General features: G+C 65.0%; 5 protein-coding genes (2 of these 5 only partly in view). 4 read left to right on the top strand and 1 reads right to left on the bottom strand.

The window, feature by feature from the left end; all coding sequences use genetic code 11:
• The 3 genes in view from B9Z51_RS10915 to B9Z51_RS10905 are tightly spaced (at most 52 nt apart) and all read left to right on the top strand, a layout consistent with a single transcriptional unit that may run on beyond the window.
• A protein-coding gene (locus B9Z51_RS10915) for an Ig-like domain-containing protein (protein WP_108374451.1) crosses the window boundary here: on the top strand, positions 1-51706 show its 3' portion. Its footprint begins 1016 nt before the window's first position; 51706 of the gene's 52722 nt are visible here — the last part of the coding sequence; the start codon falls outside the window, past its left edge; the stop codon is at positions 51704-51706.
• A 52-nt stretch (positions 51707-51758) separates the two neighbouring features.
• Positions 51759-53084, top strand: a complete 1326-nt coding sequence (locus tag B9Z51_RS10910; RefSeq protein ID WP_199227504.1) for an efflux RND transporter periplasmic adaptor subunit — start codon at positions 51759-51761, stop codon at positions 53082-53084.
• 1 nt (position 53085) lies between these two features.
• Entirely contained in the window at positions 53086-55194 is a 2109-nt protein-coding gene (locus tag B9Z51_RS10905; protein ID WP_108374449.1) for a site-2 protease family protein, read from the top strand.
• Positions 55195-55214: 20 nt separating this feature from the next.
• Here the strand turns inward: B9Z51_RS10905 and B9Z51_RS10900 are convergent, their stop codons facing one another.
• The gene (locus B9Z51_RS10900; RefSeq protein WP_108374447.1) at positions 55215-55679 is read right to left on the bottom strand and encodes a YqaA family protein; all 465 of its coding nucleotides are present in this window, start codon (positions 55677-55679) and stop codon (positions 55215-55217) included.
• A 212-nt stretch (positions 55680-55891) separates the two neighbouring features.
• Between B9Z51_RS10900 and B9Z51_RS10895 the strand changes: the two genes are divergently transcribed.
• A protein-coding gene (locus B9Z51_RS10895; protein ID WP_158272872.1) for a TonB-dependent siderophore receptor crosses the window boundary here: on the top strand, positions 55892-57671 show its 5' portion. 395 nt of this gene lie beyond the right edge of the window; the window shows 1780 of its 2175 coding nt (coding positions 1-1780); the start codon lies at positions 55892-55894; its stop codon lies off the right edge, out of view.

The following is a 57671-nucleotide window of genomic DNA, read 5'->3' as shown; positions in this document are numbered from 1 at the left end:
CATCACCGTGGGCGCAGACACCCTGATCGCCACGTTGGACTCGGCCGCTTCCAACGCTGCTGCTGGCCTGCTCGTGTACACCGCCAACAGCAGCCAGACCATGGTGGCTGACGGCTTCAGCCTCGGAGCCATTGACCTGAACAGCGCCGTCATTCAAGACGACGCGGGCAATGCGCTGGTGTCAGGCGCACTCACTGGCAAAGTCAACGCCATTGACGTGGCCGCCGACAACCGCCTGAGCTTTGACGGCACCCTGACCGGCACCGGCAGCTTCACCAAAACCGGCGCGGGCGAGTTGGTGCTGCGCAGCGCCAACAGCCAGAGTGGCGATATCCGCATCCACGCAGGCACGCTGACCGTCAGCAGTGACGCCCAACTGGGCGCCAGCACAGCGCGGGTGTTGATCGCTGATGGCGCGACCCTCAAGATCACCAGCAGCCTGACGCTGGCGGCAACCCGCACGCTGGAGATCACGGGCAGCGGCGCCATCGAGGTGGCGCGTGATGCCAGCGTCACTTATGGCGGTGTGCTGGCCGGGGCCAATGCGGACAGTGGCCTGGCAAAAACAGGCGATGGCACCTTGGTGCTGAGCGGGGCCAACACCTACAGCGGCGCGACCGACATCCGATCGGGCACGCTGGCCGTCAGCGGCAGCCTGAGCGATGTCAGCAGCGTGCGCGTGTCGCGTGGCGGCGTCTACCAGCTCAACGTCAGCGACCGCATTGGTGCGCTCGAAGGCGCAGGCGATGTGCGCAGCGGGGCGGCCAGCGGCACGGTCAATCTGGCGGTGGGCGCTGCGGTCGGTGCGGGCGTGAACCAGTTGTTCAGCGGCGTGATCGCCGATGGCGCCACCAGCAAACTTTCGCTGACCAAGCAAGGCGCGGGCACCTTGACGCTGAGCAACACCAGCAGCTACAGCGGCGCCACCGTGATTGACGCCGGCACCTTGTCGCTGAGCACGCCGACCCTGGCCACAGCCGGTACAACGGTCACCGCCACCAATGGCTATGCCACGCCCTCGTTTGCCATTGCATCGGGCGCCACGCTCAATTTGGACGTCGCCGCCGACACCCGCCGCAACTTCAATGAAAACGGCAGCGCGGTCCTCTTCACCGGGTCAGGCACCCTCAGCAAGACCGGCGCGGGGGCAGTCTTTTGGCAAGGCTCGGCCACGTTTGCCATGGGCGCTGGTGCGCTCATTGACGTGCGCGAGGGCTCTTTCACCGGCGGCAACAATGCCAACGAGGTCTGGACCAACAACCTGTCGAGCCTGAATGTGGCCGCAGGCGCGGTCTTCAACACGGTTGAGGCGGCCGTGCGTGTGGACGCCCTCACGGGTGGCGGCTCCGTCAAGATCGGCTTCCCCGGTTACGCCGCCAGCCTGTCGGTGGGGGTCAACAACTTCCAGGCGGGCACTTACAACGCCGCAGGCACCAGCACCTTCAGCGGCAATCTGGACGAAAACGGCGCAGGCCTGGGCGCGTTCATCAAACTGGGCACGGGCACGCAGATCATGACGGGCCAGCTCAATTACAGCGGTGCCACCACCATCAGCGGCGGCACCTTGCAGTGGAACGACGGTAGCCCCCGCCAGGGCGCGTCCGTGCTGGCCAGCGCCATCACCAACCACGGCAGTCTGGTGATCAACCGCAGCGAAGATGTCACCTTGAGCGGCGCCATCACCGGCACCGGCAGCCTGACCCAGCAAGGCGCAAACACCCTGACCCTGACCGGGGCCGACACCCTCTCGGGCAACATCACTGTGAGCGGCGGCACGCTCAAGCTGGGCGGCACCGGTTATTTGGGCACCAGCGCCAACTACGGCGGCAGCATCAGCCTGGCGGCGGGCACCACGCTGGAACATGCCTCTACACAGGCGCAGATTTTGTCGGGCGTGATCTCGGGCGCAGGTCGCTTGGTGCAGTCGGCGTCCAACCTCACCTTGTCGGCCGCCAACACCTACAGCGGCGAGACCCTGGTGGCCGGGGGCACCCTGACCCTGGGCGTGGCCAATGCCCTGGGCGCGGCCAGCAACGCCACCAACACCGTGGTCGAGATCGCCGATGTCGCCACCCTCAACGCCAATGGCTTGGCCCAGCGCATTGGGGCGCTCAAGGGAGCCGGAACGCTGACCCTGGGCGCCAGCGTTTTCACCGTGGGCGGCAACAACAGCAGCACGCGTTTCACCGGCACCTTCAGCAGCAGCGGCAGTGGTGTCCTGGTCAAGGAAGGCACTGGCACCTTCACCCTGGGCGGGGCTGTCAGCAACACCGGCCGCGCCGTGGTCAATGCCGGGACGCTGGTGCTCGACAAAGCTTCGGGCACCAGCGCGGTCAACGCGCTGAGCGGCGTGGATGTGGTGGCCCTCGACATCAAATCGGGCGCCACCGCCCGACTGGCCGGTGCAGGCCAGGCCCAGCTGGGGGTCTACAGCAATGTGATCGTCAACAGCGGCGGCACGCTGGACACCAACGGCCAGAGCCTGACCCTCAACACGCTCAGCGGCAGCGGACAAGTCATCAACAAGCTGGGCAACAGCACCACCGTGCTGACCCTGGGCAACTACAACGCCAGCTTCACCCTGGACACCGAGCTGGTCAATGGCGGTACAGGCGCCACAGGCCTGATCGCCCTGAACAAAGTGGGCACGGGCACCCTGACCCTCAGCAAGGCCCAGCGCTACAGCGGCAGCACCACGGTCAGTGCGGGCAGCATCACTTTCAGCGCGGCCAATCTGGCCTCCAGCAGCAGCGATGTGGTGGTCAACACCAGCACCAACGTGGGCTTGAACCTGGCAGGCTTTGCGCAAACCGTGGGCGCCATCTCAGGCAACGGCGGCATTGGCCTGGGCGCTGCCACCCTCACGGTGGGCGGCACCGATGCTTCAACCCGATACACCGGCGTCATCAGCGGCACGGGCGGCGCACTCGTCAAAACCGGCAGCGGCACCCTGGTCATGACCGGGGCACAGACCTACACCGGCAGCACCACCGTGAGTGCAGGCACCTTGCAACTGGCCGATGGCGCGGCGCTGACCCTGCCCGCCACCAGCGCTGTGGTGAACAACGCCCGATTGGTTTTCAGCAGCACCAGCGCCCTGAGCCTGGCGGCCAACTGGATCAGCGGCACCGGCACGCTGGTGCAACGCGGCACGGGCGTGATGACCTTCAATGGAGCCAACAGCTACACGGGCGGCACCGTGCTGGAGGCGGGCACCATCGCCCTGGCCACCACCAGCGATGCCGCGCTGGGCACGGGCAGCCTGCAGGTGACAGCCAACGCCAGCCTCAAAGCCGCCACCGGTGCGGCGCGCACGCTGGCCAATGCCGTTTCGGTGGCCAGCGGCGCCACTTTGACGCTGGATGCTGCGGCCGCCAGCTTGCAGATGAGCGCCAACCTGGGCGGCGCAGGCGGCCTGGTGGTGCTCAGCAGTGGCGTGAACGCGGCCATTTTGGCGGGCGATGCCAGCCTCACGGGCGCGGTCACGGTCAATGCGGGTGGCACCTTGCAAGTGGGCGCGGGGGGCAGCACCGGCAGCCTGAACACCTCTGGCGTCAACAACGCGGGCACGCTCAAGTTTTCGCGCAGCAACAACAGCATCTTTGCCGCTCCGGTCAGCGGCACTGGCGTGGTCACCAAAGAGGGGGCAGGCGCCCTCACGGTGACCGGCGTCTGGAGCCACACCGGCGCCACCAACCTCAACGGCGGCAGTCTCGTCATGGGCGCGGCCCAGCGCTTGTCGGCCAGCAGCGCCGTGACACTGGCCACCGCCAGCGTGCTGGACCTGGCCAGTTTCAGCCAGACCCTGTCCACGCTCAATGGTTCGGGCACGGTCACTTTGGGCAGTGCCACGCTCAGCATGGGGCATGCCAGCACCGCAGCCACCTTCTCGGGCGTGATCTCCGGCTCGGGCGGTTTGACCAAAGGGCTGGGCAATACCCAAACCCTGTCGGGTGCCAACACCTACACCGGCGCCACCAGCGTGGCCGACGGTGGCCTCACCTTGAGTGGTGGCAGCAACCGCCTGTCGGCCAGCACCGACGTCAACGTGGCCAGCGGCGCCACCCTCACCCTGAGCGGCACCGCCGCCAGCACCGAGCGCATGGCCAGCCTCTCGGGTGCAGGCAGCGTGGTGCTGGGCGCCACCGTCCTCACCGTGGGCGCGGGCAACGCCAGCAGCAGCTACAGCGGCACGATCACGGGCACCGGCGGCCTCATCAAGGAGGGCACGGGCGTGCTCACCCTGAGGGGCCCCACCAGCAGCTTCTCTGGCAGCACCACGGTCAACGGCGGCACGCTCGACATCGGGCGCAACGCGGCCAACAACAGCGTGCTCACCGGCCCCCTGGTGGTCAACTCGGGCGCCACCCTGGCGGGCAACGGCACCGTGGGTGCCAGCACCACCACCTTGAACAGCGGCGCCACCCTGAGCCCCGGCAGCACAGATGGCTCTGCGGGCGCAGGCCCGCTGAACATCAGCGGCATCCTGGTGCTGGCCAGCGGCTCGACGCTGCAGCTGCACCTGGCGGCCAACGGCGACAGCCTGGCCGACGACGAAATCACCGGCGTGAGCAACCTCACCTTGGGCGGCACGGTGCAAGTCAGCGGCCTGTCCAGCTTCAGCGGCCTGGGCCAGGGCACCTGGAGCTTGATCAAATATTCGGGCACCCTGACCGGCACGCTCAGCGCCCTGACCTTGGGCAGCACGCCCGGCCAAGTGGCCACCGGCACCACCTACAGCCTGCTCAGTGACGCCAACAACAAAGCCATCAACCTGCGCCTGGCCCCCGCCAGCAGCACCTTGCAAAAACCGCCCTTTGCCCTGCGCCTGGCAGCGGCCGATGACACGGGCAGCAGCAACAGCGACGGCATCACCGGCAACAGCACGGCACTGACGATCAGCGGCATTGCCGAAGACGGCGCCCGTGTCTGGCTGTTTGACGACCAGAACAACGACGGCGTGATCCAGGAAGGCGAGCTGCTGTTCAACAACATCGTGCCGACTGCAGGCACCCGTGCGTTCAGCCAGGACATCGCCCTGGGCAGTGGCACGCACTTCATCCGCGCCGTCTCGGTGGATGCCGCAGGCGTGCTGGGCACGCCCAGCAACGCGCTGGTGATCACGGTGGATTTGATGGCCACCAATGCGGTGCGCCCGGGTCAGGTGCTGACCGATCCCGCACTGAACCCCACGGGTCTGACGACTGCCGATGACCGCATCAACACCGCCTTTCCTACCGTGCGCTTTGGCCTGCCGGTCAGCGCCGACGATGTCCGTGCCCGGCAAAACGCCCAGGCCGGTGACCTGTTCGAGTTCCGCAACGGCGCCACCGTGCTGGCGCGCAAGGCCCTGACGGCGCAAGACATCGCGCAAGGGTATGTGGACATCGCCCCCGACCGCGCCCTGGTGCCCAATGGCCTGAGCGCCGCCACTTATCAGGAGACATTGATCGGTGTGGTCATCGACGCCGCAGGCAACGCCAGCAGCCTGGATGCGGTCTACACCCTGCGCTCGCTGTCGGTGGACCGCACTGCGCCTGCCGTGCCCGCCTACCTGATGTTGCTCTACAGCAGCGACGCCGGTCGCAGCTACTCCGACAGCGTGACGAACCAGAGCAGCGGTTTCTCGATGCGCATTTACGGCGACAACGAGGCGCAGTTGATCGAGGTGTTCATGACCTCGCCCGATGGCAGCACCGTGAGCCTGGGCACGGTCGCCTTTGCCGGGCAAGACTGGAGCAGCTTCACCTACCGGGGCATTCCGCAGCCCGATGGCCGCTACACCCAACAAAATCTGGCCGACGGCACCTACAGCTTCACGGCCCGCGCCATGGACCAGGCGGGCAACTGGAGCGCGCTGAGCACCACGCCGCTGACGGTCACCATCGACACCACGCGCCCGGTCACCCTGATGCCTGTGAGCCTGCTGGCCACCGACGACAGCGGGCGACTGGCCAACGACGGCGTCACCCGCAACAGCACGGCCCTGACCTTCAGCGGTGTTGCCGACGCCAGCAGCGCACCTCTGACTCAAGTGCGCTTGCTCGACTACGGCAGCAACGCCGCTTTGACGCTGGCCGACGGCAGCCCGGCCCCCTGGGTGCAGGTGGCTCAGGTGGCCAGCGATGCCGCAGGCGCCTACACCTTCAGCAGCCTGAACCTGGCCCCGGGCGTGCACCACCTGCGTGTGGTGCAAGACGATCTGGCGGGCAACTGGAGTTTGCCCAGTGCCGTCACCCGCATCGAAGTCGACAAAGTCGCCCCCAATGCCCCCACCGTGGCCCTGCAGCAAACCAGCAGCACCACCCCCACACTCAGCGGCACGTATGACGCGGCCAACACCGACACGCTCACCGTGCGCGTCAATGGCGTGGCCTATGCCCAGGCGGCCGGGCGTGAGGTGCTCATTGACGGCGTGACCACCACCACCGTGGATGGCCTGAGCCTGAACGCAGCCACAGGCACCTGGAGCCTGGCCATCCCGCGTGAGCGGGCCCTGGCGGTCAGCACCACGGCCTACGGCGTCACGGTGCAAAGCACCGACCTAGCGGGCAACAGCGCGGTCAACAGCGCCATCAACGCCTTGCTGGTCAGTGCGGTGCCCACAGACCCGCTGTCACCCAGAGGCATCAGCTTGCTGCCAAGCGACAGCCGCTCCGACACGGGCGTACTCAGCAACGACAGCATCACTCAAAACCTGTCGCCCGTGCTGCGCGTGGGCCTGAATGTCGACGGCCTCAACGGCGTGCGAGCAGGCGACAGCCTGCGGCTGCTGGTGGGTGCCACCGAATTTGGCCGTTACACCCTGAGCGCGGCCGACCTGGTCAACCGCAGCAGCACGGGCGCGGCGGCTTACTGGGTCGACGTGCAGTTGCAGACCGCGTTGACGAACGGCACCACCTACACCCCGGGCAGCAACAACGCGATTGCCGCGCAAATTCAGCGCCTGAGCGACACCGGCGTGAGCACCAGCGCCAATGCGGTCTTGCCCACCCTCATGGTGGACCGCACCGCCCCCACCGCGCCGCCAGCGCCCACGCTGGAGGCGGGCGACAACACCGGCAGCCTGAGCAACGACGCCGTGTTCAACCGCCGCAACGGCTTCAGCCTCAGTGGCACGGTCTACGCGGCAGAAAAAACGGTTCAGGTGCAGGTCTATGTGGACGGGGTCCTTCTGGGCAGCACCGGCGTGAGCAACGACAGCTCGCCCCGCTGGAGTTTTGCCTACCCGGGCACGGCCGCCCCGCTGAGCCAGGGTGAACACAATTTCACCGTGGTGGCCATCGACGCTGCAGGCAACGCCAGTGCCGCCTCTGTGGCCTTGACACTGACCATCGACAGCCGCATCGCCATGCCCACCCAGCTGGCCCTGGACAAGACGCGTGACAGTGCCACGGTGGGCGACGGCATCACCAACAGCGCGCTGAGCAGCGACTTCATCTTCAATGGCAAAGGCGAGACCGGGGTCAACACCACCCAGGTGCGACTGTTTGACGATGCCAACAACAACGGTGTGCTGGATCAGGGCGAAGAGCTGACCATCGCATCGGGCAACCTGGTGGACACCAGCGGCAATTTCAGCGCGTCGATCCGCACTTGGAGCATGGCCGAAGGCGTGCACAACATCCGCGCCATCCAGACCGATTTGGCGGGCAACACCAGCGCCGCCAGCGAAGCCTTCAGGCTCACGGTGGACCGCTCGCCGCAGCCGCCCCTGACGATTGATTTGGCGCCCGGGCAAGACAACGGTCTGTTTGCCGACGACAAGGTCACCCTCAATGCACGGCCCACTTTCCGGGTGACGCTGGCGCCGCAAGCGCGCGCCGGTGACCGCATCGAGCTGTACAACGCCATGAGCATCAACCCGTATTACCTGATGGGTAGCGTGCAGCTCAGCGCCAACGACCTGGCCCGTGGCTACGTGGACGTGACCAGCACCAAGGACCTGAGCGGCATCTACAACCCCTATGCGGGCAGCTACAACGGCATTTACGGGCGCACGGTGGATGCTGCAGGCAATCCGCAAAACCTCGCGGTCGACCCGGCGGGCAGTGCCACCTCCTTGTACCGTTACATGGGCGCCATGCCGCGCCTGTATGTCGATGTCAACGGCGTGCCCGGTGCACCCAACATGACCTTCCTGGCCGCAGACCAGGGCCCGGGCAGCACAGGCAGCAGCATCGTCACCCGCCAGTCCACCGGCTTTACCCTGACGGGCACCACGGCAGGCGCCAATGCCAGCCAGGTCAATTTTTATGCCGGAGACACGCTGCTGGGCAGCGTCAAACCCGGCGACATGGGCAGCGCCTACAGCTTCACCTACGCAGGCCCGGCCCTGGCCGATGGCGTTTACACGGTCTATGCCCGGGGCGTGCGCGCCAACGGCCTGGAAGGCCCCGCTTCAGCGGCCTTGTTCGTGCGCGTCGATGCGCGTGCGTTTGACCCCTCATTCCTCTGGCTCGACAGCACCGACGACACCGGCCCCGTCAAGGGCGACGGCATCACCAGCCCGGCCAGCGCGACGCGCAACATCACCCTCAGTGGCCTGGCCAGACCGGGCGCCACGGTGGTTTTGTTCGACGACATCGACGCCGACGGCGTGCTGGACGCCGGTGAGGCGCTCACCACCTACACCGCCAACACCACCACTTTGGCCAGCGTCACGGCCCACGCCACCACGGGTGCCTTCTCGGCAGACGTGATCCTCAGCAGCGGTGCGCACAACATTCGCGCGCAGCAGACCGTGGGCAGCCAAGTCAGCCTGATCGGCAGTGTGCTGCCCATCACCATTGATGTGGATGCCCCCCTGACCCCCACCTTTGCCCAGCTGACGGCGGTCAACGGGGTGGACGTCATCAACGACGACGGCGTGCGCGTCTCCAGCAGCCCCAACCCCAGCCTGGACCTGCGTTTGCCCGAAGGCCTCAAAGAGGGCGACGAAGTGCTGCTGCTCAACGGCAGCACCGTGCTGATTCGCCAGTCGATCACGCTGCGTGATCTGGCCAGTGCCACGGCGCGCCTGGACATCACCCCCGCCAGCAAACTGGTGGACGGCACTTACAGCAACTTGTCCGTGCGCATCCTGGACCGGGCAGGCAACGCCAGCCCGGACCTGAAACTGCCCCCACTGATCATCAGCACGGCGGGCCTGGCCGCTTCCACCGCCCTGGATCTGATCGATGACGACGACACCGGTCTGAGCACCACCGACAACCGCACCCAGCGCAGCACCGGCCTGACCCTGACGGGCACCTCGCCGGTGGGCACGGTGTCGCTGCGGATTTACGACGGCAAAACCTTGCTGGGCGAGACCTACCCGGGCATTGACGCCGATGCGCCGCAGTTTTTCAGCTTCACCTACACCGGCAAGCCCCTGGCCTCTGGCGTACACACCCTGAGCGTGCGTGCAGTGGATCTGGTGGGCACCGAGGGCGCGCCCGCCAGCTTGAGTGTGGTGATTGACGACAGCTTGCTGCCACCCAGTCGGCTGGTGCTGGACCCGAACGCCGATTCGGGCACGTCCAAAACCGACCTGATCACCAACACGGTCAGCAGCATTGGCCTGAGCGGCAAAGCCGAGCCGGGCAGCACCGTGCAGGTGTTTGACGACCAGAATGACAACAACCTGGTGGATCACGGTGAGTTGCTGGCCACCGTCACGGCCAATGCCAGCACCGGGGCCTTCACGGTGTCGGTCAGTCTGGGCTCGGGTGAGCACAAATTGCGTGCCATTGCCACCGATGTGCAGGGCAACACCAGCCTGGCCTCGGCCTCGCTGGCCTTGACGGTGGACCGTCAGCCGCCATCGCCTCCGGTCAGTCTGGCGCTGGCGCCGGGCCAGGACACGGGTCTGAGCGGCATTGACCGCCTGATCAACCTGAGCCGCCCGGTGTTTCGCGTGGGCCTGCCCAGCGACGTGAAAGTGGGCGATGTGGTCTGGATTTCGCAGCCTGGGACTTACTACACCACCAACAATGCCTACGACACCAGCTACACCGTCACCCTGGCCGATTTGCCGGTGTCCGGGCGCGGTTATGTGGACATCACGCTGGCCAACGATCTGCACGAATCGCCGCCGGGTGTGTATTCGAACAACGGGGTCAACTGGGTGCTCAGCGCCTACATCATCGACCAGGCGGGCAACATCGGCCAACGCCTGGTGGTGCCCACTTTGCAAGTCGACTACACCGCCCCTGCTGCGCCCACCAGCCTGAACCTGAGCGATGCACAAGACAGCGGCCGTTCGCTGACCGACAACATCACGGGCATCGGCACCGGCTTCACCATCAAGGGGGCCATGACCAGCGGCACGCGGCGCATCGAAGTGTTTGAAGGCAGCACCTCGCTGGGCTTTGCCAGCTTGCTCAGCGACACCGCCTGGAGCTTCACCTACACCGGCGCGTCCTACAGCCAGACCACGCGGGCTTTCACCGCCCGGGCGCTGGACGAATCGGGCAACTTCGGCCCCCTGTCGGTGCCGCTGGTGGTCGCATTTGACACCCAGCCTGGCGCGAGCTTGTTGCCGCCCAAATGGAGTGCGGCCAGCGACTCTGGCCGCTTGTCTGCCGACGGCATCACCAACGTCAGCACCGGCGTCACGCTGACCGGCTATGCCGACCCCAGCGTGAGCACCACGGTGCGCGTGCGCCTGTACAACGACCGCAACAACGACGGCAAGGTCGACAGCCTGGAACTGCTGGCCACCGTCAACACCGATGCCAACGGCCTGTACACCTTCAGCGGCATTTTTCTCTCACCTGGCACCCAATATCTGCGCGTGGCGCAAGAGGACATCGCGGGCAACTGGAGCGCGGTCAGCGCTGCTGCCGTTTTGGTGGTCGATGAGCTGGCCCCCGAGCGCCCCACCGTCACCCTGCAGACCACCGACGACACCACACCGGTGCTGCGGGGCACTTACGATGCGGCCAACACCGATCTGCTCACGGTGCGTCTGAACAACGTGGCCTATGGCGTGAGCGCCGGGCGCACGGTCACCATAGGCGGTGGCACTTTGACCACCGTGGCCGGTTTGGTGCTGGACGCTGCCAACGGCACATGGCAGCTGGCATTGCGACCCGCTGAAGCGCTGGCGCTGGCAGCTGCGCCTTACGAAGTCATCGTGCAGGCCACCGATCTGGCAGGCAACACCAGTGTGGACAGCAGCGCCAACGAATTGCTGGTGCGTGCGGCCCCGACCGACACGCTGGCCCCGACCTCTGTCCGCCTGGCCCCGGGCAGCGATACGGGTTATTTGGCCAGTGATGCCTCGACGGCCCAACTTGCCCCCGTGCTGCGCGTGGGTTTGAGCTTGCGTGCTGTGGCCGGTGATGCGCTGCGTTTGCTGCAAGGCAGCACCGAGCTGACGCGTTACACCCTGAGCGCCGAAGACATCGCCCGAGGCCACGTCGACCTGCAAGGCCAGACCTTGCTGACGTCTGGCACCGACTACACCAACACCGCCGCCATCACGGCCAGCGTGCTGCGACTGCAAGCCACAGGCACGCTGGAGAGCGCCGCCACGGCGCTGTCGCGCCTGGAAATCGACCAGGCCCCCCCGTCTACCCTGGCCGCGCCCAACCTCGAAACCGGCTCGGACAGCGGTGCCAGCAGCATCGACAACAGGTTGCGTTTTGGCAATGGTTTCACCTTCTACGGCACCGTGGGCAACGACGATGTGGTGCAGGTCCTGCTCTACGCCGACGGCGTTTACCTGGGCAGCACGGGCGTGCGTTCGGACCTCAAATACGTCTTCACCTTGCCCGCCACGGCCACCGCCCTGGCCGTAGGCAGCCACGCCATCACCGCCGTGGCGGTGGACGAGTCGGGCAACCGCAGCGCCATGTCGGCAGCCTTGAACATCAGCATCGACACCCGTGTGGAAGCCCCCAAAAACCTGTGGCTGGTGGCCGCCAGCGATTCGGGCGCCAAAGACGATTTGCGCACCCGCATCGCCACCAACCTGGTCATCAAGGGTCAGGGCGAAGTGGGCGCTACTGTCACCGCGTTTGACGACCTGAACCTCAATGGCGTGGTCGATCCGGGCGAAGTGCTCGCGGGCAGCGCCACGGTGACGGCCGCAGGCACTTTCTCATTGACCCTGACCAGCACCCTGGCCGAGGGCCAGCACCAAATCCGTCTGGTGCAAACCGACGTGACGGGCAACATCAGTGCGCCCAGCAGCGCCATGCCAGTGGTGGTCGACAGTGTGGTGCAGCGCCCCATCAGCGTGGCCTTGGCACCCGGCCAGGACAACGGCACCAGCCTGATTGACAGCGTGGTGGCCACAGCCCGGCCCACCTTCCGCGTCAACCTGGCCCCGGATGCCGTGTTGGGCGACACGCTGCAGCTGTACAAAGCGGCCAGTTTCACGAGCGCCAACCTGATCGGTCAGCGCTTGCTGACGGCCTTGGACATTGCCCGGGGCTATGTGGACCTGAAGTCCACCCAGAACCTGTCGGGTTACTACGACGGCACGCAAAGCGCGGGCATTTATGCCCGCATGATCGACCAGGCGGGCAATGCCAGCGGTTTTTCCAACACCCGTGGCAACTTGCCCTGGGTCACGGTGGACACCACGCTGCCCGCAGCGCCGACCAGCCTGGCCTTGCTCACCCAAGACGACACCGGCATCAGCGCGGCCGACAACATCACGGCGCTGGACACCGGCTTCACGCTGCTGGCCTCAGGGGCCGATGAAGGCATCCGTTTCATCGAGTTCTGGGACAGCCAGACCCTGCTGATGCGCGCCCCGGTGGGCAGCGTCAGCCAAATCAACGTCACCTACGACGGCGAGGCCCTGGCCCCCGGTTTGCACACCGTGTCGGCCCGCTTCATTGACAAGGCGGGCAATGCCGGACCGTTTGCGACCCCCATCCGTTTGCTGGTCGACCCCACTGAAAAAGTGCAGGTACTGGGCATGGGCCAACTGGGTCTGCTCTCGGCCTATGACAGCGGCTACAGCCGCAACGACGCGGTGACCAATGTCAACGCCTTCTGGGTCAGCGGCTTTTTGGCGGCGGGCGCCACGGTGCAGATCTTTGAAGACCTGAACAACGACGGCGTGTATTCGCTGGGCGAAGCGGTGGGCGCAACCACCACCACCAGCAGCACGACAGGGGCGTTTTCTTTGTCACTGACCCTGGGCACCGGCGCGCACCGTTTGCGCGCCATGGCCTACAACGCCAGCACTTCCATGCCGATTGGCGAGGTGTCCGAAGCCTTGGTGATCACCGTCAAAACCACGCCACCGGGCCGACCCGGCGTGGTGGATGTGCTGGCCAGCAGCGACACCCCGGTGGACCTGGCGGTGCAAGGCGTCAGCGCCGCTGACCGCGTGACCAGCGACACCACCCCCAGCTTGCGCGTGGCCCTGCCCGCCGATGCCGCTGTGGGTGACCGCCTGAGCATTTACAACAGCACCACTGTGTTGTATGCCCTGAGCCTGAGCGCCGCACAGGTGCAAGCAGGCGTGGCCGAATTCACCTTGCCCGACATGGTGGCCCTGACCGCAGGCACCTACAACCTGACGGCCAGCCTGACCGACCGCGCAGGCAATGAAGGCGAAAAATCTCCGGCCACCTATCCGCTGGTGGTGGACACCACAGGCCCCAGCATCGGCACGGCCCCCACCTTGTCGGCCAGCAGCGACTCGGGCACCTCGAACACCGACAACCTGACCCAGCGCAACACGGGTCTGAGCTTGAGCGGCACAGTGCCCGCAGACACGGTGCGCGTGTTGGTGTACGACACGCGACCAGACACCACGCAGACCCGCACCGGCAGTTTCAACCCCGGGGCAGGCTTGACCCTGAACGTGGCCGATGTGGCGCAGTACGCGGTGGCGGGGGTCGAATTGGCGTTCCCGGCCGGTGTGGCCAGTGTGAGCATCAGCAATGCGTATCTGGACGGTGCAGGCATCGGTGCGCCTGTACCGGCCGTGGTCTACCGCGAGACCGGCGCCGCCGACCGTTGGCTGCTGGCGTCTTTTGATGCCGCCAGCAACACCACCCGCATGGTGGCGCTGAGCCTGAGCCTGGCCGCTGACGGCAGCTTGCTCGCACGCAGCTCGGGTGCGGCTTGGGCGCGTGGCAACCAGACCACCGATGCCAGCGTGCTCAATGCGGCTTGGCTGCAACCGGTCAGCACCATCGCGGTGGCGGGCAGCGGCGCAGGCACGGGTTACGACATCACCAGTTTTGACTTCAGTTACACCCCGACCCAGACGGTGCAAATTGGCGAAGCCACACTCACGGGCACCAACTACAGCTTCAACACGGGCAACGCCACTGTGCTAGCGGCTGGGGCCCACAGTTTCAGTGTGGCTGCCGTGGATGCGGCGGGCAATGTGGGCGCACGCTCGGCCCTGCGCACGGTGCTGGTGGACACGGCCATCAGCCGCCCCAGCCTGGTCATGGGCACGGTGTGGACCGATACCGGCGTCACCAGTGCGCTGCAAAACACGGGCACGGTGAACCGCATCAGCGGCGTGACCGACCCGGGCGCACGCGTGGTGGTGTTTGACGACCTCAATGCCAACGGCCAGGTGGACGCTGAAGAGCAACTGGCCGAAGTCACGGCCAATGGCTATGGCTGGTTCTATACCGATGGCGCTGTGCTGTCAGCCGGCAACCACAGCGTGCGGGCCATTGCCTTTGACAAAGCGGGCAACCAGAGCCTGGCCAGCTCGGGCGTGAGCCTGAACATCGACCTGCAGCCGCCCATGGCGCCTGTGGGCATCGCCTTGCTGGGGAGCAGCGATGGCGGGCAACGCAGCGACGATGCCTTCACCGCTGCCGGGCGCGACCTCACGTTCCGCGTGAGCCTCAATACCGCCGACACCCGCGTGGGCGAGACGGTCTCGGTGCTCAATGGCAGCACGCTGCTGGCTTCGACCCCGGTCACAGCGGCCATGCTCAGCGCGGGCTATGTGGACCTCAAGGTGAGCGCCGGAACCCTCGCGGCCAACACCTACAACGACGCCATCAAAGCCCAGATCACCGACGCCGCAGGCAACGCCGGGGCCACGGTGTCCATGCCCTCGCTGACCCTCAAGGCCGCGCCAGCGGCGCTGGCCGCGCCCGACCTGATCGCCGAAGACGACAGTTTCACCACGGCCGCTTCGGGCAGCAACAACAGCGGCACTTCGGCCGACAACATCACCCGCAACAGCACAGGCTTCACCTTGAGTGGCACCATTGCCGCCGATGTGGTGAGTGTCGAGGTCTACGACGACCGCAGTGCCACCACGCCGGTGGGCCTGGCACAGGTGGACCGCACCCTGAACACCTGGCGCTTCACCTACAGCGGTGTGCCCTATACCGACATGACGCGCGGCTTCAGCGTGAAAGCGGTGGACCTGGCGGGCAACACATCGGCAGCCAGTGCCCTGCTGTGGGTGGCTTTTGACACCAACGGCCCGGCCAAACTGCCCCCGCTCACGCTCGACAGCCTGGACGACACCACGCCCACAGGCGATGGCATCACCCGCAACAGCTCGGCCTTGACGCTCAAGGGCTTTGCCGATAAAGGCGCCAAGGTGCTGGTGTTTGACGATGCCGATGGCAATGGCCTGATCAACACCGGCGAGCTGCTGGGCAGCGTCAATGCCGACATCACCACCGGCGCTTTCACGCTCGATATGAACCTGCCCCAAGGCACGCACGCGCTGCGTGCGGTGCAATTGGACCGGGCAGGCAACCTGAGTGTGGCTTCGCAAACCTTCAGCCTGAGCGTGGACTTGACGCCGCCGGGCCGCCCCACGGTCGATCCGCTGGCCGTCAAAGGGCAGTTCCAACCCAACAACCTGATCACCAACGGTGACTTCGAAGCCGATGTGGTGGCTGCCGGAACCATTCGAGGTGCCATCACGCCTGCCGGTTGGACCAAGGTCGGAAGCAGCAGCATTGATACCGGCTTGTATGACCCCTTGACCTCTAACTTTGGTTATCCCACCAACAACAACCTGGCTTACATCTTTCAGCCCAGCGTGGCTGGCGGTGTGCAGTTCTACCAAGACACCACCACGACGCTGAGCACGGGTGATCTCTTGACCTTGAGTGTGGATGTGGGTAACCGCGGGGGAACTGTCGCAGCGCACCCCTTGGTGGTGGGCGGGTATGTGGCTTTGTACCGCACCGATGGCACCACTGCGACGCTCTTGTCGCGTCGCGTGATCACCACCAGTGATCTGGGGGCGGATGGCAGCTTCAAAAATGTGAGCATTCAATACACGGCCCTGGCCCAGGATGCCGGACAGCGTGTGCGTGTGCTGTATGGCACACCACAAGATCTCACGGCCAATGCTTATCTGGATCTGGACAACTTGCGCCTGACAAGGCAAAGCGCTGCCCAGCAGGCCATGTCTGCAGCGGGCAATTGGCCGGTCAGCACCACTTTGACGGGAAGCTTTGACAAACTCAACACGGCCTCGCTGAGTGTGACGGTTGATGGCAACAGCTACACCAGCAGCCAAGGACTGGTGCTGGATATGACCCAGGGCACTTGGTCCTTGAGCGTGCCCACCAGCAGCTTCAGCAGTGCCAACCCGACCGTCACCGTGACCGCCATCGATGCTGCAGGCAACAGCATGGGCAACGTGGAAACGCAGCCTTTGTTGGTGCTCAATGATGTGCATGGCCTGAACATCTGGGCCGCGCCCAAACTGCTCAACCCCACAGGCACAGAGGCCACCTCCAGCAACAGCGCCCAGGTGACGCTGCGCCAGGCCTTGGCCGCAGGCGTGCTCAGTGGCGACACCTTGACCCTCAAGCAAGGCAGCAGCACCTTGCTGACCTACACCCTCACGGCAGCCGACGTGGCGCGGGGCTATGCCGATCTGAGCGCCACACTGGCTTCAACCAGCATCAACCCGATCACGGTGGATTACCGTGTGGGGGGCGCAGTTGCCGTGGTGGCACGCAGTTACATGCCCATGCTGCGCATTGACAACGTGGCGCCCAATGTAGCGCCCGCACAGCCCACCTTGCTGAGCGCTGATGATGCGGCACTCGCCGGGGGCGCTGCCAACACCGATTTGACGATCGCCCGCAACACGGGCTTCACGCTGACAGGCACCGCCAGCAGTGGCCAGGGCGTCACGCGCATTCAGGTGCTCGATGGTGCAGGGGCTACCGCCACGGTGCTGGGCTACGCGGATGTGAAGGCCGACAACACCTACGTCTTTGTCTACACCGGTGCGCCTTTGGCCGATGGCGCCCACAAGTTGAGCGTGGTTGAACTCGACGCCGCAGGCAACAGCACGCAGCGTTTGAGCTTTGGCAGCAACCTGACGACCACCGCCACGTCCACCGGCCTGAGCGCTTCGCGTGTCGATTTGGTCGAGTTGAGCAGCGCCATCATGAATGGCAAGTCCGTTGACGGCGGCCCCAGTGCCAATGCCAGCTTTGTCCGGATGGCGGGCACCACCGACACCTGGATCGCGGTTTACAGCAATGGTGTGCACACCAAAATGGTCGCGGTGGTCTTGAGCACCAGCGGCACCGCTTTGCAGATCCGAAGCACCGGCGCCCGATACTGGACGCACGGCGGCAACCCCGCACAGACCGCTGCTGCCGTCAATGCCGCCTGGATCGCAGGCACGGCCATGACGCTGGCCACCACAGGCACGGCCGACGGCTATGGCCTGGTCAACATCACCGGCTCGGTGATCAACTGCTCGCTCGACCGCGTGGTGACCCTCGACACCCGGGTCTCGCCACTGAGCGCGCCCACGCTGACCACCGCTTCGGACAGCGGCAACCTGAACAACGACGGCCTGACCCGCAACACTTCGGTGACGCTGACGGGCACGGCTGAAGCCGGGGCCACGGTGCAGGTTTTCCGGGACCGCAACGGCAACGCCCGCATGGACGAAGGCGAATCGCTGGGCACCGCCACCTTGACGGGCAGCAGTTACAGCCTGAGCTTGAATTTGCCTGCGGGCACCCACAGCCTGTATGCCCTGGCGACCAATGTGGCCGGTGCCATGAGCGTGTCGGCCGCCAGCACCGTGGTGGTGGACACCTTGGCGCAGCGGCCCACGGGCATCCAGGTCATCGCGGGTGACAACGGCGTGTTTGCCGCCGACGGCATCACCAGCAACTTGCAGCCCACCGTGCGCGTGAATTTGCCTGCCGAAGCATTGGTGGGGGACAAAATCCGCCTGTACTCGGCGGACAACACCACCTCGGTGTTGGCGACCTTGCTCATCACGCAAGCCGACAAGGACAGGGGCTATGTGGACTTTGACCCCCGTGACGGGGTGACCACCGAATCGGTGCTGAGTTTGACGGGCAGCGGCTATGTGAACTTCTCGCTCAACGAGCCCGAGACCAGCATCAGCCGGGAAATTGTGTTCCAGACCACGACGGGCGGGGGCTTGTTCGCAGTCAGCAGTGGCGGGGCCTATGACCGGGGTCTGTGGGTCACGGCCGACGGCAACATCGGCTCTTATGTCTGGAACAGTGAGGTCATCTACACCACCGGTCTGAACCTGACCGATGGCGCCGTGCACCGCGTGGTCTTCACCCTGGGCGCCCGAGGGACCGATATTTATGTGGACGGCGTGTTGCAAGCCCATGGCAACCGCACCAGCTCTGACTACAACTGGGACACCGAGCAACGTCTGGGGCAGGCCTATCACGGCGGCTACTTTGACGGCAAGATCCTGTCTTACCGAAGCTGGAACCAGCAGCTGAGCACACTGGATGCCACGGCCTTGTCGGCGGGCTCCGCCATCACGCCTGTGGCCAGCCACACCCTGGGCTTCACCGCCGGTGGTGCCACCATCACCGACACGGCAGGCGCAGGCGCCACGGTCATCAGCACCTTCAGCAAAGTGGGCACGGTGGCCAGTGGGTTCACCCTGGTGGCGGACACGGTCTACACCCAGGCCATCAGTGCCCGTCTGGAAGACCAGGCGGGCAACCTGAGCGCCTCGGTGGTGCTGCCGCGCTACACCACCGACAACACCGCGCCGACCACGCCCACGGTCACGCTGCTGAACTCCGACACGGGCAGCAGCAGCACCGACCGCATCACCCGCATGAGCCGTGGTTTCACGCTCAGCGGCACGGCCACGGCGGGCGTGCTGGTGTCCATCTATGACGGCGAAGTGCTGATCGGCACCGCACCGGTGTTGGCCAACAACACCTGGGCCTGGACGCACAGCGGCGCCGCACTGAACAGCGGCATCCACAACATCCTGGTGCGCTCCAGCGACGCGGCGGGCAACTTGAGCGCCTATTCCAGCACCCTGGTGCTGGACTTCGAGGACAGCGCCACCACGCCCATCAAGGCCTATGCCAACCGCTTGTGGATTGGCAACAACACCACCGTCGATACAGGCAACCCCGACGACCAACTGATCTCGGGCAACAGCATTTCTTTGACCGGCCGCATGGCGCCCAACGCCACGGTCTGGCTCTACAACGACCGCAACAACAATGGCTTGCTCGACAGTGGCGAGCTGCTCAGCACCAGCTTGACGACCGACGCGGCAGGCCTGCTGACGGCCAGCACGGTGACCTTGCCTGGCGGTGTGAACCGTTTGCGTGCCATGGCTTTGGACAGCCAAGGCAACCTGATCGGTACCCAAAGCGATGCCTTGGTGGTGACCTCGCAGCGCACCATGCCCCTGTTGCCTGGCACGCCGCGCTTGCTGGCTGCAGACGGCGTGAGCTTCGATGACGACGGTGTCACCGCCCTGGCGCAGCCCAGTTTCCGCATCGATTTGCCGGTGACCGGTGATGGTGTGGTGCAAGTGGGTGACCTGGTGGTCATGAAAAACAGCGCCACCGAGCTGGCACGCGCCAGCCTCACGGCCAGCGACATCGCCCAGGGTTTTGTGGTGCTCAAGGTGCTGCCCAACCAGGCGCTGGCGGCTGCGACCTACAACAACCTGATCAGTGTGCAGCTGATCGACGGTGCAGGCAGCATCAGCCAGGCCGCTGCCGTGACTTCACTCACCGTGGCGGGCGGCTTGCCGTCTTCGGCGGTGTTCACCATCGCGCCGACGGTGGCCTCGGATCTGGGCGCATCGGCCTATGACCGCATCACCAACACCACCAGTCCGACCTTGCGCGTCTACCTGGGCGCAGGGGCTGCTGTAGGCGGTTTGGTGGAAATCTTCAACGCCAGCACCGCGGGCACCAACGATGTCAACCGCAAAGGCAACGCCACGCTGACCGCTGCCCACTTGAGCCAAGGCTATGTGGATGTGGCCACGACGGCATTGACGGCAGGCACAGGCACCAACTACTTCCGTTACACCGCACAGGGGGCGGTGAAGTCGGCCACGCTGAACGCGATTGTCAACCTCACCATCGACACCACGGCACCGGCCCTGGCGGTGGATTTGAACCTGGCAGACAGTGACGATCTGGGGCGCAGCAGCACCGACAACATCACGCGCCTGAACCAGGTCATCACTTTCAATTCATCGACAGTGTTGGGCAATGCCGCCGATCTGGCTTGGGTGAATGTGTATGACGGTGCGCAACTGATCGGGCGCGCCAGTGTGGGCAATGTGCAGGGCAGCCAAGTCTTTTCGTTCACCCTGCCTGCGGGTGTGACCCTGTCAGATGGGGTGCATGCCATGTCGGTCCGACCGGTCGACTTTGCGGGCAACGAGGGCGCTGCCAAAACGCTGAACGTGACCATCGACGCCACCGCCCCGACGGGCCTGACGGCCAGCCTGGCCAGTGCGGACCTGACCGACACGGTCAATCGCCTGACCAGCAACGTCAATGCGCTCACGCTCAGCGGCGCGGCCGAAGTCAATGCCCGCATCAGCGTCTTCAACGACAGCAACAACAACGGGCGACGCGATCTGGGTGAAGACAGCTTGGCGCTCTACACCAAGGACACCGGCACCGTCATCACCAGCACGGTGGTGGCCGATGTCAACGGGGCCTACACGGTGGACCTGCGCGGTCTGGCCGTGGGGGCCTACAACTTGCGCGTGGTGCAAACCGATGTGGCGGGTAACGAGCAAATGAGCTCGGCAGTGTCCTTCACGGTGGACACCAGCGCCCTGGCCCCCCAAAGCATGGTGCTGCTGACCAGCAGTGACACGGGGGATTCGCCCTACGACGGCAAGACCAACGACAACACGCCCACGTTCCGCATTGCCTTGCCCGGCGATGCGGTGCCGGGTGACAAGGTGCGCATCAACACCAGTTCTGTGGTGACAGGCACCCAACTGGGCTTGGTCACGCTGCAAGCAGCCGACATGGCCGCGGGCTACATTGATTTCACGCCCACCACCGCCATGAACGCGGGCACGGCCGTGACTTATTCATCGACCACGGCCGTGACGGCCTTCATGATCGACCGGGCAGGCAATGCCAGCGCGGGCGTGACCTTGCGCACGTCACTGGTGGTGGACAACGCCTTGCCAGCAGCCCCTGCCTATGCGCCCGATTTGGTGGCGGTGGACGACACCGGCACCTTCAGCACCGATGTCAACAACACCGACAACCGGGTCAACCGGGGCACGAACCTGAGCTTTGCCTCGTACAGCAGCTTGCCCACGGGCACGACGCGTGTGGAGTTGTTTGACACCTTTGGTGGCGTCACCCAAAGCCTGGGTTTTGCCGTCATGCCCAGCGCCTCGACCTGGGTCTTCAGTTACCAGGGCCCGGCCCTGGCCCATGGCACGCACGCCATCACCTGGCGCGCCTGGGATGTGGGTGGCAACCGGGGTCCGGTTTCTGCGCCATTGAGCCTGGTGGTCGACACCACAGGCGCCTTGCCGCTTGCGCCCACCGTGGGCAGCGACACGTCCACAGCACTGCGCGTGGCCCTTAAAAATTCAGTCACCGATGACACGGGCACGCTGGGTGACAACGTCACCAAGACCCGTTCACCCACGCTGGTGGGTGTGGCCGAGCCCGGCGCGCGCATCAGCATTTATGAAGACCGCAATGGCTCGGGTGTGGTGGAGCCGTCCGAGCTGGTGCTGAATGCGCAGAGCGCGCGTTTTGTGCTGGCCCACGCCACCACCGGTGTGTTTGAGTTCCAGTTGAGCGCCTACCAAAAAGCAGGCGTGCACCGCTACATCGTGGTGCAAAACGATCTGGCCGGAAACATGGTGGCCAGTGCGCCGCTGTCCATCACCATCGACTTCACGGCCACCAAACCGCTGTGGCTGAACCTGCAAGAAACCAGCAGCGTGGACAGCGGTTATCTGAACAATGACAAGATCACCAACGCCCCGCCGCAAGTCGTGATGCGTTTGCCCGCGGATGCCCGCGTGGGCGACACGGCCCGGGTGCGTGTGCTCAGTTATCTGAATGGCACGGTGCACACCACGGTCGACGTCTTGTTGACGGCGGCCGAGATCGACGCCGGGCAGGTGTTGTTTGCGCTGACGCGTGAGCAGATGAAGGGCAACACGCCGGGCAACTATTACATCGACGGCGCCATTGTGGATGCCGCAGGCAATACGCCCTCCTACAAGGGCTTGAACCCCGGCTCCATCACGGGCAGCTACAACCTGCTGTACGAAACCCGGCCGCCAGCCGACCCCTTCACCGCCAGCCTGTATCTGGGCGATGGCAGCAACAACAACACCACCGCCAGTGTGGCGGCGCGCACCGCAAGCACAACGCTCAACCGCCTGTTCACGCTGGAGGGCACTTTGCCCGCACGCGCAGCCACCGATTCGCTGGCCGATGTGGTCAAGGTCCAGGTGTATGACCGTGTGGGCAGCAGCCTGTATTTGCTGGGTGAGGCGGGCGTCAAGTCGACCGGCAATGCCTGGGCGCTGACCTATGACGGATCGGCCCTCAAGCAAGGGGCCCACAACATTGTGCTGCGCAGTGTGGACATGGCGGGCAATGTCTCGGCCACCGATGCCGAACTGCTGGCCACCACCTCGGTGCTGACGCTGACCGTGAACAACGCGCAAGTGCTGACCGAGCCCACTGACCGTGTGCGGCCCCAGTTGCTGGGGGGCTTGAGCTTCAACGGCGATCTGATCACGCTGCGCCTGAGCGAAGCGGTGCAGTCGGCATTGCCTTCCGATGCGTTTGCCGTGGCGGTGGATGGCGAGCTGGTGGACGTGCTGTCGGTGACGCTGGATGCCAGCGACAGCACGCAGACCCGCCTGCTCATCACCTTGGCCCAAGCCGTGACACGCGGGCAGGCGGTGACCCTGGCCTACACCGATCCTTCAGCCGCTGACAACGGCACGGCTTTGCAAGACCTGGCAGGCAATGATGCCGCCAGCTTCTATGTGAGCTCGGACGCCGTCAGCAACCTGAACGTGCCCGCCACCCCGGGCACGCCCGATTTGCTCAGTGAAGACGATTCCGGCCGATCCAGCCTGGACAACAACACCAAGATCAACGGCCTGAGCCTGTCGGTCGGCATTCCGCAAGGCGTGGCGGTGGGCGACAGTCTGCAAATTGCGCTCAATGACGCCGGCAGCACCGTGCTCAAGACGGTGCTGCTGACCCCCGCTCAGATCGCGATGGAGCGCGTGATCGTGAGCCTGCCCACCCAGACCACGGGTCTGGATGCGGTGCAAGGTCAGCTGCTGGCTTTCAAGGCCCGTGTGGTGGCGGCTTCGGTCTTGAATGCCGGAACAAGCGCTGCGATGGCTTCGGAGTGGTCGGGGGTGCTGAATGTGGTGCTCGATGTGGTGGCGCCGGTGCAGCCTGCGCTGGCCAATATCGACGGCCTGGGCATCGACACCAGCACGCTGGAAGGCTATTCGCGCAACAACCGGCCGCTGCTCGAAGGCGCGGCCGAAGCGGGCACGGTGGTCAAAGTGGTGGCCAACGATGTGGTGCTGGGCACAGCCTTGGCCGATGCATCGGGCCATTGGTCGTTTGACACCAACGGCAGTTACCTGGCCGATGGCCGTTATGCCATCGTGCTCACGTCCACGGACACCGCAGGCAATGTCAGTCCGCTCAGTGCGGCCTTCACCCTGATCATTGATGCGCAAACGCCCAAAGTCCCACAGGTGCTGGCGGTGCAAGCCGACACCGGCAGCCTGGACAACGATGGTGTGACCCGCACCCGAACCCAGGTCATCAGCGGCACCGCTGAAGCCCGGGGCTGGGTGGATGTGTACCGCAACGGCGTGAAGCTGGGCAGTGCGCCAACAAGTGGCAGCGGTGCTTGGGTCTTCAATGATCTGGTGGGCAATGCGCCGCGCAGCCTGGCCGATGGCCGCTATGTGTACACCGCCATTGGCCGTGACTTCAGCGGCAACACCAGCCTGGCGTCCAACCCCTTTGTGGTGATCGTGGACAACGTGGCGCCCGATGCCCCGATCATCCGCGCCATGACGCCGGACACTGGCGGCAGCCAGACCGACCACCTGAGCAACAGTGCCGCGCTCGAGTTGAGCGGCACGGCAGAGCCCAACGCCAGCATCGAGGTTTACATCGGCGGTACCGATGCCAGCCAGCTGGTGGGGGTGACGACGGCCAGCAGCACCGGGGCCTGGCTGTTCGATGTGGGCAGCCTGGCGCTGGAGCAGGGCGACTATGCCTTCCAGGCCAAAACGGTGGACTTGGCGGGCAATGCCAGCGAAGCCTCTGCGGTGTTCAAGGTGTCGGTGGACACCACGCCACCGGCAGCGGTCAGTGGTCTGGCCCTCAATGGCGTGGCCTTTGAGGTGTCGGACACGGTGCCCAGTGCCAACCTGAGTTTTTCAGGGCAGGCCGAGGCAGGCGCACGCGTATCACTGGCCCTGGATGGGCAGTTCCTGGGCGTGGTCACGGCCGACGCAGTGACCGGCTTGTGGAGTTTTGACGACAGTGCCAGCGTGCTCGATGACGGTGCCTACACCCTGACGGTGCAAACCGAGGACCTGGCGGGCAATCTGGGCGGCATGAGCACGTTTGATTTCAATGTGCATGCCACGCAGCCCCTGGCGCCGGTGATCACGGGCCTGACCCCTGCCACCGACACGGGGCTGAGCAGCAGCGACCGCATCACCCGCCTGGCACAGCCTGAGCTGAGCGGCACGGCCTTGCCGGGCAGCACTGTCAAGGTGTTTGCCTACAACTTGTCAACCCTGGTGCTGGGCAGCACACCGCTGGTCACGGTGGTGACCGGGGCCGATGGCAGCTGGTCGGCGCACTTGCCCAACGCTTTGGCCAGCGACGGTCGTTATGGCTTCAAGGCCACCGCCACCGATGCCGATGGCCTGGTCAGTGCCTATTCGGCCGCCTTGGTGGTGCAGCTGGACACCGCAGTGCCCACCTCGGGCAGCCTGTCGGTGGATGCCGTCACGGACGACAACATCATCAACGCGGGCGATCTGCTGCAGGGCGTGACCCTGAGCGGCACGGCCGAGGCGGGGGCCGCTTTGACCCTGGTGCTGGGCGCCGGTGGGGCGGCCAGAACCGTGGTGCCGGAGAGTTTTGGCACGCAATGGTCCTATGCGCTCACCGCCGATGATGTGGCGGCCCTGGGCGAAGGTTCAGGGCGCAGCATCCGCCTGGTGGTCACCGATGTGGCGGGCAACAGCACGTCCTTGACCCATGCGGTGGACGTGCTGACCACGCCCCTGGCGGCGCCTGGCATGCCCGATTTGCTGACGGCAGATGACCTGGGCCTGAGCGATGTGGACAACCGCACATCGGTGAACGCACCGAAGGTGCAGGTCGTGCTGTTTGATGGCGCAGGCCGCAGGGCCAGTGCCGGTGACATGCTGGCGCTGGTGGATGCGGCGGGCGATGTGTGGGCTGAAATCAGCCTGACGTCCGAGCAAGTCAGCGCGGGCGTGGCAACGGTGCAGTTGGGGGCCACAGCGCCTTTGGACGATGGCCTCTACAGCTTGAATGCGCGGCTGACGGACCGATCGGGCACCACGGTGCTGTCGGCCAATGCCCTGGATTTGCAGATTGACACACGCGTGCCGGACGCCCCCGGCGCCCCGGACTTGAACGACAGTGACGACAGCGGTCGCTCTGCAAGCGATAACCGAACCCAGGTCAAACGGCCTGTGGTGACGCTGGAGATTGACACGGCCAAAGTCGCTGGTGCGGGCTTGTTGGCCGGTGATGTGGTGGAGTTGTGGCAAACCAACGCAGGCTCCACAGGCCTTGAGCGGGTGTTGCTGGGCAGCACCACTTTGGCGGCGGGCTTTGACCCGTCTGTTCAGACCACGGTGACGGTGCAGCCCCTGGCTGACCTGGCCGATGGCCTGTACACCCTGGTGGGTGTGGTGCATCGCACAAGCGTGGCGCTGAGCAGCCCGGATTCGCCGGTGCTGAACCTGGTGGTGGACACGACAGCGCCCACGGCAAGTTCTGCGCCCACTTTGCTGACTGCCGATGACACGGGCGTTTCCAGCACCGATCAGATCACGCGCAAGTTGTTGCCACGTTTCTCGGTCAGTCTGGACAACACCCAGGCCGTGGCCGGTGACACCTTGCAGGTCTTGCAGGGCACGCAGGTGCTGGGCAGTGTGGTGTTGACCGAGGCCCAGGTCCTTGAAGGCGTGGTCGGGGTGAGCCTGGCCAGTGCTTTGCCTGAAGGTGTCTATGCCTTGACGACCCGCTTGCTCGATGCGGCCGGTAACCTGAGCGCCGCCAGTGCCGTCCAGGATGTGACGCTGGACAAGACATCGCCGTTTGCAGCACGCATTGACGGCTTGGAAAACGACACCGGTGAGGCCTCAGATCTGCTCACCCGCGACAGCCGCTTGACGGTGTTCGGCACCTCGGAGCCCGGCAGTGAAGTGGTCTTGCTGGACGGCGTCACCACCGTGGGTGTGGCTGTGGCCGACAGCCAAGGCCAGTGGCGTGTGACGAGCACCGCCTTGCTCGATGGAGAGCACACCCTGACGGTCAAGAACCGCGATGCGGCAGGCAATATCGGGGGCCTCAGTGCGCCCATGGTGGTCAGCGTTGACACAGCGGCCCCCAATTTGTCCTTGGCCGCCGTGGCGGGCAATGACATCGTCAATGCGGCAGAAAAATCTGCAGGCCTGATTTTGCGCGGCAGCAGCGAAGCAGGCGCTTCGGTGCAGCTGTCTTGGTCTGGCTCGCAGGGCGTGCTGAATTTGCCCGCCACGACAGACGCCGCCGGGCAATGGACTTTGGAGCTGAGCGCCACCGATCTGCAGACCTTGGGCGAGGACGGCCTCACCACGCTGACCGTGAGCGCCACCGATGCGGCCGGCAACGTCAGCCGCATCACCCGCAGCATCACGCTGATGAGCACGCCACCGACGGCGCCAGTCTTGAGTGGTTTGACCGCCGACACCGACAGCGGGCGCAGTACCAGCGACGCGATCACGGCCAACACCCTGCCCACGCTGGCGGGCCGTGCTGAGGGCGCGCAGTGGGTCAAGGTGTATCTGGGCAGTTCGCTGCAAGCCACGGTGGCGGTGAGCGACGGGCAATTTGGCTTCACGCCTGCACAGCGCTTGGCCGACGGTGTTTACAACTACACCGCCGTCGCCCTGGATGCCGCTGGCAACACCAGCGAGGTCAGTGGTGCCCTGAGCATCACGGTCGACACGACGGCCCCTTTGTCCACCAGCCTGACCGGCCCCGATGTGACCGGGCAAGCACGGCCGACTTTGACGGGCAGCGCCGAGCCCGATGCCGAGGTGCGCATTCTGGGCACCGGTCTGAACACCGAGCCGGTGGTTCGGGCCGATGCGGACGGCCAATTCAGCTGGCAACCGAGCGCTGATCTGGCCGATGGCCATTACAGCCTGATGGCGGAAGTCGTGGATCTGGCGGGCAATGTGTCCTCCAGGTCTGAGCCACTGGCCTTGGTGGTGGACACCCGAGCGCCCAATGCCCCGACCCTGGCGGGCTTTGGCACCGTGGGCGGCACGCCGACGGCCTTGATTTCTGAGGTGCAGCAGCAGGTGCTGCAAGGCATGGCCGAGCCGGGTGCCGTGGTCGAAGTCTGGCGCGACGGGATCTTGCTGGGCACCCCCACAGCCGACAGCACCGGTGCCTTCACCCTGGACCTGACCGATGCCGCGCTGGCCGATGGCACTTACAGCTTCACCGCTTTGTCGACCGACCGGGCGCTGAACATCTCTGCATTGGCCAGTCCGTTTGATTTGACGGTGAGCGCCATGGCGCCTGCTGTTGGCACGCTGTCCTTGATCGCATTCACGGACAGTGGCGACAGCGACACCGATGGCCTGACGCAAGACAACAGTTTCACGCTGTCTTTGACGGGTCAAGACCCGGCGGCCGTGGTGACTTATGAGGTCTCGACAGACGGCGGGCTGAACTGGGACACCACCTCGGCCGAGCAAGGCCCGCTGGCAGACGGCAGCTACCAGTTCCGCGCGCAGATGCTCGATGCCGACAGCAACCTGAGCATCAGCAATGTGCACAGCGTGACGATTGACACCGCGGTGGCAGCAGGCGTGTTGAGCTTGGAGGGCTTGGCCGACAGCGTCAGCCAATCAGGCGGCATCAGCACCACCGACAACAGCTTTGATCTGACACTGACAGACCCAGACGCCGATGCAAGCGTGGTCTACCAAGTGTCCACCGACAGCGGCGCAAGCTGGCGCTCCACCTCCACCGCCCAGGTCAATCTGGCAGACGGCAACTACCAGTTCCGGGCGCAAGTGACCGATGCAGCGGGCAACGTGGCCACGACGGCGGTGCAGCGTGTGACGATCGATACCACACCCGCTGAACTGGATGTGATCAAGGCCTATGCAGACACCAACGGCAGTGGTTCCGGCGCGGTGCCTGACCTGGCTGTTTTCACGGCATGCGCTGTGACCGGGGTCGATGCCAGCAATCTGGACGCCATCCTCAGTGCCTTGGCAAGCAGTGCCGTCACTGCCGCCGAGACCGACACGGTGGCCAAAGTGCAGGCCCTCGTCGATGCCTACAAGGCGATTCAAACCCATGCCGATGGCCTGTCGGACAACCACACGACACCTCCTTCTCAGGCGCAATACGCCGCCATCGGTGTGACCGGGGTGGACAGCGCCGCCAAGGCCAGCTTGCTGGGTGATGTGATCGACAGCCAAGCTTTTGACGCCGTCGACAGCGTCCCTGAAATCCAGGCCTTGGCGGACGCCGTGCAAGCGGTCATGGCCGGTACGCCCAGCCTGGCGCAATTGGCCAGTTTGGGAGTGCAAGGGGTCACCGCTGAAAACCTGGCCGCCGTGCAAGCCGCACTGGCCAGCGTGACCGATGCCACTGAGCTGAGCAGCTTGGTGGGTTTGCAAACAGTGGTGTTGGCCGGCGCATCCAAGCACGCCCAAGATGCAGCCACCGCCGCAACCGCTGCCACCACAGCCGCCGCAGCAGCCAAAACAGCTTTGGACAGCGCCGTTGCCGCCATGAGCAGCCCGGCCACGCCTGCCGAGTTGGCAGACATTGAGGCCCAGCAGGCCGCAGCCTTGGCGGCTGCCGCTGAGGCTGCTGTCAAAGCGGCAGCGGCTTCAGCGGCTGCGACAGCAGCGCAAGAAGCAGCAACGGCCGCCGGTGAATCTGAACCTGCCAGCGTGGCCACAGCCAACGCTGCTGCTGCCGCTGCAAGTGCGGCGGGTGGGGATGCCACCGCATCGGCCACGGCCAGCGAAACTGCGACCGACGCCAAAGTGGCCAGCTTGGCCACCGCTGCTGCCAATGCCGCAACTGCCGCCAGTGGGGCTGCAGCAGCAGCGACAGCGGCCAAGACTGCGTTGGACAACGCCGTCGCCGCTCTGAGCGATCCGGCAACGCCAGCTGAACTGGCAGACGTTGAGGCCAAGCAGGCTGCAGCATTGACTGCCGCCGCTGATGCAGCAGCCAAAGCTGCAGCAGCGACTGACGCAGCGACAGTTGCACAAGCTGCCGCCACAGCGGCTGGGGAAACAGTTCCATCCAGCGTAGCCACTGCCAACGCCGCCGCCACAGCTGCAAGCACAGCGGGCACCGACGCCACCACATCGGCCACGGCCAGCGAAACAGCGACGGATGCCAAAGTGGCCAGCTTGGCCACCGCCGCTGCCAGTGCAGCGACTGCCGCCACAACGGCAGCTGCAGCAGCCACAGCGGCCAAGACTGCGTTGGACAACGCCGTCGCCGCTCTGAGCGATCCTGCAACGCCTTCAGAACTGGCAGACGTTGAAGCCAAGCAAGCCAACGCATTGACTGCCGCCGCTGATGCAGCCGCCAAAGCCTCAGCAGCGACTGACGCAGCGACAGCCGCGCAAGAAGCAGCCACAGCGGCTGGTGAAACAGTTCCATCCAGCGTAGCCACTGCCAACGCCGCCGCCACAGCTGCAAGCGCAGCAGGTACCGCCGCCACCACATCGGCCACAGCCAGCGAGGCCGCAACGGATGCCAAAGTGGACAGTCTGGCCACCGCCGCTGCCAGTGCCGCGACTGCCGCCACAACGGCTGCAGCAGCAGCGACAGCGGCCAAGACTGCGCTGGACAACGCCGTCGCCGCCCTGAGCGATCCTGCAACGCCAGCTGAACTGGCAGACGTCGAAGCCAAGCAAGCCAACGCATTGACTGCCGCTGCTGATGCAGCAGCCAAAGCCTCAGCAGCCACTGACGCAGCGACAGCAGCGCAAGAAGCAGCTACGGCCGCCGGTGAGTCTGAACCTGCCAGCGTAGCCACTGCCAACGCCACTGCCACAGCTGCAAGCGCAGCGGGCACCGCCGCCACCACATCGGCCACAGCCAGCGAGGCCGCAACGGATGCCAAAGTGGCCAGCTTGGCCACCGCCGCTGCCAGTGCCGCGACTGCCGCCAGTGCGGCTGCAGCTGCAGCGACAGCTGCGAAGGCCGCTCTGGATAGCGCCGTTGCAGCCCTGAGCGATCCGGCAACACCAACAGAACTGGCAGAAGTTGAAGCCAAGCAGGCTGCAGCACTGACTGCCGCCGCTGATGCAGCAGCCAAAGCCTCAGCAGTGACTGACGCAGCGACAGCCGCGCAAGCTGCCGCCACAGCGGCTGGTGAAACAGTTCCATCCAGCGTGGCCACTGCCAACGCCGCAGCCACAGCTGCAAGCGCAGCAGGTACTTCAGCCACCGCATCTGCGACCGCCAGCGAAACGGCAACCGACGCCAAAGTGGCCAGCTTGGCCACGGCAGCCGCCAGTGCCGCAACTGCCGCCACAACAGCTGCCGCAGCAGCGACAGCTGCGAAGGCAGCTCTTGACAACGCCGTCGCCGCTCTGAGTGATCCGGCAACGCCAGCTGAACTGGCAGACGTCGAAGCCAAGCAAGCCGCCGCACTGACTGCTGCAGTTGATGCAGCTGCCAAAGCTGCAACAGCGATTGCCGCAGCGACAGCAGCGCAAGAAGCAGCTACGGCCGCCGGTGAGTCTGAACCTGCCAGCGTAGCCACTGCCAACGCCACTGCCACAGCTGCAAGCGCAGCAGGCACCGACGCCACCGCATCCGCCACCGCCAGCGAAACTGCGACAGACGCCAAAGTGGCCAGCTTGGCCACGGCTGCTGCCAGTGCCGCGACTGCCGCCAGTACGGCTGTAGCTGCAGCGACTGCAGCCAAGACGGCTTTGGACAGCGCCGTTGCCGCATTGAGCGATCCAGCAACACCAGCTCAATTGGCAGACGTCGAAGCCAAGCAAGCAGCAGCACTGACGGCTGCCGCTGATGCCTCAGCCAAAGCTACAGCAGCGACTGCTGCTGCGACTGCCGCTCAGGCAGCAGCCTCAGCAGCGAACGAAGCCGAACCTGCCAGCGTGGCCACTGCCAACGCCGCTGCCACAGCTGCAAACGCAGCAGCCACCGACGCCGCCACATCAGCCACCGCCAGTGAAACGGCAACCGACGCCAAAGTGGCCAGCTTGGCCACCGCTGCTGCCAATGCCGCAACTGCCGCCACAACAGCTGCCGCAGCAGCGACTGCTGCTAAGACAGCGTTGGACAACGCCGTCGCCGCTCTGAGCGATCCTGCAACGCCTTCAGAACTGGCAGACGTTGAAGCCAAGCAGGCAGCCGCACTCACTGCTGCAGTTGATGCAGCCGCCAAAGCTGCAGTGGCGACAGCGGCTGCAACAGCAGCGCAAGTAGCAGCCACAACGGCGGGTGAAACAGTGCCTGCCAGCGTGGCTAGTGCAAACGCCGCTGCCACCGCTGCAAGCGCAGCTGTCACCGCCGCCACCGCATCGGCCACGGCCAGCGAAACAGCGACCGACGCCAAAGTGGCCAGCTTGGCCACAGCTGCTGCCAGTGCCGCGACTGCCGCCAGTGCGGCTGCAACAGCAGCGAATGCAGCCAAGACAGCTTTGGACAACGCCGTCGCAGCCCTGAGCGATCCAGCAACGCCAGCTCAATTGGCAGACGTTGAAGCCAAGCTGGCCGCAGCGCAAGTTGCCGCTGCTGATGCGGTTACCAAAGCTGCAGCAGCGACAGCTGCAGCAACAGCAGCGCAAGCAGCAGCCACGGCTGCCGGTGAATCTGAACCTGCCAGCGTCGCCACTGCCACCTCTGCTGCCACAGCTGCAAGCGCAGCAGGCACTGACGCCACAGCATCAGCCACCGCCAGCGAAACCGCAACCGACATCAAAGTGGCCAGCTTGGCCACCGCTGCTGACAATGCCGCGACGGCCGCCACAACAGCTGCCGCAGCAGCGACTGCAGCCAAGACGGCGTTGGACAACGCCGTCGCCGCTCTGAGCGATCCTGCAACGCCTGCGCAATTGACAGACGTTGAAGCCAAGCAGGCTGCAGCATTGACTGCTGCAGTTGATGCGGCTGCTAAAGCTGCAGCAGCAACAGCTGCAGCGACAGCAGCGCAAGAAGCAGCTACGGCCGCCGGTGAATCTGAACCTGCCAGCGTAGCCACCGCCAACGCTGCTTCCGCCGCTGCAAGCGCAGCTGTTACTGGAGCCACCGCATCGGCCACGGCCAGTGAAACCGCAACGGATGCCAAAGTGGCCAGCTTGGCCACCGCTGCTGCCAGTGCCGCGACTGCCGCCAGTGCGGCTGCAGCAGCAGCGACTGCTGCTAAGACAGCGTTGGACAACGCCGTCGCCGCTCTGAGCGATCCTGCAACGCCTGCTCAATTGGCAGACGTTGAAGCCAAGCAAGCAAACGCATTGACTGCCGCCGCTGATGCAGCCGCCGAAGCCTCAGCAGCGACTGACGCAGCGACAGCCGCGCAAGCTGCCGCCACAGCAGCTGGTGAATCTGAACCTGCCAGCGTGGCCACTGCCAACGCTGCTGCCGCAGCTGCAAGCGCAGCAGGTACTTCAGCCACCGCATCTGCGACCGCCAGCGAAACGGCAACCGACGCCAAAGTGGCCAGCTTGGCCACGGCAGCCGCCAGTGCCGCGACTGCCGCCACAACGGCTGCAGCAGCAGCGACTGCTGCGAAGACAGCTTTGGACAACGCCGTCGCCGCTCTGAGCGATCCGGCAACGCCAGCTCAATTGGCTGAAGTCGAAACCAAGCAAGCGGCAGCGCTCGCTGCCGCTGCTGATGCGGTTACCAAAGCTGCCGCAGCGACTGTTGCTGCAAATGCAGCCCAAGCTGCCGCCACAGCGGCGGGTGAAACAGTTCCATCCAGCGTGGCCACTGCCAACGCAGCCGCCACAGCTGCAAGCGCAGCAGGCACCGACGCGACCGCATCGGCCACAGCCAGCGAAACCGCAACCGACGCCAAAGTCGCGGGCCTGGCCACCGCCGCCACCAATGCTGCAACTGCCGCCACATCAGCGGCCGCAGCCGCGACAGCTGCGAAGACGGCTTTGGAAAGCGCAGTCGCGGCTCTCAGCGATCCGGCAACGCCAGCTGAACTGGCAGACGTCGAGGCCAAGCAAGCCGCAGCACTGACAGCCGCCGCTGATGCAGCCGCCAAAGCCTCTGCGGCCACTGCCGCAGCGACAGCAGCCCAAGCCGCAGCCACAGCCGCGAATGAAGCCGAACCAGCCAGCGTGGCCACTGCCAACGCCGCTGCCGCCGCTTCTAACGCAGCAGGCACCGACGCAACAGCTTCGGCCAACGCCAGCGAAAGTGCGACCGATGCCAAAGTAGCCAGCTTGGCCACAGCAGCCGCCAATGCCGCAAGCGCCGCCACAACAGCTGCAGCAACGGCAACATCGGCCAAGAACGCTTTGGAGAGCGCCGTCGCAGCATTGAGTGACCCGGCATCGACAGCAGAACTGGCAGATCTGCAAGCCAAGCAGACCGCAGCGCAAGCTGCCGCCGCTGATGCAGCCACCAAAGCCTCAGCGGCGACAGCGGCTGCGACCGCAGCTCAGGCGGCAGCCACAGCCGCGAATGAAGCCGATCCAGCCAGCGTTGCCATTGCCAACGCCGCCGCAGCAGCTGCAAGCGCAGCGAGTACAGCTGCGGCGTCATCGGCTGCTGCCAGTGAAGCCGCAACAGGAAGCCAATTGGCCAGCTTGGCCACGGCAGCTGCCAATGCCGCGACGGCCGCAACAACAGCTGCTGCCGCAGCAACAGCGGCCAAGACTGCGCTGGACAGCGCCGTAGCAGCCATGAGCAGTCCGGCAACGCCCGCTGAACTGACTGACATCGAAGTCAAACAAGCCGCAGCGCAAGCTGCGGCAGTCGACGCAAGCGCTGCCGCCCAAGCGGCGACCGCTGCTGCAAATGCAGCCCAAGCTGCCGCCACAGCGGCGGGTGAAACAGTGCCTGCCAGCGTGGCAACAGCCAACGCTGCCGCCACGGCTGCAAACGCAGCGGGCACGGACGCCAGTGCAGCGGCCACGGCCAGCGAAACCGCGACCGACGCCAAAGTAGCCAGCTTGGCCACGGCAGCTGCCAATGCCGCGACGACTGCAACAACAGCTGCTGCCGCAGCAACAGCGGCCAAGACTGCGCTGGACAGCGCCGTAGCAGCCATGAGCGATCCTGCAACGCCAGATCAATTGACAGACGTTGAAGCCAAGCAGGCCGCAGCACTGACTGCCGCTGCTGATGCGGCTGCCAAAGCTGCAGCGGCGACAGCGGCTGCAACAGCGGCGCAAGAAGCAGCCACGGCTGCCGGTGAATCTGAACCTGCCAGCGTGGCCACAGCCAACGCTGCAGCCACCGCTGCAAGCGCCGCAGGCACCGACGCCACCACATCGGCCACGGCCAGCGAAACTGCGACGGATACCAAAGTGGCCAACTTGGCCACGATTGCTGCCAGTGCCGCGACTGCCGCCACAACGGCTGCCGCAAACGCAACAGCGGCCAAGACTGCGTTGGACAACGCCGTTGCCGCCCTGAGTGATCCGGCAACGCCAGCTGAAATTGCAGACGTCGAAGCCAAGCAAGCTGCAGCACTGACTGCCGCCGCTGATGCGGCTACTAAAGCTACAGCAGCGACAGCTGCTGCAACAGCGGCGCAAGCTGCCGCCACAGCGGCTGGGGAAACAGTTCCAGCCAGCGTGGCAACAGCCAACGCCGCTGCCACAGCTGCCAGCGCAGCAGGCACCGACGCCACAACATCGGCCACCGCCAGCGAAACGGCAACCGACGCCAAAGTGGCCAGCCTGGCCACCGCCGCCACCTATGCCGCGACGGCCGCAACAACAGCTGCAGCAGCAGCGACAGCTGCGAAGGCCGCTTTGGACAACGCCGTTGCAGCCCTGAGCGATCCTGCAACGCCAGATCAATTGACAGACGTTGAAGCCAAGCAGGCCGCAGCGAAAGCTGCCGCTGCTGATGCGGCTGCCAAAGCTGCAGCGGCGACTGTTGCTGCAAATGCAGCCCAAGCTGCCGCCACAGCGGCGGGTGAAACAGTTCCATCCAGCGTGGCCGCCGCCAACGCCGCCGCCACAGCTGCAAGCGCAGCAGGCACCGACGCCACCGCATCGGCCACAGCCAGCGAAACCGCAACCGACGCCAAAGTAGCCAGCTTGGCCACGGCAGCAACCAATGCTGCAACTGCTGCCACAACAGCTGCTGCCGCAGCAACAGCGGCCAAGACAGCTTTGGACGGCGCCGTAGCAGCCATGAGCAGTCCGGCAACGCCCGCTGAACTGACTGACGTCGAAGTCAAACAAGCCGCAGCGCAAGCTGCGGCAGTCGACGCAAGCGCTGCCGCCCAAGCGGCGACCGCTGCTGCAAATGCAGCCCAAGCTGCCGCCACAGCAGCTGGTGAAACAGTGCCTGCCAGCGTGGCAACAGCCAACGCTGCCGCCACAACTGCAAACGCAGCGGGCACGGACGCCAGTGCAGCGGCCACGGCCAGCGAAACCGCGACCGACGCCAAAGTCGCGGACCTGGCCACAGTCGCCGCCAATGCCGCAAGTGCCGCCACAACAGCTGCCGCAACGGCCATAGCAGCCAAGACTGCGTTGGACAACGCCGTCGCTGGACTCAGCGATCCGGCAACGCCAGCTGAACTGGCAGACGTCGAAGCCAAGCAAGCCGCCGCACTGACTGCCGCCGCTGATGCCGCTGTCAAAGCTGCAGCGGCGATAGCGACTGCGACCGCAGCTCAGGCAGCAGCCACAGCGGCTGGTGAAACAGCTCCATCCAGCGTTGCTGCTGCCAATGCTGCCGCCACAGCGGCAAGCGCAGCGGGCACCGACGCCACCGCTGCGGCCACCGCCAGCGAAACTGCGACGGATGCGAAAGTGGCCAGCTTGGCCACGGCAGCTGCCAATGCTGCAACTGCTGCCAGTGCAGCCGCTGCAACCGCAACAGCGGCCAAGACTGCGCTGGACAATGCCGTTGCTGCACTGAGCAGTCCCGCCACTCCAGCGCAATTGATCGAAGTTGAAGCCAAGCAAGCCGCTGCACTGACTGCCGCCGCAGATGCAGCCGCACAAGCCGCAGCGGCGACAGCAGCTGCTCTAGCGGCGCAGTTGGCAGCCACGGCTGCCGGTGAAGGCGAACCTGCCAGCGTTGCTGCTGCCAACACTGCTGCTACAGCAGCAAGCGCATCGAGCACCGACGCCACCGCATCGGCTACAGCCAGCGAAACTGCAACCGACGCCAAAGTGGCTGACCTGGCCACCGCTGCTGCCAATGCTGCAAGCGCCGCCAGTGCAGCCGCTGCAACCGCAACAGCGGCCAAGACCGCGTTGGACAGCGCAGTTGCAGCCCTGAGTGATCCTGCAACGCCAGCTGAACTGGCTGACATCGAAACCAAGCAAGCCGCAGCGCAAGCTGCCGCCACCGAGGCCGCAGCGAAAGCACAAGCAGCAACAGACGCGGCGACAGCCGCACAAGCTGCCGCCACAGCGGCTGGTGAAACTCCGCCAGACAGCGTGGCCGTCGCCAACGCCGCAGCCGCCGCTGCAAGTGCAGCAGGCACCGATGCCACCACATCTGCCACCGCCAGCGAAACCGCGACGGACGCCAAAGTGGCCAGCTTGGCCGCAGCAGCCGCCAGTGCCGCGACCGCCGCCAGTGCAGCCGCTGCAACCGCAACAGCGGCCAAGACCGCGTTGGACAGCGCAGTTGCAGCCCTGAGTGATCCTGCAACGTCAGCTGAACTGGCTGACATCGAAACCAAGCAAGCCGCAGCGCAAGCTGCCGCCACCGACGCCGCAGCGAAAGCACAAGCCGCAACAGACGCGGCGACAGCCGCACAAGCTGCCGCCACAGCGGCTGGTGAAACACCGCCAGACACCGTGGCCGCCGCCAACGCCGCAGCCGCCGCTGCAAGTGCAGCGGGCACCGACGCCACCACATCGGCAGCCGCCAGCGAAACTGCGACAGACGCCAAAGTGGCTGACCTGGCCACCGCTGCCGCCAATGCTGCAAGCGCCGCGACTGCAGCCGCTGCAATAGCGACTGCGGCCAAGACGGCTCTGGACAGCGCCGTTGCAGCCCTGAGTGATCCCGCAACGCCAGCTGAACTGGCTGATATCGAAACCAAGCAAGCCGCAGCGCAAGCTGCCGCCACCGACGCCGCAGCGAAAGCACAAGCAGCAACAGACGCGGCGACAGCCGCACAAGCTGCCGCCACAGCGGCTGGTGAAACACCGCCAGACACCGTGGCCGCCGCCAACGCCGCAGCCGCCGCTGCAAGTGCAGCGGGCACCGACGCCACCGCATCGGCCACTGCCAGCGAAACTGCAACCGACGCCAAAGTGGCCAGCTTGGCCGCAGCAGCCGCCAATGCCGCGACCGCCGCCAGTGCAGCCGCTGCAACCGCAGCAGCGGCCAAGACCGCGTTGGACAGCGCAGTTGCAGACTTGAGCGATCCCGCAACGCCAGCTCAATTAGCAGAAGTCGAAGCCAAGCAGGCCGCAGCTCAAGCTGCAGCCGCTGATGCCGCTGCCAAAGCTGCAGCGGCGACATCTGCAGCGACAGCAGCGCAAGCAGCAGCCACGGCCGCCGGTGAATCTGAACCTGCCAGCGTAGCCATTGCCAACGCAGCAGCCGCAGCGGCAAGCGCAGCAGGCACCGATGCCACCACATCGGCAGCCGCCAGCGAAACTGCGACAGACGTCAAAGTCGCGGACCTGGCCACAGTCGCCGCCAATGCCGCGACCGCCGCCAGTGCAGCCGCTGCAACCGCAACAGCGGCCAAGACCGCGTTGGACAGCGCCGTTGCCGCATTGAGCGATCCCGCAACGCCTGCGCAATTGACAGACGTTGAAACCAAACAAGCCGCAGCGCAAGCTGCCGCTGCTGATGCCGCCAACAAAGCTGCAGCTGCAACAGCTGCTGCAACAGCCGCGCAAGCTGTTGCAGCAGCAGCCGGTGAAGCCGAACCTGCTAGCGTGGCCACTGCCAACGCCGCTGCCACAACTGCAAGTGCAGCGAGTGCTGATGCCACCACATCTGCCACAGCCAGCGAAACCGCGACGGATGCCAAAGTGGCCAGCTTGGCCACGGCAGCAGCCAGTGCCGCGACTGCCGCGAGTACGGCTGCTGCAACAGCAACAGCGGCCAAGACAGCGCTGGACAGCGCCGTTGCAGCGATGAGCGATCCGGCAACGCCAGCTGAACTGGCAGACGTCGAAGCCAAACAGGCCGCCGCACTGACTGCCGCTGCTGATGCGGCTGCCAATGCAGCCGCAGCAATAGCTGCCGCGACAGCAGCCCAAGCCGCTGCTGCAGCCGCTAACGAATCAGTGCCTGCCAGCGTGGTAATTGCCAACGTCGCTGCCACAGCTGCAAGCGCAGCGAGTACTGACGCCAGTGCATCGGCCACGGCTAGCGAAACAGCGACAGACGCCAAAGTTTCTGACCTGGCCACAGTCGCTGCCGATGCCGCAACTGCCGCAACAACGGCTGCTGCAACAGCAACAGCGGCCAAGACAGCGCTGGACAGCGCCATTGCAGCGATGAGCGATCCGGCAACGCCAGCTGAACTGGCAGACGTCGAAGCCAAACAGGCCGCCGCACTGACTGCTGCAGTTGATGCAGCTGTCAAAGCTGGCGCAGCGACTGCCGCAGCGACTGCAGCCCAAGCCGCAGCCACAGCCGCTAACGAAGCCGAACCTTCCAGCGTGGCCACTGCCAACGCCGCAGCTGCAAGCACAGCGGGCACCGACGCCACAGCTTCGGCTGCTGCCAGCGAAACCGCAACCGACGCCAAAGTCGCCAGCTTGGCCACAGCTGCCGCCAATGCAGCAACTGCAGCGACAACGGCTGCTGCAGCTGCGACAGCTGCGAAGGCCGCTTTGGACAGCGCCGTTGCTGCGATGAGCGATCCGGCAACGCCAGCTCAATTGGCAGACGTTGAAGCCAAGCAAGCCGTAGCATTGACAGCCGCCGCTGATGCAGCTGTCAAAGCTGCCGCAGCGACTGCCGCCGCGACTGCAGCACAAGATGCCGCCATAGCCGCCAATGAAACCGTGCCTGCCAGCGTGGCAACTGCCAACGCCGCAGCCACAGCTGCAAGCGCCGCAGGTACGTCGGCAAGCACTTCAGCCAGTGCCAGCGAAACTGCGACAGACGCCAAAGTGGCTGATCTGGCTGCAGCCGCAGCCAATGCCGCAACAGCCGCTACAACAGCCGCCGCCACCGCAACAGCAGCCAAGACCGCACTGGACGGTGCCGTTGCCGCGCTGAGCAACCCCGCAACATCCGCCGAACTGGCTGCCGTTGAAGCTGCGCAAATTGCAGCGCAAGTTGCAGCATCTGATGCCGCAGATAAAGCTGCAGCAGCGACAGCCGCTGCAAATGCAGCCCAAGCCGCAGCTGCAGCCGCTAACGAAACAGTGCCTGCCAGCGTGGCAATTGCCAACGCCGCTGCCACAGCTGCAAGCGCAGCGAGTACTGACGCCAGTGCATCGGCCACGGCCAGCGAAACCGCAACCGACGCCAAAGTCGCGGACCTGGCCACAGTCGCCGCCAATGCCGCAACTGCCGCCACAACAGCTGCAGCAGCAGCGACAGCTGCCAAGACAGCCTTGGACAACGCCGTCTCGGCTCTGAGCGATCCGGCAACGCCCGCTGAACTAGCAGACGTTGAAGCCAAGCAGGCAGCAGCGATCGCTGCCGCCGCCGATGCCGCTGCCAAAGCAGCCGCAGCAACAGCTGCCGCGACAGCAGCCCAAGCCGCAGCTGCAGCCGCTAACGAAACAGTTCCATCCAGCGTAGCCACTGCCAACGCCGCTGCAACAGTTGCAAGCGCAGCGAGTACTGACGCCAGTGCATCGGCCACGGCCAGCGAAACAGCGACAGACGCCAAAGTTTCTGACCTGGCCACAGTCGCCGCCAATGCCGCGACTGTGGCCAGTGCGGCTGCTGCAACGGCAACAGCGGCCAAGACAGCGCTGGACAGCGCCGTTGCAGCGATGACCGATCCCGCAACGCCAGCTGAACTGACTGACATCGAAGCCAAGCAAGCCGCAGCGCAAGCTGCAGCCGCTGATGCCGCCACCAAAGCTGCAGCTGCAACAGCGGCTGCAATAGCCGCGCAAGCTGTTGCAACAGCAGCCGGTGAAGCCGAACCTGCCAGCGTGGCCACTGCCAACGCCGCTGCTGCCGCGGCAAGCACAGCGGGCACCGACGCCACAGCTTCGGCTGCTGCCAGCGAAACGGCGACAGACGCCAAAGTAGCCAGCTTGGCCATAGCAGCCGCCAATGCCGCAACTGCCGCCACAACGGCTGCCGCAGCAGCGACAGCTGCGAAGGCCGCTCTGGAAAGCGCCGTTGCCGCCCTGAGCGATCCGGCAACGCCTGCTGAACTGGCTGACGTTGAAGCGAAGCAAGTCGTAGCACTGACAGCCGCCGCTGATGCAGCTGTCAAAGCTGCCGCAGCGACTGCGGCTGCTCTAGCGGCACAGTCGGCAGCAACGGCTGCCGGTGAAGGTGAACCTGCCAGCGTTGCTGCTGCCAACACTGCTGTCGCAGCTGCAAGCGCAGCTGGCACCGACGCCACTGCATCAGCTACCGCCAGCGAAACCGCGACTGACGCCAAAGTGGCCGCCCTTGCCACCGCCGCCACCAATGCCGCGACTGCCGCCAGTGCGGCTGCCGCAACGGCAGCAGCGGCTAAGACAGCGCTGGACAGCGCCGTTGCAGCGATGAGCGATCCGGCAACGCCTGCTGAACTGGCAGACGTTGAAACCAAGCAGGCCGCAGCACTGACTGCCGCCGCTGATGCAGCCGCCAAAGCCTCAGCAGCCACAGCTGCTGCGACAGCCGCACAAGCTGCCGCCACAGCAGCTGGTGAATCTGAACCTGCCAGCGCAGCCACTGCCAACGCCGCCGCCACAGCTGCAAGCACAGCGGGCACCGACGCCACCGCATCAGCTACCGCCAGCGAAACGGCAACCGACGCCAAAGTGGCCAGCTTGGCCACAGCAGCCGCAAATGCCGCGACCGCCGCGACAGCTGCGGAAGTGGTAGCGACTGCTGCAAAAACGGCTTTGGACAACGCCGTCTCGGCTCTGAGCGATCCGGCAACGCCCGCTGAACTAGCAGACGTTGAAGCCAAGCAGGCAGCAGCGCTCGCTGCCGCCGCCGATGCCGCTGCCAATGCAGCTGCAGCAACAGCTGCCGCGACAGCAGCCCAAGCCGCAGCTGCAGCCGCTAACGAAACAGTTCCATCCAGCGTAGCCACTGCCAACGCCGCTGCAACAGTTGCAAGCGCAGCGAGTACTGACGCCAGTGCATCGGCCACGGCCAGCGAAACAGCGACAGACGCCAAAGTTTCTGACCTGGCCACAGTCGCCGCCAATGCCGCGACTGCCGCGACAACGGCTGCTGCAATGGCAACAGCGGCCAAGACAGCGCTGGACAGCGCCGTTGCAGCGATGAGCGATCCCGCAACGCCAACTGAACTGACTGACATCGAAGCCAAGCAAGCCGCAGCGCAAGCTGCCGCTGCTGATGCTTCTGCTAAAGCTGCAGCCGCAGCAGCTGCCGCAATAGCCGCGCAAGCTGCCGCCACAGAGGCTGGTGAAACAACGCCATCCAGCGTGGTAACAGCCAACGCTGCAGCCATAGCTGCAAGCGCCGCAGTTACTGCAGCCACCGTATCTGCCACAGCCAGCGAAACCGCGACGGATGCCAAAGTGGCGAGCTTGGCCATAGCAGCCGCCAATGCCGCGATTGCCGCGACAGCAGCCGCAACGGCAGCTACAGCGGCCAAGACTGCGCTCAACAACGCCGTTGCCGCTCTGAGCGATCCGGCAACGCCTGCTGAACTGGCAGACGTTGAAGCGAAGCAAGCCGTAGCACTGACAGCCGCCGCTGATGCAGCTGTCAAAGCTGCCGCAGCGACTGCGGCTGCTCTAGCGGCACAGTCGGCAGCAACGGCTGCCGGTGAAGGCGAACCTGCCAGCGTTGCTGCTGCCAACACTGCTGCTACAGAAGCAAGCGCATCGAGCACCGACGCCACCACATCGGCAGCCGCCAGCGAAACCGCGACGGACGCCAAAGTGGCCAGCTTGGCCGCAGCAGCCGCCAATGCTGCAACTGCCGCCACAACAGCCGCAGCAGCAGTGACAGCGGCCAAGACTGTGCTGGACAGCGCCGTTGCCGCATTGAGCGATCCCGCAACGCCTGCGCAATTGACCGACGTTGAAGCGAAGCAAGCAGCAGCGCTCACTGCCGCCGCTGATGCTGCTGCCAAAGCAGCCGCCGCAACAGCTGCAGCGACAGCAGCGCAAGCTGCAGCCACGGCCGCCGGTGAATCTGAACCTGCCAGCGTAGCCATTGCCAACGCTGCCGCCGCAGCTGCAAGCTCAGCGAGCACCGACGCCACTACATCGGCAGCCGCCAGCGAAACTGCAACCGACGCCAAAGTGGCCAGCTTGGCCGCAGCAGCCGCCAATGCCGCGACCGCCGCCAGTGCGGCCGCTGCAACCGCAACAGCGGCCAAGACCGCGTTGGACAGCGCAGTTGCCGCATTGAGCGATCCCGCAACGCCTGCGCAATTGACCGACGTTGAAGCGAAGCAAGCAGCAGCACTGACTGCCGCAACGGATGCTGCTGCCAAAGCAGCCGCCGCAACAGCTGCAGCGACAGCAGCGCAAGCTGCCGCCACAGTCGCGAATGAAGTCGAACCAGCCAGCGTTGCAGACGCCAACGCCGCAGCCACAGCGGCAAGCGCAGCAGGCACCGACGCCACCACATCGGCAGCCGCCAGCGAAACTGCAACCGACGCCAAAGTGGCCAGCTTGGCCGCAGCAGCCGCCAATGCTGCAACTGCCGCCACAACAGCCGCAGCAGCAGTGACAGCGGCCAAGACTGCGCTGGACAGCGCCGTTGCCGCATTAAGCGATCCCGCAACGCCTGCGCAATTGACCGATGTTGAAGCGAAGCAAGCAGCAGCGCTCACTGCCGCCGCTGATGCCGCTGCCAAAGCAGCCGCCGCAACATCTGTAGCGACAGCAGCGCAAGCTGCCGCCACGGCTGCGAATGAAGTCGCACCAGCCAGCGTTGCAGACGCCAACGCTGCCGCCACAGCGGCAAGCGCAGCAGGCACCGACGCCACCACATCGGCAGCCGCCAGCGAAACTGCGACAGACGCCAAAGTGGCTGATCTGGCTGCAGCCGCAGCCAATGCCGCAACAGCTGCGACAACAGCCGCCGCCACCGCAACAGCAGCCAAGACCGCACTGGACGGTGCCGTTGCCGCGCTGAGCAACCCCGCAACATCCGCCGAACTGACTACCGTTGAAGCTGCGCAAATTGCAGCGCAAGTTGCAGCAGCTGATGCCGCAGCTAAAGCCTCAGCAGCGACAGCCGTTGCAAATGCAGCCCAAGCCGCAGCTGCAGCCGCTAACGAAACAGTGCCTGCCAGCGTGGCAACTGCCAACGCTGCAGCCACTGTGGCAATTGCAGCGAGCACAGCCGCCACAACATCGGCCACGGCCAGCGAAACCGCAACCGACGCCAAAGTCGCGGACCTGGCCACAGTCGCCGCCAATGCCGCAACAGCTGCTACAACAGCTGCCGCAGCAGCGACAGCGGCCAAGACGGCTTTGGACAACGCCGTTTCCGCATTGAGCGATCCCGCAACACCAGCTCAATTGAGCGATATTGAAGCCAAGCAAGCCGCAGCGCTGACAGCTTCAGCAGATGCCGCAGCGAAAGCAAAAGCTGCAACAGCCGCTGCGACTGCAGCCCAGGAAGCAGCCACAGCCGCCAACGAAGTCGTGCCTGCCAGTGTGGCCACTGCCAACGCTGCCGCCACCGCTGCAAGCACAGCGGGCACCGACGCCACCGCTTCGGCCACAGCCAGCGAAACAGCAACCGACGCCAAGGTGGCAGACCTTGCAACAGCTTCCGCCAATGCGGCCACTGCCGCCACAACGGCAGCTGCAACGGCAATAACGACCAAGACAGCTTTGAACAACGCTGTCGCCGCACTGAGCAGTCCAGCAACGCCAGCAGAGTTGGCGGACATCGAAGCCAAACAAACCGCAGCTCAGGCCGCAGCCACTGATGCCGCAGCCCAAGCCACAGCCGCAACAGCTGCAGCCACAGCAGCCCAGGCCGCCGCCACTGCCGCCAACGAAACCGAACCTGCCAGCGTGGCTGCCGCCAACGCCGCTTCGGGTGCAGCGGCTGCAGCAGCGCAGCAGGCCGCAGCGGCCGTGCTGGGCAGCTCGGCGCAGGCTGACCTGACGGCGTCGGCTGATTTGAATGTGTACACGCTGGCCGGTGTGGCCGGTGTGGGGGGCTCAGCTCAGCCCAGCGCGGCCATGGTCAACAGTGTGCTGGCCGATCGGGACATCACCGGCGTGCAAGCCGACAGCGCTGCAGACGTTCAGGTGATCGTGGATGCTTATGCCGCTGTCTTGCAAAGCGCAGATGGCCAGGCCAGCAACAGCACGCCCCCAACGTCAGCGCAATATGCGGAGCTGGGCGTCAATGGCATGGACAGCGCCTTGAAGCTGGACTTGCTGGGTGAAGTGATTGACGGCAAAACCGCAGCCGATGTGGACAGTGTGGCCAAGCTGCAGGCGCTGGCCGATGCTGTGCAGGCGGTGGTGGCGAGTGCCGCAGGCCAAGGCGTGGCAACGATGGCGCAATTGCAGACTTTGGGCATTACAGGTGTGACGGCAGGCAATTTGTCTGCCGTGCAGTCGGCCCTGGCTGCGTCTGCCGATGATGGCTCGGGTGTGAGCACCTTGGGGGCCTTGCAAGCCATGGTGGATGCCTGCACGCGCATCCTGGCGGAAGCCAATGGCGCAGCAGGAGACGCCGACAGCGCTGTCAATCCGGGCGCTGCTGACTACCAAGCGATGGGGGTCGATTTGGGCCTCTTGCGTGGCAACGCCAGCGGCATGGCTTTGTTGCAAGACGTGGTGGCCAGCCAGACCACCTCGGCCGTGGACACCTCAGGCGAAGTGAACGCGCTGGCCCGTGCGGTCCAGGCCGTGTTGTCCCAGGCGCTGGATGCCACGCCTGCCGTGGTGCCTGTGGCGGCAGATTTCGCCTTGATCGGTGCTGCTCAGGCGGCTGCTTTGCGGCCTGGCTCGGCCTCGCTGGCTTTGTTCAACGATCTGATCGCTTCCGCCAACCCGGCCATGCTGGACAGCGTGGCCAAGATCGATGCGCTGGCCAGCCTGGCCGAGCGCTTCATGGTGGTGGCTGCCAGCCAAGCCAGCGCATTGCCTGCCAACCAGGCCCTGAGCCCGGCAGACTTCCTGGCCTTGGGAATTTCTGGCGTGGACAGCGTCAATCTGGCGCAGGTCTTGAGCGCCATCGCCAACACCGCCAATGACGGCAGCCAGATTCAGACGCTGGCGCAGCTGCAAACACTGGTGTTGACCACCGTGCGTGATCAGCAAGCCGCAGTGGATGCGCAAGCCCGCTTGCAGGCCTATGCCAACGACCCCGCCAACGCCGCCGTGCCAAGCCTGGCCGACTACACCTTGCTGGGTGTGAGCGCTGTGAATGCCGACGCAAGGGCATTCCTCAATCAGGCGCTGGCCACACAGTCGTTCAGCGGCGGCATCACGGTGCAGGCCTTGCAGGCCATGGTGGATGCGTACAACCGCATCCAGTCAGAAGCCAATGGCAGCGCCAACGACCTGACCGTGAGCGACCCCACGGCAGCCAACTTCGAGCGCATCGGCGTAGACCTGGGTGTGGCGGCGCAAAGCACGGCCTTGGGGCAAAACGCTTTGGCCTTGCTCAACGATGTCATCGGCGCACAAACGACGCCAGCGGTGCACACCGTGGCGCAGATCGATGCGCTGGCCAGCATCACCTCGGCGCTGCTGGAGACGGCCGCTGGCTTGACGCCTGCACAGACGCTGACACCGGCCGATTTCGCCTTGCTGGGGGTCACGGGCGTCACGGCTCAAAATCTGAACGCAGTGCTGGCTGCCTTGGTCAGCACGCCCGATACCGGGGATGCGATCAACACGCTGGCCCGCTTGCAAAACGTGGTGACTTCGGCATCCAAGCAAGCAAAGGCCATCGGTGTGTTGCAAGCCGTGGTCGATACCCAGTCGGGCAAACCCACCATGGACGATTTGGTGGACGCGGGCCTGACCGGCGTGACCGATGCCAATCGCCTGGCGCTGCTCGATGCACTAAAAACCGGTGCCATCTCGACTGTCACGCCTGCAGCCTTGCAGGCCGTGCTCGATGCCTACCAGTTGGTGCTGGTCGAAGCCAATGGCGGCGCACCCGATGCCAGTGCCGTGAACCCGACAGCAGCCACCTTTGCGGCCATCGGTGCCACTGCCGCCGCCTCGCTGGCAGACGGCTCGGTGGCTCAGCAATTGCTGCTCGATGTGATCGCCAATGCGCAGCCCACAGCGGTCGATCAGGTCAGCAAGATCGACGCCCTGGCCCAGACGGTGGAGGGCCTGATGCACACGGCGGCAGGCCTGGCGGCCAGCCCCGCCTTGAGCGCAGATGACTTTGCCGCGCTAGGCATCTTGGGTGTGGACGCAGCCAATTTGGCCGCTGTGCTGGCCAGCATTGCCGCAGGGCCTGATGATGGCCGTGGCGTGCGCAGCCTGAACGATTTGCAGCAAAGCGTCAGCCAGGTGATCCGCAGCAGCCAGGCGGCCCAGGCGGCCATTGCGGCGGCTTTGGCAGTCATTGCGCAAGCGGCTGACGACACGGCTGCGCCATTGCCGCGTCTGGCCGATTACCTCGTGGCCGGTGTCAGCGGCGTGAACACGAACAACGTGGAGGCCATCAACAGTGTGCTGGCCACCAGCGTGGTGCAGGGCGAGCAGGTCCGCACAGTGGCCCAAATCCAGGCCATGGTGGACGCCTATGCGCTCATCCTGGCCGAAGCCAATGGTGCGGCCGCCGACAGCACGGCGGCCGATCCGCAGGCCGCAACCTATGCGGCCATCGGGGCCACAGCAGCGGCTGCGCTGCCTGATGGCTCTTTTGGCCAGCAGTTGCTCAACCAGGTGATGGCCGACAAGACGGCGTCTGCCATCGACAGCGTGGCCGAGATCGAAGCGCTGGCCCAAACGGTTCAGGCCTTGCTGCTGACGGCTGCCGGTGGCACGCCCAGCGTGGCCTTAAGCGAAGCCGATTTGCAAGCGCTGGGTCTGAGCGGGGTCACGCCGTACAACCTGAGCGCGATTTTGGCGGCGGTGGCCGCGACAGCCGACAACGGCGCTGGTGTGGCCGACCTGGCGGCTTTGCAGAACCTGGTCAACACGGTGCGTGGCGATTTGTTGCAGGTCTTGCAGCGCTATGCCAGCAGCAACAGCGGCGCAGCCCCCACCCTGGCAGATTGGCAGCGTGCCGATGTGCAAGGCGTGGACAGTGTCCATGTGTTTGCCCTCAACAGCGCACTGGTCAGCAGCGCCATCACGGGTGACACGATCAGCAGCTTGCCTGCTGTGCAGGCGCTGGTCGATGCGTATGCCGGCATCCTGGCCGAAGCCAATGGCGCTGCGGCCGATGCCACGCCACAGTCCCAACCGCAGGCGGCAGACTTTGCCCGCGTCGGTGCGGTGAAGGCGGCTGCCTTGTCGCCCGAGGGTCTGCGCCTCATGGATGCGGTGCTGGCCGATCAGCCTTTCTATCTGGTCGACTCGGTGGATGAGCTGGAATCCTTGGCCACCACCGTGGACAAGCTCATGAGCCTGGCCGATGGGCAAGACCCTGCTTCGCCCTTGACCGTGGCCGAGATGCAAGCCTTGGGCATGACCGGTGTGCAAGGCACATCGCTGGTGGCGCTGGCCGAATTGCTCAAGTCGCCAGCGGTCAGCCCGTCTGATCTGCAGTCCATGGCCGATGTGCGCAGCTGGCTGCAGCAAGCAAGCCAAAGCGCGGCGCTGGCCGTGCTCACCCGTTACACGCAAGACACCACGGCGGCCGCGCCCGCTGTGGCCGACTTTGCATATGCGCAGATCACCGGTGTGGACACCCGCAATCTGGCGGCCATCCAGTCGGCTTTGAGCAGTGCGGCCGCCGCAGGCGCAGTGCTGGACACGGCCGCCAAAGTGCAGGCCGTGGTCGATGCGTGTGCGCGCATCCTGGCCGAAGCCAACGGCACGCTGGTAGATGCCACGCCCGACAGCCAGCCCACAGCGGCCGATTACGCCGCCATCGGCGCCACCACAGCTGCGGCCTTGACCGCGCCTGCGCTGGCCTTGCTGAACGACAGCATCGCCAACATGCAAGCGGCCGATGTGTCGACGGTGGCGCAGATCGAGGTTCTGGCCGATACGGTGCAACGCCTGATGGCGGTGGTGGCGGGTCAAGCGGCTTCGCTGAGCGTGGCCGACCTGCAGCGCATGGGTGTGGACACCACGGGCATGTCGGCTGGACAGCTGGCGGTGGTGGTGTCCGAGTTGGCGGCCCTGGCCGACGATGGCCGCGATATGGCCCGTTTGTCTGCCTTGCAAGGTCTGGTCTTTACCGTCACCGACCGCCTGGCCCGCGTGATGGGTGTTCAGCTGTCGAGCGACACCGGTCCTTCGGCCAGCGATTTCATCACGGCCAACAACAACCAGTTCATCAGTGGAACCTTGAACGCGCCGCTGGGCACCTTTGACCGCGTCTATGGCCGACTCGATGGCCTGCAAGTCATGCCCACGGATGCCAACTGGGTGGCCGCAGGCTGGACTGACTTGACCGCGCATGTGGATGGCACCTTGCTGCAGTGGCCGGACGCGCAACTGTTGGCGGGTCCTGCCCGCAGCCTGGTCTTGCAGGTGGTGCGCGACAACGGTGCCGATCCGCTGCGCACCAGCGAGGCTCGGGTGCAGGATTACCGATGGATCAGCGAATTGCCCGCTCAGACAGCGCCGCTCAATGCGCCGGTGCCCGAAGGCGGCAACCCCTCGCCCAGCGGGCTGGTGCGCCTGAAAGTGGACGCCTTGCCGGACGGCACAGCCAATGTGGTCTTGCTGGTCGATGGCCGGGCGGTGCCCAGCTTGTTCCATGTGGCCACGCTGACGCTGATGCCGCTGTCGGCCCTGCCCGAAGGCAGCTGGAATTTGCAGTACCAGTTCCAGGACATGGCGGGCAATGTGTCCACAGGCAGTCCGACCTTGCAGATGCGCATCGTCTCGCCGCAAAACGGTGCGGACCTGGAGTCGCTCGATGGCGACGGCGTGCGCTTTTCCAACGAAAAGAACTTTGGCGACATCAACGGCGATGGCATCGATGATGCCGATCAACGCGATGTGGTCACGTTCCAGACTTCGGCTGGCCAGATCATGGCCATCGACACCACCGGTCAGGGCAACGTTGGCATGGAGGACTTGTTGAGCAATCCTGCCACCAACCCCGGCGGTCAATTGCGGGTGGAGGTGCAAATCGACAGCGTCACCAGCCGCGCGGTCACCGCAGCCGAGCGGGCGCAGGCCTTGTCGGGCAGCCAGCTGGGCAGTGCCGATGTGTTTGCAGCCACCGACGTGATTTCGTTCCGTCACTACCCTCAGGTCGTGCGTCTGGGCGAGGTGGATGAGGCTGCCGTTGATGCCTTGTCTGCACAGGTGCTCAGCGCCTATGTGGGGCAGGTGCATGAAGTCGATGTGAAAGTCGCCGAGGGCCTCTACAACACCTATTTCAAAGTGGGCAGCCAAGGCGTGTGGGCCTTCACCTGGGACGAGGCCAGCGGCACCGGCGCCAAATTCCTGGACAGCAACAGCGACGGGCACATCGATTTGGTGCGCCTGTTCATCCGCGATGGTGGACGTGGCGATGACGATGGCGCCGCGGATGGCGTCGTGCTCGACCCAGGCTTTGTGGCGGCCGTGCGTGAAGCACCGCAAGTGCGCCTGGAGTCTTTCCCCGTGGCCGCCGATGGGGTGATCACGGCGGGTGAAGCCGGGCAGGTGAACTTGTCGGGCAGCACCACGGGCGTGGAAGCGGGCCAGCCCTTGACGGTGGTGTTCAGCGACGGCGTGAACACCGTCACTGCGGTGACCAGCGTGGACAGCCAGGGCCGTTGGGCGCTGCAGGGCGTGGATTTGCGTGTCTTGTCGGATGGGCCCGTGAGCCTGAGTCTGTCGGTCAGCAACCAGGTGGGTGACGCCACCGCTTTGGCCGACACTGTGCAGCTGGACAAGTCGGTGCCCGTTACTGTGCCTGAGCCAGTGCCTGAGCCAGTGCCTGAGCCAGTGCCAGTGCCAGTGCCAGTGCCAGTGCCAGTGCCAGTGCCAGTGCCAGTGCCAGTGCCAGTGCCAGCGCCAGCGCCAGCGCCAGTGCCAGCGCCAGAACCGCCAATATCTGAACCCGCGCCCCTCACGGGCGTGACGGCGTGGCTGGAGCCGCTGACGCAGCAGGAGGCCCCGTTGAACAAAGGCGCGGGTGGCCCTGCCGCATTCATGCCTCTGGATGAGGTGGTGCCCGCAGCCAAAGCGATGGCGCATCGTGCCCCGATGCCATCCTGGGTGGAGGGCACACCTTCGTCCTGGACGCGAGCGACAGCGCCTGCCGTGCCTGAAGATTGGGTCCAGCGGCAGCAAAACCTGGAGCGTGAGGCCATTCGCTTGCGCCAGTTCCTGCAGTTGCTGAGCGAAACCACAACCACGCAGTCCGAGGGCTTGCCTGTGCGCTTGAGCCCCCTGGACGGGGTGTTTGGCGTGCTGCGCGGCTTGCCCGATTTGCAGATCGAAGCGGGGCGAAGCCTGGTTTTCACCCTGCCACCGGACACCTTTGTGCACCATGACCCCAAGGCCGTGGTGCGACTTTCGGTGGACATGCTCGACGGTGAGGCCGCACCACATTGGGTGACTGTCAACCAAAAGACCGGCGTCATCACACTCAACCCGCCAGATGTTCTGGAAGGCGAAGTGGTCTTGCGCCTGATGGCGCTGGACCAGCACGGCCAGGCGGCGGTGACGGTGTTGCGCATCAAGATCGGTGCGGAGGCCCAGCGCACAGGCCGTGTGGGCCTGTCAGACAAATTGGCGCAATCGCGCCAGCTGATGGCTTCTGGCAAACTGCGTGGCGAATGGATGAATTGAATACCTTATGACTCAATCAAGCGGGCCGCCAGCGGCTTTGGACAATTCGCCCTTGTTGACCCTTTTCGATCTGGGCCAACAGGCCCGGCAGGCGCAGTCACTCGACGAACTGGCGTTTTTGCTGTGCAACACCACCCACGCCTTGCTGCCCTACCGGCAAGCGGTGTTGTGGCTGGGCGACGAGGGCGTGCGCGCCTTGTCGGGCGTCAGCCAGGTGGAGCAGCACACGCCCTACCTCGATTGGGTCAAGGCCTTGCTGGCCCAGCCATGGGCATTGCAGTTGGGTGTGCAGGCCTTGAGTGCGCACGACTTGCCAGTGGAGCAGCAGCCAAGCTGGGCCGAGTGGTGGCCACAAAACGCCCTCAGTTTGCCGCTGGATGTGGCGCCCGGTGCGCGTCTGTTGCTGGCCCGCGATGTGCAGTTTTCTGAAGCCGACCAGGCCAAGCTCATGGCCTGGCTGCAGGTCTGGCAGCACGCCTGGCATGCACTGGCCCGGCAGCAAAGGCCTGCGCTGGGCCAGCGTTTGCGCAACTGGCGCCGCCAATGGCACTTGGCCGGGCAAAAGCCCTGGTACAAGCGGCCGGGGGTCTGGCTGATGGCGCTGCTGCTGGGTTTGGTGTTTTTGCCGGTGCGCATGACGGTGCTGGCCCCCGGCGAGCTGGTGCCTGCCCAGCCTGTGGTGGTGCGCGCCCCGATTGAGGGGGTGATTGCCCGTTTCCATGTGCAGCCCAACCAGACCGTGCGCAGCGGTCAGCTGTTGTTCGAGTTTGACGAGGCCTTGCTGCAAAGCCGTGTGGCGGTGGCCCAGCAGACGCTGGAGACGGCGCAGGCGCAATTTCGCCAGACCCATCAACTGGCCCTGGATGACGCCAAGTACAAGGCCGAATTGGCGGCTGTGGCCGGTGCCATTCAGGAGCGACGCAGCGAGTTTGAGTTCCTCAAGTCCCAATTGCAGCGCACCCAGGTCAGCGCCAGCGGTGCGGGCATGGTCTTGCTGGACGACCCCCTGACCTGGGTGGGTAAGCCGGTGGCGGTGGGCGAGCAGATATTGCGCATCGCCCGCCCCAGCGACATCGAGGTTCAGGCCTGGCTGCCGCTCGACGATGTGGTCCAGCTGCCCGTGGGCTCGACGCTCACCTTGTTTTTGCAATCGAGCCCTTTGTCGCCCGTGCATGCCGAGCTGACGTACCTGTCGCACGAGGCCGTGCTGCGGCCCGATGCCACCTACGCTTACCGCTTGCGTGCGCGGCTGCTGGCGCCCACGCCCCACAGCGTGGGGCAAAAGGGCACGGCCCGCGTCAGTGGCGAATGGACGTTTCTGGGTTATTGGCTGCTGCGCAAGCCGCTGGCCTTGATCCGCACCAGTCTGGGGCTCTGACATGGCCTGGCCTTTGCTGCGCGAAGAGCTGGATGTGTTTGCAGGCCCCACGGGCTCGCAGGGGCAGCCCAGCTGGGTGCTGCATGACCCGGTGCGCCAACAATACTTTCAGATCGATTGGCTGACCTGGGAGGTTTTGTCGCGCTGGAGCTTGGGGCACACCGAAGCCATCGTGCACGCGGTGGCGCGGGACACGCCTTTGCAAATCGAGGCCAAGCACATCGAAGAGGTGATGACCTTCTTGTCCCAGCATGAACTGCTGCTGCCCACGGATGCCAAAGCCGCCGCCGAGATGGCCCAAAAAGTGGCCCGTACCCGCCAAAGCGTCTGGACTTGGCTGATTCACCACTATCTGTTTTTTCGCATTCCCTTGCTCAAGCCCGATGCCTGGCTGAGCCGTTGGGTGGGAGCGGTCGAGGTGTTTTTCTCCCGTCGCTTCATGGCCCTGACAGGGCTGGTGCTTTTGGTGGGTGTGTACCAGGTGATGCAGCAGTGGAGCTTGTTCAAAGCCACCTTGGTGGACACCTTCACCTGGCAAGGCTTGCTGTCATATGGCGTGGCCTTGTCGGTGGTCAAGGTCTTGCATGAACTGGGGCACGCCTTTGCCGCCAAACGCCAAGGCTGCCGTGTGCCGCGCATGGGGGTGGCGTTTTTGGTGATGTGGCCCATGGCCTACACCGATACCAACGAGGCCTGGCGTTTGCCCGGACGGCGTGCCCGTGTGCAGATTGCGGCGGCGGGCATCGTCACCGAGCTGGTGATTGCCTGCTGGGCGACGCTGGCCTGGGCTTTGTTGCCCGAAGGCGGTTTGCGCTCCAGTGCGTTTTTTGTGGCCACGCTCAGTTGGGTGGCCACGCTGGCCATCAATGCCAGCCCTTTCATGCGTTTTGATGGTTATTTCATCGCCATGGATGTGCTGAACCTGCCCAATTTGCATGCGCGCAGTTTTGCGCTGGCGCGCTGGCAGTTGCGTGAGTGGTTGTTCCAGCTGGGCGAGGCGCAGCCCGAGCGCATGACGCCACTTCGGCAGTGGGGCTTGGTGGCCTTTGCGTTTGCCGTGTGGGTTTACCGACTGGTGCTTTTCCTGGGCATCGCCTTGATGGTGTATCACCTGTTCACCAAGCTGCTGGGGGTGCTGCTGTTTGCCATCGAGATTTACTGGTTCATCTTCAGCCCGATCCGCTCTGAAATCCTGGCCTGGGTGCAGCGTGCAGCGGTCATTCGCCAGCGTCGGCGCAGTCTGTGGAGCGGCGCGGCGCTGCTGGCCCTGGGCGTGCTCATGGCGCTGCCCCTGCCCACTTTGATCACCGCGCATGCCATGCTGCGGCCCGGGCAATCGTGGCCTGTTTATGCGCCCGGCCCAGCGCAGCTGCAGGCATTGCCGCTGGCCGACGGCGCCCGGGTGGCCAAAGGCCAGCTGCTGGCCCGCATGAGCGAGCCGGAATTGTTGGCGCAATCCGATGTGGCCGAGGCCAAAAGTGCCCGCCTGAGCTGGCAAGCGGCCACGACCAGTTTGGCCTATGCCTCCAGCCAGCCCCTGAAGCTGGCGCGTGAGCAGTTTCAGATGTCACAAGCCGATGCACGCAGGCTGCAAGACCAGATGGCGCCCTATGCCCCGGTGGCCTCCTTTGCAGGCGTGTTCCGCTGGACGCAACCGGATCTGGCGGTGGGCCAATGGCTGGCGCGTCATGAGCAAATCGGCGTGTTGATCGCCGATGAGCCCTGGAAAGTCGAAACCTGGCTGGAGGAAGAGCAGGTCAAGCGCTTGCAGCCGGGCAACAAGGCGCATTTTTGGGCGCCCGGCCTGAGCCACCCTGTTGCGCTGACCATCACCTTGATCGACGCCGACGCCACCCGTCAGTTGCCCGATGGCCAGTTGACCGCGCCCATGGGCGGCCATGTGCTGGCGCGAGAACAAGGCGGCAAGTGGTTTCCCGAGCAGGCGGTCTACCGCGTGGTGCTGGCGCTGGATGAGGCCGATGCGGCACGCTTGCCTGCCCACCTGCCGGTGCAGCGCGGGCACCTGAGCGTGTCAGCGCAAGCCGAGTCTTTGCTCGGGCGTTATGTGCGCCGGGCTTTGTCGGTGGTGTTGCGGGAGTTTCAGCCTTGATTCGGTGGGATTCGCTGGGCTCAAAACACCCACAGCAGCAAGCTGGTCATGACCAGATAACGTCCGAATTTGCCAAGGGCCATGTACACCGTGCATGGCCACAGCGGCATGCGCAGCCAGCCTGCCACGGCGCACAGTGGGTCGCCCACGATGGGCAGCCAGGACAGCAGGCAGGCTTTGGGTCCGAGTTTTTCGAGCCAGATCAAAGCCCGTGCATGGCTGGAGGAGTGGCCCCAGCGGTTGACCACATGGCGCGACCCCCATCCCAGCCACCAGCTGACCACGCCGCCCAGGGTGTTGCCCACGGTGGCCACCACAATGGCGGGCCAAAACATGTCCGGGTTGAGTTTGATCAGGCCAAAGACGGCGGGCTCAGAGCCCAAAGGCAACAGGGTTGCCGAGATGAAGGCCACTACAAACACGCTGCTCAGGCCATATTGAGGCAGTGCCAGCCAGTGCAAAAGTTGGTTGAGCCAAAGTTCCATCCGGCTCAGTGTATCGCGATGATGGGGCGACGCCCGTGTGCTTCAAAGCATCAAAAATCACAATATACAAGAATGTGTTTTGAATTGTTTAAATTTATTAAATTACATGAATGATGAATTTATTTGTGGCATTAATGGGTAATAAATGTAAAATCTAATAGTTGATCTGGGATCAACAACGGGTTCAAAAGGGAGCTTTTTCGATGCGCAAAATGACAAGACAACACGGCCTGTGGCGTTGGTCACTTTTGGTTTGTGCCATTCATGCTTCGTGTGCTGCGGCAGCGAGCGGCAATGAGTTTTTGGAGATGTCATTGGAAGAGTTGGTCGATTACCGGCTCATGTCCATGTCCCGCAAAGAGCAGCGCGTGGCCGACATGGCGGCAGCGGCCTATGTGATTTCCGCCGAAGAAATCCGCCGCTCGGGGGCGCAGTCGATTCCCGAGGCCTTGCGCTTGGTGCCGGGTCTGAATGTGGCGCAAATTGCGCGCAACCGCTGGGCCGTCAGCTCGCGCGGTTTCAATGAACGTTTTTCCAGCAAGCTGCTGGTCCAGATCGATGGGCGCAGCGTGTATTCGCCATTGTTTTCGGGCGTGCTGTGGGAAACCCAGGACACCGTCATGGAGGACATCGAGCGCATCGAAGTCATCCGGGGGCCGGGCGCTGCCCTGTGGGGCACCAATGCCATGAACGGTGTGATCAACATCGTGACCCGCTCGGCAGCAGCCAGCCAGGGCAATAAGGTCAGCACCACCGTGGGCACGGGCGATCTGGCTTCGGTGTCCATGACCCATGGCGCCGCACTGGCACAGGGCGGGCATTACAAGGTGTACGGTAAAACCAGCACGATGGGCGGCTCGATGGAGCGCAACACCGGCGTGACGGGGCAGGATGCTGTTCAACAGCAACGTCTGGGTGTCCGGCTGGAGCCCCAGGTGGAGGGCGGTCAGTTGAGCCTGAAGGCCGAGGTCTACCAGGCCCGATCCAAGGATTTTTGGGGAACGCCTACAGTGCGCGCCTTCAGCGATGCGGCCACACCCTATGCACGCGATAGTCTCTTGTCTGAAGATGGCCATGGCGCCGCGGTGCAGGCGCGCTATGCCTGGCGTGGGGCGCAAGGTGCAGAGAATGTGCTGCAGACCTCGATTGACTATGACAAATCGATCCATGCCGGGGTTTGGGGCTCTGGCACCGGTGCCCTCCAACCTTTGGGGCAGGCCCCCAGCTACATGCAAATGGGCGGCACCAAAACAGACGTGGACGTGGACTTTCAGCAGCGACGCATCCTGGATGCGCACGACTTCATCTGGGGTCTGAACCTGCGCCACACCTCAGACAATCTGCTCTTGCCGGCTACCCCATATTTGTTGCTCGACGGCAAAAGCCAGCGCCTGAACTACAGCGCCTTTGTGCACGACGAGATCAGCCTGCTGCCCGAACGCTTCAAGCTGATTGTGGGCTCCAAGTTTGAAAAAGACGGTCTGACCGGCTTCAACATCCAGCCCAATGTGCGGGCGCTGTACACACCAGGGCAAAACGAAGCCTATTGGGGAGCGCTGTCGCGTTCGGTGCGCTCGTCACGGCGCACCGAGAGTCTGGCCACGCTGGACATCAGTGCGCAGGATGCGCATTTTGTCGACCCCAGAATTCCTGCGGGCATGCTGACCGCCGTCACGCAAGTCTCGCCAAAAGCCAACGCCACTTTGCAAGCCGAAGACGCAGTCAGCCTTGAAGGCGGCTGGCGCAAGCAGTTCTCGAATTTCCTGAGCGTGGACACCTCGCTGTTTGTGACCGACTACAGCCATTTGCGCGGTGCGCGTTTGCTCAGCAATCCGGTCACCGGTCTGGATCAAGCCAGGGGCTGCCCGGCTATCTACGGCCCGGGTGCATGCTATTTCACGCTGGCCGGCTACAACACCAACCTCGACAAAGCCCGCTCCTATGGCGGTGAGTTCTCTGTCGAATGGCACCCACGGGCCTGGTGGAAGCTGC

The sequence above is a fragment of the Limnohabitans sp. T6-5 genome (assembly GCF_003063315.1).
Lineage (GTDB): Bacteria > Pseudomonadota > Gammaproteobacteria > Burkholderiales > Burkholderiaceae_C > Limnohabitans_A.
The sequence above is the reverse complement of the archived record's forward strand: the minus strand, read 5'-3'. Positions and strand labels throughout refer to the sequence as shown.

Bases quoted from the DNA above. Each gene is read 5' to 3' on its own strand.
- B9Z51_RS10905 (WP_108374449.1), top strand. From the start codon at position 53,086: ATGGCCTGGCCTTTGCTGCGCGAAGAGCTGGATGTGTTTGCAGGCCCC.
- B9Z51_RS10900 (WP_108374447.1), bottom strand. From the start codon at position 55,679: ATGGAACTTTGGCTCAACCAACTTTTGCACTGGCTGGCACTGCCTCAA.